The 56,094-nt window shown below is 70.3% G+C and carries 58 protein-coding genes, 2 pseudogenes and 1 riboswitch (2 of these 61 running past the window's edge); of the genes and pseudogenes, 43 read left to right on the forward strand and 17 right to left on the reverse strand.

Annotation, left to right across the window (positions count from 1 at the left end):
- From JFB92_RS06225 to JFB92_RS06245, 5 genes are all read left to right on the forward strand, one after another.
- A protein-coding gene (locus JFB92_RS06225; protein WP_199036000.1) for a carbohydrate ABC transporter permease crosses the window boundary here: on the forward strand, nt 1-127 show its final stretch. It extends 779 nt beyond the left edge of the window; the window shows 127 of its 906 coding nt (coding positions 780-906); the start codon falls outside the window, past its left edge; it ends in the stop codon at nt 125-127.
- An 81-nt stretch (nt 128-208) separates the two neighbouring features.
- A complete protein-coding gene (locus tag JFB92_RS06230; RefSeq protein ID WP_199036001.1) occupies nt 209-3,538 on the forward strand; it encodes a discoidin domain-containing protein in 3,330 nt (1,109 codons plus the stop codon).
- Between the two features lie 98 nt (nt 3,539-3,636).
- Entirely contained in the window at nt 3,637-4,899 is a 1,263-nt protein-coding gene (locus tag JFB92_RS06235) for a sensor histidine kinase (protein WP_199036003.1), read from the forward strand.
- On the forward strand, nt 4,884-5,537 hold the full coding sequence (locus tag JFB92_RS06240; RefSeq protein WP_199036005.1) for a response regulator transcription factor: 654 nt from the start codon (nt 4,884-4,886) through the stop codon (nt 5,535-5,537). Before JFB92_RS06235 ends, JFB92_RS06240 begins: the two co-directional genes overlap by 16 nt.
- A gap of 3 nt (nt 5,538-5,540) precedes the next feature.
- Nucleotides 5,541-6,332 (forward strand): DUF4097 family beta strand repeat-containing protein, encoded by a 792-nt coding sequence (locus tag JFB92_RS06245; protein WP_199036007.1) that lies wholly within the window; start codon nt 5,541-5,543, stop codon nt 6,330-6,332.
- Here the strand turns inward: JFB92_RS06245 and JFB92_RS06250 are convergent, their stop codons facing one another.
- Nucleotides 6,333-6,665, reverse strand: coding sequence for a TfoX/Sxy family protein (locus JFB92_RS06250; RefSeq protein WP_199036009.1), 333 nt, complete (start codon nt 6,663-6,665; stop codon nt 6,333-6,335).
- Between the two features lie 135 nt (nt 6,666-6,800).
- Here JFB92_RS06250 and JFB92_RS06255 point away from each other — a divergent pair, with 135 nt between their 5' ends.
- Nucleotides 6,801-7,364: a dihydrofolate reductase family protein gene (locus tag JFB92_RS06255; protein WP_199036011.1), complete on the forward strand. Its 564-nt coding sequence runs from the start codon at nt 6,801-6,803 to the stop codon at nt 7,362-7,364.
- Between the two features lie 35 nt (nt 7,365-7,399).
- Here JFB92_RS06255 and JFB92_RS06260 read toward each other — a convergent pair whose 3' ends face one another.
- Nucleotides 7,400-8,584, reverse strand: coding sequence for a homogentisate 1,2-dioxygenase (locus tag JFB92_RS06260; protein ID WP_199036013.1), 1,185 nt, complete (start codon nt 8,582-8,584; stop codon nt 7,400-7,402).
- Nucleotides 8,585-8,773: 189 nt separating this feature from the next.
- Between JFB92_RS06260 and JFB92_RS06265 the strand changes: the two genes are divergently transcribed.
- Nucleotides 8,774-9,568 (forward strand): hypothetical protein, encoded by a 795-nt coding sequence (locus JFB92_RS06265; RefSeq protein WP_199036015.1) that lies wholly within the window; start codon nt 8,774-8,776, stop codon nt 9,566-9,568.
- A 32-nt stretch (nt 9,569-9,600) separates the two neighbouring features.
- Entirely contained in the window at nt 9,601-10,800 is a 1,200-nt protein-coding gene (fahA, locus tag JFB92_RS06270) for a fumarylacetoacetase (RefSeq protein ID WP_199036185.1), read from the forward strand.
- On the opposite strand, the gene JFB92_RS06275 is transcribed toward fahA, so the two are convergent.
- Nucleotides 10,795-11,280, reverse strand: coding sequence for an Lrp/AsnC family transcriptional regulator (locus JFB92_RS06275; RefSeq protein ID WP_199036017.1), 486 nt, complete (start codon nt 11,278-11,280; stop codon nt 10,795-10,797). The two genes, fahA and JFB92_RS06275, sit on opposite strands and share 6 nt — an antisense overlap.
- 133 nt (nt 11,281-11,413) lie before the next feature.
- On the opposite strand from JFB92_RS06275, the gene hppD reads away from it, so the two are divergent.
- From hppD to hutH, 6 genes are read left to right on the forward strand one after another with little or no spacing between them, the layout of a single operon-like run.
- Nucleotides 11,414-12,607: a 4-hydroxyphenylpyruvate dioxygenase gene (hppD, locus tag JFB92_RS06280; RefSeq protein ID WP_199036018.1), complete on the forward strand. Its 1,194-nt coding sequence runs from the start codon at nt 11,414-11,416 to the stop codon at nt 12,605-12,607.
- 51 nt (nt 12,608-12,658) lie between these two features.
- The gene (gene hutU / locus JFB92_RS06285) at nt 12,659-14,296 is read left to right on the forward strand and encodes a urocanate hydratase (protein ID WP_233162470.1); all 1,638 of its coding nucleotides are present in this window, start codon (nt 12,659-12,661) and stop codon (nt 14,294-14,296) included.
- A complete protein-coding gene (locus JFB92_RS06290; RefSeq protein ID WP_199036022.1) occupies nt 14,293-15,516 on the forward strand; it encodes an allantoate amidohydrolase in 1,224 nt (407 codons plus the stop codon). Before hutU ends, JFB92_RS06290 begins: the two co-directional genes overlap by 4 nt.
- Nucleotides 15,513-16,811, forward strand: coding sequence for a formimidoylglutamate deiminase (locus JFB92_RS06295; protein WP_307789038.1), 1,299 nt, complete (start codon nt 15,513-15,515; stop codon nt 16,809-16,811). The genes JFB92_RS06290 and JFB92_RS06295 overlap by 4 nt, the downstream gene beginning before the upstream one ends.
- A complete protein-coding gene (hutI, locus tag JFB92_RS06300; RefSeq protein WP_199036024.1) occupies nt 16,808-17,965 on the forward strand; it encodes an imidazolonepropionase in 1,158 nt (385 codons plus the stop codon). The genes JFB92_RS06295 and hutI overlap by 4 nt, the downstream gene beginning before the upstream one ends.
- Nucleotides 17,962-19,500 carry a histidine ammonia-lyase gene (gene hutH, locus JFB92_RS06305; protein ID WP_199036026.1) on the forward strand — a complete coding sequence of 513 codons (1,539 nt, stop codon included), beginning with the start codon at nt 17,962-17,964 and terminating at the stop codon, nt 19,498-19,500. Before hutI ends, hutH begins: the two co-directional genes overlap by 4 nt.
- Nucleotides 19,501-19,544: 44 nt before the next feature.
- On the opposite strand, the gene JFB92_RS06310 is transcribed toward hutH, so the two are convergent.
- From JFB92_RS06310 to JFB92_RS06320, 3 genes are all read right to left on the reverse strand, one after another.
- Complete coding sequence (locus JFB92_RS06310) at nt 19,545-20,237, reverse strand: DUF4386 domain-containing protein (protein WP_199036033.1); 693 nt, start codon at nt 20,235-20,237, stop codon at nt 19,545-19,547.
- A 307-nt stretch (nt 20,238-20,544) separates the two neighbouring features.
- Nucleotides 20,545-21,387 carry an alpha/beta fold hydrolase gene (locus JFB92_RS06315; protein WP_199036035.1) on the reverse strand — a complete coding sequence of 281 codons (843 nt, stop codon included), beginning with the start codon at nt 21,385-21,387 and terminating at the stop codon, nt 20,545-20,547.
- A 110-nt stretch (nt 21,388-21,497) separates the two neighbouring features.
- Nucleotides 21,498-22,454: a helix-turn-helix transcriptional regulator gene (locus JFB92_RS06320; RefSeq protein WP_199036043.1), complete on the reverse strand. Its 957-nt coding sequence runs from the start codon at nt 22,452-22,454 to the stop codon at nt 21,498-21,500.
- A gap of 87 nt (nt 22,455-22,541) precedes the next feature.
- Here JFB92_RS06320 and JFB92_RS06325 point away from each other — a divergent pair, with 87 nt between their 5' ends.
- On the forward strand, nt 22,542-22,958 hold the full coding sequence (locus JFB92_RS06325; RefSeq protein WP_199036051.1) for a VOC family protein: 417 nt from the start codon (nt 22,542-22,544) through the stop codon (nt 22,956-22,958).
- A gap of 51 nt (nt 22,959-23,009) precedes the next feature.
- Here JFB92_RS06325 and JFB92_RS26875 read toward each other — a convergent pair.
- From JFB92_RS26875 to JFB92_RS06340, 3 genes and pseudogenes are all read right to left on the reverse strand, one after another.
- A pseudogene (locus JFB92_RS26875) lies at nt 23,010-23,372 on the reverse strand (type II toxin-antitoxin system VapC family toxin); the annotation flags it as partial.
- Nucleotides 23,369-23,701, reverse strand: coding sequence for a type II toxin-antitoxin system Phd/YefM family antitoxin (locus tag JFB92_RS06335; RefSeq protein WP_199036053.1), 333 nt, complete (start codon nt 23,699-23,701; stop codon nt 23,369-23,371). The gene JFB92_RS06335 and the pseudogene JFB92_RS26875, both read right to left, overlap by 4 nt.
- A 125-nt stretch (nt 23,702-23,826) precedes the next feature.
- Complete coding sequence (locus tag JFB92_RS06340; RefSeq protein ID WP_199036055.1) at nt 23,827-24,600, reverse strand: SDR family oxidoreductase; 774 nt, start codon at nt 24,598-24,600, stop codon at nt 23,827-23,829.
- A gap of 169 nt (nt 24,601-24,769) precedes the next feature.
- On the opposite strand from JFB92_RS06340, the gene JFB92_RS06345 reads away from it, so the two are divergent.
- Nucleotides 24,770-25,609, forward strand: coding sequence for a helix-turn-helix transcriptional regulator (locus tag JFB92_RS06345; RefSeq protein ID WP_199036057.1), 840 nt, complete (start codon nt 24,770-24,772; stop codon nt 25,607-25,609).
- Between the two features lie 28 nt (nt 25,610-25,637).
- Nucleotides 25,638-26,441 carry a CHAD domain-containing protein gene (locus JFB92_RS06350; protein ID WP_199036059.1) on the forward strand — a complete coding sequence of 268 codons (804 nt, stop codon included), beginning with the start codon at nt 25,638-25,640 and terminating at the stop codon, nt 26,439-26,441.
- 59 nt (nt 26,442-26,500) lie between these two features.
- Here the strand turns inward: JFB92_RS06350 and JFB92_RS06355 are convergent, their stop codons facing one another.
- The gene (locus JFB92_RS06355) at nt 26,501-27,187 is read right to left on the reverse strand and encodes an IclR family transcriptional regulator (RefSeq protein ID WP_372451584.1); all 687 of its coding nucleotides are present in this window, start codon (nt 27,185-27,187) and stop codon (nt 26,501-26,503) included.
- 67 nt (nt 27,188-27,254) lie between these two features.
- Between JFB92_RS06355 and leuC the strand changes: the two genes are divergently transcribed.
- The 3 genes from leuC (at nt 27,255) to JFB92_RS26055 (ending at nt 30,096) form a co-directional block, all read left to right on the forward strand.
- Nucleotides 27,255-28,682: a 3-isopropylmalate dehydratase large subunit gene (leuC, locus tag JFB92_RS06360; protein ID WP_199036063.1), complete on the forward strand. Its 1,428-nt coding sequence runs from the start codon at nt 27,255-27,257 to the stop codon at nt 28,680-28,682.
- Between the two features lie 14 nt (nt 28,683-28,696).
- The gene (leuD, locus tag JFB92_RS06365; RefSeq protein ID WP_199036065.1) at nt 28,697-29,290 is read left to right on the forward strand and encodes a 3-isopropylmalate dehydratase small subunit; all 594 of its coding nucleotides are present in this window, start codon (nt 28,697-28,699) and stop codon (nt 29,288-29,290) included.
- Nucleotides 29,291-29,529: 239 nt separating this feature from the next.
- Complete coding sequence (locus JFB92_RS26055) at nt 29,530-30,096, forward strand: HU family DNA-binding protein (RefSeq protein ID WP_199036067.1); 567 nt, start codon at nt 29,530-29,532, stop codon at nt 30,094-30,096.
- Between the two features lie 72 nt (nt 30,097-30,168).
- On the opposite strand, the gene JFB92_RS06375 is transcribed toward JFB92_RS26055, so the two are convergent.
- Genes JFB92_RS06375 through JFB92_RS06390 form a run of 4 tightly spaced genes read right to left on the reverse strand, consistent with a single transcriptional unit; the run spans nt 30,169 to nt 32,946 of the window.
- The gene (locus tag JFB92_RS06375; RefSeq protein ID WP_199036069.1) at nt 30,169-31,536 is read right to left on the reverse strand and encodes a D-arabinono-1,4-lactone oxidase; all 1,368 of its coding nucleotides are present in this window, start codon (nt 31,534-31,536) and stop codon (nt 30,169-30,171) included.
- A gap of 49 nt (nt 31,537-31,585) precedes the next feature.
- Nucleotides 31,586-32,476: an NUDIX domain-containing protein gene (locus JFB92_RS06380; protein ID WP_199036071.1), complete on the reverse strand. Its 891-nt coding sequence runs from the start codon at nt 32,474-32,476 to the stop codon at nt 31,586-31,588.
- Nucleotides 32,477-32,524: 48 nt separating this feature from the next.
- A complete protein-coding gene (locus JFB92_RS06385) occupies nt 32,525-32,722 on the reverse strand; it encodes a cold-shock protein (protein ID WP_199036080.1) in 198 nt (65 codons plus the stop codon).
- 8 nt (nt 32,723-32,730) lie between these two features.
- Nucleotides 32,731-32,946 (reverse strand): hypothetical protein, encoded by a 216-nt coding sequence (locus JFB92_RS06390; RefSeq protein ID WP_199036082.1) that lies wholly within the window; start codon nt 32,944-32,946, stop codon nt 32,731-32,733.
- Between the two features lie 280 nt (nt 32,947-33,226).
- Between JFB92_RS06390 and JFB92_RS06395 the strand changes: the two genes are divergently transcribed.
- From JFB92_RS06395 to JFB92_RS06455, 13 genes and pseudogenes are all read left to right on the forward strand, one after another.
- Nucleotides 33,227-33,997 carry a lysophospholipid acyltransferase family protein gene (locus tag JFB92_RS06395; protein ID WP_199036084.1) on the forward strand — a complete coding sequence of 257 codons (771 nt, stop codon included), beginning with the start codon at nt 33,227-33,229 and terminating at the stop codon, nt 33,995-33,997.
- Nucleotides 33,998-34,008: 11 nt separating this feature from the next.
- Nucleotides 34,009-35,013 (forward strand): NAD(P)H-dependent glycerol-3-phosphate dehydrogenase, encoded by a 1,005-nt coding sequence (locus JFB92_RS06400; RefSeq protein ID WP_199036086.1) that lies wholly within the window; start codon nt 34,009-34,011, stop codon nt 35,011-35,013.
- Entirely contained in the window at nt 35,010-36,059 is a 1,050-nt protein-coding gene (locus tag JFB92_RS06405; RefSeq protein WP_199036088.1) for a D-alanine--D-alanine ligase family protein, read from the forward strand. The genes JFB92_RS06400 and JFB92_RS06405 overlap by 4 nt, the downstream gene beginning before the upstream one ends.
- Before the next feature lie 162 nt (nt 36,060-36,221).
- A complete protein-coding gene (gene rpsD, locus JFB92_RS06410; RefSeq protein WP_233162472.1) occupies nt 36,222-36,827 on the forward strand; it encodes a 30S ribosomal protein S4 in 606 nt (201 codons plus the stop codon).
- Nucleotides 36,828-37,076: 249 nt separating this feature from the next.
- The gene (gene infA / locus JFB92_RS06415) at nt 37,077-37,298 is read left to right on the forward strand and encodes a translation initiation factor IF-1 (protein WP_026929479.1); all 222 of its coding nucleotides are present in this window, start codon (nt 37,077-37,079) and stop codon (nt 37,296-37,298) included.
- 25 nt (nt 37,299-37,323) lie between these two features.
- Nucleotides 37,324-37,440 carry a 50S ribosomal protein L36 gene (gene rpmJ / locus JFB92_RS06420; RefSeq protein WP_081687242.1) on the forward strand — a complete coding sequence of 39 codons (117 nt, stop codon included), beginning with the start codon at nt 37,324-37,326 and terminating at the stop codon, nt 37,438-37,440.
- A 165-nt stretch (nt 37,441-37,605) separates the two neighbouring features.
- Nucleotides 37,606-37,980 (forward strand): 30S ribosomal protein S13, encoded by a 375-nt coding sequence (rpsM, locus tag JFB92_RS06425; protein WP_199036103.1) that lies wholly within the window; start codon nt 37,606-37,608, stop codon nt 37,978-37,980.
- Nucleotides 37,981-37,991: 11 nt separating this feature from the next.
- A complete protein-coding gene (gene rpsK / locus JFB92_RS06430; protein WP_199036110.1) occupies nt 37,992-38,390 on the forward strand; it encodes a 30S ribosomal protein S11 in 399 nt (132 codons plus the stop codon).
- Between the two features lie 67 nt (nt 38,391-38,457).
- A complete protein-coding gene (locus tag JFB92_RS06435) occupies nt 38,458-39,504 on the forward strand; it encodes a DNA-directed RNA polymerase subunit alpha (RefSeq protein ID WP_199036112.1) in 1,047 nt (348 codons plus the stop codon).
- A 69-nt stretch (nt 39,505-39,573) separates the two neighbouring features.
- Nucleotides 39,574-39,921, forward strand: a pseudogene (rplQ, locus tag JFB92_RS06440) (50S ribosomal protein L17); the annotation flags it as partial.
- A gap of 72 nt (nt 39,922-39,993) precedes the next feature.
- Entirely contained in the window at nt 39,994-40,839 is an 846-nt protein-coding gene (gene truA / locus JFB92_RS06445) for a tRNA pseudouridine(38-40) synthase TruA (RefSeq protein ID WP_199036114.1), read from the forward strand.
- A 166-nt stretch (nt 40,840-41,005) separates the two neighbouring features.
- Nucleotides 41,006-42,412 (forward strand): hemolysin family protein, encoded by a 1,407-nt coding sequence (locus tag JFB92_RS06450; RefSeq protein ID WP_199036116.1) that lies wholly within the window; start codon nt 41,006-41,008, stop codon nt 42,410-42,412.
- Complete coding sequence (locus JFB92_RS06455) at nt 42,382-43,398, forward strand: hemolysin family protein (RefSeq protein WP_199036119.1); 1,017 nt, start codon at nt 42,382-42,384, stop codon at nt 43,396-43,398. Before JFB92_RS06450 ends, JFB92_RS06455 begins: the two co-directional genes overlap by 31 nt.
- A 38-nt stretch (nt 43,399-43,436) precedes the next feature.
- Here the strand turns inward: JFB92_RS06455 and JFB92_RS06460 are convergent, their stop codons facing one another.
- The 3 genes from JFB92_RS06460 to JFB92_RS06470 all read right to left on the reverse strand — a co-directional run bounded on the left by JFB92_RS06460 (nt 43,437) and on the right by JFB92_RS06470 (nt 46,623).
- Nucleotides 43,437-44,267: a TetR/AcrR family transcriptional regulator gene (locus JFB92_RS06460; RefSeq protein ID WP_199036120.1), complete on the reverse strand. Its 831-nt coding sequence runs from the start codon at nt 44,265-44,267 to the stop codon at nt 43,437-43,439.
- 164 nt (nt 44,268-44,431) lie between these two features.
- Entirely contained in the window at nt 44,432-45,451 is a 1,020-nt protein-coding gene (locus JFB92_RS06465) for a proprotein convertase P-domain-containing protein (protein ID WP_199036122.1), read from the reverse strand.
- A 203-nt stretch (nt 45,452-45,654) separates the two neighbouring features.
- On the reverse strand, nt 45,655-46,623 hold the full coding sequence (locus JFB92_RS06470; protein WP_199036124.1) for a hypothetical protein: 969 nt from the start codon (nt 46,621-46,623) through the stop codon (nt 45,655-45,657).
- A 90-nt stretch (nt 46,624-46,713) separates the two neighbouring features.
- Here JFB92_RS06470 and JFB92_RS06475 point away from each other — a divergent pair, with 90 nt between their 5' ends.
- The 10 genes from JFB92_RS06475 to JFB92_RS06520 form a co-directional block, all read left to right on the forward strand.
- On the forward strand, nt 46,714-47,328 hold the full coding sequence (locus JFB92_RS06475) for a class I SAM-dependent methyltransferase (RefSeq protein WP_199036126.1): 615 nt from the start codon (nt 46,714-46,716) through the stop codon (nt 47,326-47,328).
- Between the two features lie 82 nt (nt 47,329-47,410).
- Nucleotides 47,411-47,521: riboswitch (TPP riboswitch) on the forward strand.
- On the forward strand, nt 47,512-49,200 hold the full coding sequence (gene thiO / locus JFB92_RS06480; RefSeq protein ID WP_199036128.1) for a glycine oxidase ThiO: 1,689 nt from the start codon (nt 47,512-47,514) through the stop codon (nt 49,198-49,200). It overlaps the preceding riboswitch by 10 nt.
- Nucleotides 49,197-49,388 carry a sulfur carrier protein ThiS gene (gene thiS, locus JFB92_RS06485; protein WP_199036130.1) on the forward strand — a complete coding sequence of 64 codons (192 nt, stop codon included), beginning with the start codon at nt 49,197-49,199 and terminating at the stop codon, nt 49,386-49,388. Before thiO ends, thiS begins: the two co-directional genes overlap by 4 nt.
- Nucleotides 49,389-49,391: 3 nt before the next feature.
- The gene (locus tag JFB92_RS06490) at nt 49,392-50,207 is read left to right on the forward strand and encodes a thiazole synthase (RefSeq protein ID WP_199036132.1); all 816 of its coding nucleotides are present in this window, start codon (nt 49,392-49,394) and stop codon (nt 50,205-50,207) included.
- The gene (gene thiD / locus JFB92_RS06495) at nt 50,207-51,037 is read left to right on the forward strand and encodes a bifunctional hydroxymethylpyrimidine kinase/phosphomethylpyrimidine kinase (RefSeq protein ID WP_199036134.1); all 831 of its coding nucleotides are present in this window, start codon (nt 50,207-50,209) and stop codon (nt 51,035-51,037) included. Before JFB92_RS06490 ends, thiD begins: the two co-directional genes overlap by 1 nt.
- A 10-nt stretch (nt 51,038-51,047) precedes the next feature.
- Nucleotides 51,048-52,613, forward strand: coding sequence for a phosphomethylpyrimidine synthase ThiC (thiC, locus tag JFB92_RS06500; protein WP_199036136.1), 1,566 nt, complete (start codon nt 51,048-51,050; stop codon nt 52,611-52,613).
- 238 nt (nt 52,614-52,851) lie between these two features.
- Nucleotides 52,852-53,295 (forward strand): 50S ribosomal protein L13, encoded by a 444-nt coding sequence (gene rplM / locus JFB92_RS06505; protein ID WP_199036137.1) that lies wholly within the window; start codon nt 52,852-52,854, stop codon nt 53,293-53,295.
- Nucleotides 53,296-53,319: 24 nt separating this feature from the next.
- Complete coding sequence (gene rpsI, locus JFB92_RS25330) at nt 53,320-53,844, forward strand: 30S ribosomal protein S9 (RefSeq protein ID WP_199036188.1); 525 nt, start codon at nt 53,320-53,322, stop codon at nt 53,842-53,844.
- A 185-nt stretch (nt 53,845-54,029) separates the two neighbouring features.
- A complete protein-coding gene (gene glmM / locus JFB92_RS06515; RefSeq protein WP_199036139.1) occupies nt 54,030-55,397 on the forward strand; it encodes a phosphoglucosamine mutase in 1,368 nt (455 codons plus the stop codon).
- 115 nt (nt 55,398-55,512) lie between these two features.
- Nucleotides 55,513-56,094, forward strand: partial view of a LemA family protein gene (locus JFB92_RS06520; RefSeq protein ID WP_199036141.1) — the 5' portion only. The gene runs 267 nt beyond the window's last position; only the first 582 of its 849 coding nucleotides appear in the window; the start codon lies at nt 55,513-55,515; its stop codon lies off the right edge, out of view.

Raw genomic sequence — 56,094 nt, forward strand, 5'->3', positions numbered from 1 at the left:
CGACGTGTTCCTGGCCGCGCTGGCCATCTCGACCCTGATCCCCATCGCCCTGTTCCTCCTCTTCCAGCGCATGTTCCTCTCCGGCGCCGGACTCGGAGGCGCCATCAAAGGCTTAGGGGGTGGCTGATGGTCCCAGCCTCGCCCGGGACCATCAGCCACCCCCTGGCACCCCATTTCCCTCTCCGCCCGACAAGAAAGGACGACAAGGATGTCGAACCGCATCAGACGCGCGATCGTGTCCCTACTCGCGGTCGCGGTGACCGCGGCCGTCATGGCCGTCGCCCCCGCCGCGCCCGCGGCCGCCGAACGCGTCGACCTCGCCGCCGGCAAAACCATGTCCGCCAGCAGCCACACCCAGGGCTACGCCGCCGCGAACGCGAACGACGGCGACCGCTCCACCTACTGGGAGAGTGCCAATGACTCGTTCCCGCAGTGGCTCCAGGTCGACCTCGGCGCCGACGCGGAGGTCGACCAGGTCGTGATCGGACTGCCTTCCGACCCGGCCTGGGAGACCCGCGCCCAGACCATCGAGGTCCTCGGGTCCGGCGGCGGATCGTCGTTCCAGACGATCGCCGACCCCGCCGGGTACACCTTCGACCCCGCCACCGGCAACACCGTGACCATCAGCTTCGACGCCGTCTCGACCCGGCTGCTGCGCCTGGAGTTCACCGCGAACACCCGCTGGCCGGCCGGGCAGGTCTCCGAGATCGAGGTCTTCGGGCCCGGCGAGACCGACCCGTTCGGGACCGACCTGGCCGCCGGGAAACCCGCCGAAGCCTCCTCCCACGTCCACGAGTACGTGGCCGCCAACGTCACCGACGGCGACCTCACCAGCTACTGGGAGGGCGGTTCCGGGGCCTACCCGAGCACGCTCACCGTCGCCCTCGGCGCGAACGCCGAGATCGACGAAGTGGTCGTCAAGCTCAACCCGGACCCGGTCTGGAGCGCCCGGACGCAGACGTTCGAAGTGCTCGGCAGGGAACAGGGATCGGAGGACTTCGACACCCTCGCGGCCGAGGCCGACTACGGCTTCGACCCGGACACCGGCAACACCGTGGCCATCCCGGTCGAGGCGACCGTCGCCGACGTCCGGCTCGAGTTCACCGCCAACACCGGCGCGCCGAACGGGCAGGTCGCCGAGCTCCAAGTCCTCGGCGCCCCCGCCCCCAACCCCGACCTGACCGTCACCGACATGTCGTGGAGCCCGGCCTCCCCGGTCGAGACCGACGACCTCACCGTCCAGGCCACAGTGGAGAACATCGGTGAACTCCCCTCGGGAGCCACCACCGTCGACCTCTCCCTGAACGGCACCGTCGTCGCCGGCGTCCCCGTCTCCGGGCTCGAGGCCGGCGCCTCCGCGACCGTCTCGGCCGAGATCGGCCCGCGCGAGGCCGGCGACCACACGCTCGGCGCCGTGGTCGACCCGTCCGACGCGGTCTTCGAGAACGACGAGTCGAACAACGCCTACACCCACGCCGAAACCCTCGAGGTGGCCCCGGTCGACACCGCCGACCTGGTCTCCGCGGCCGTCGGCTGGAGCCCCGAGAACCCGTCGGCGGGCGACGAGGTCGCCTTCTCGGCGGCTATCCGCAACCAGGGCACCACGGCCTCCACCGGCGGCGAGCACGGCATCACCGCGACCGTGACCGACGACGGCACCGGCCAGACCGTGGCGACGCTGACCGGATCGCACACCGGCACCGTCGAACCGGGCCAGACGACCGACCCGGTCGACCTCGGCACCTGGACGGCCGCCGACGGCGGCTACACCGTGACCGTCGAGATCGAGGCCGACGACAACGAACTGCCGGTCAAGCGCGAGAACAACACCAGCACCCATTCGCTGTTCATCGGCCGCGGCGCGAACATGCCGTACACCATGAACGAGGCCGAGGACGCCGTGGTCGGCGGCGGCGCGCAGGTGGTCGGCCCCAACCGGACCATCGGCGACCTCGCCGGAGAGGCATCGGGACGGCAGGCCGCCGTCCTCGACGACACCGGCGAATACGTCGAGTTCACCTCCACGACCAGTACCAACACGCTGGTCACGCGGTTCTCCATCCCCGACTCGGCCGGAGGCGGCGGCATCGACGCCACCCTGAACCTCTACGTGGACGGCGAACTGCTCCAACCGATCGAGCTGACCTCGCGGTTCGCGTGGCTGTACGGCGTCGAGCACAACCCCGGCAACTCGCCGAGCGCCGGAGCCCCGCGGCACATCTACGACGAGGCGAACGTCCTGCTCGAGGACACCATCCCCGCCGGGAGCACGATCCGGCTCCAGAAGGACTCGGCCAACGCCGCCGAGTACTACGCGATCGACTTCATCAGCCTGGAGCAGGTCGCTCCCGAGGAGAACCCGGACCCGGACCGGTACATCGAACCCGACGGGTTCTCCCACCAGGACGTGCAGGACGCCCTCGACCAGTTCCGCATGGACGACTCGGGGGACCTGCTCGGCGTCTACCTGCCGCCGGGGGAGTACCAGACCGCCCAGAAGCTCCAGGTGTACGGCAAGCCGACCGAGCTGATCGGCGCCGGACCCTGGTACACCAGGTTCGTCGCCCCGCGGGACCAGCAGAACACCGACGTCGGCATCCGGGCCGACGCCACCGCGAACGGCTCGACGTTCTCCGGGTTCGCCTACTTCGGCAACTACACCTCCCGGATCGACGGGCCCGGCAAGATCTTCGACTGGCAGAACGTCTCCGACATGACCATCGACGACCTCTGGGTCGAGCACCAGGTCGTCATGTTCTGGGGCGCGCACGTCAGCGGCATCGAGATCACGAACTCGCGGACCCGCAACCTGTTCGCCGACGCGGTCAACATGACCAACGGCAGCACCGACAACCTCCTCAGCAACGTGGAGTCCCGCGCCTCCGGCGACGACAGCTTCGCGCTGTTCGCCGCCACCGACTCCGGCGGGGGAACCCAGTCCGGCAACGTGTACGAGAACCTGACCTCGATCCTGACCTGGAGGGCCGCCGGACTGGCCGTCTACGGCGGGACCGGCAACACGTTCCGGAACATCCACATCGCCGACACCCTGGTCTACTCGGGCATCACCATCAGCTCGCTGGACTTCGGCTACCCGATGGACGGCTTCGGATCCGATCCGAAGACGGTCTTCGAGAACATCTCGGTCGTGCGCGCCGGAGGCCACTTCTGGGGAGAGCAGACCTTCCCGGGGATCTGGATGTTCTCGGCCTCGGAGGAGTTCCAGGGCATCCGAGTGAACGACGTCGACATCGTCGACCCGACCTACTCGGGGATCATGTTCCAGACCAACTACAGCGGCGGCCAACCGGAGAACCCGGTCACCGACACGGTCCTCACCGACGTCACCATCACCGGGGCGCGGTTGAGCGGCGATGAGTTCGAGCACAAATCCGGCTTCGGCATCTGGGTCAACGAGATGCCCGAGGACGGCCAGGGCCCGGCGGTCGGCTCGGCGACCTTCCACGGGCTCGAGTTGAGCGGCAACCACCAGGACGTCAAGAACACCACTGACACCTTCGAGCTCGTCTTCGACTGACTCGACGGCCGCCCGACCCGGAGGTGGAGTTTTCTCCACCTCCGGGTCGGAGGACAGAGGCAATGCGCCGCGAGGGCAGCGCAAATAGGCTTTCAGGCATGGACACTGCAACCGACTCGGCCGCCCGACCGGGCCCCTGGCCGCTCATCGTGGTCGGAGCGCTGTGGTCCCGCCGGACCTGGAGGGAACTGACCCACCTGGTATCGGGCGCCGTCGTCGGAGTGACCGGCGGATCCGTCCTCCTGTTCCTGGTCGTCGCGACGATCCTGGGGGCTCCGACGGTCCTCGTCTCCCTCGTCACCGGAGCCCTCGCGCTCAGCCTGAGCGGCGCGCTCACCGCGCTCCAGCGGTCACGCCACCGGGCGTTCCTCGATCTGGACCTGCCCGCGGGCCGACCGTACGCCGCCTTCTCGATACGGCCCCGCGTCCTGCTGGAGCTGATCGGCACCGGAAAGAACTGGGCGCGCCTCGGCTACCACCTCATCAGCCTCTCCTGGGGACTCATGGCGGCGGCCATCGCGGTCGGGACATGGGCCTTCGCCGTGACGCTGACCTTGGTGCCGCTGTTCCTGGCGAACACCGAACTGGTCGTGAACCCGTTCGCGCTCAGCGCCTGGGGCGTGGCCCTCATGCTGTTCGCCCCGTGGACCACCAGGGGCCTGGCGGCACTGGACGCGCAGATGGCCAAGCAGATGCTCGGCGTGACCCGCAGCGAGGAACTCGAAATGCGGATCACCGACCTGGCCGCCAGCCGCGACTCCACGGTCGACGCGGCCGACGCCGAGCGCCGGCGCATCGAGCGCGACCTCCACGACGGCGCCCAGCAGCGCATCACCGCGCTCGCGGTCAACCTCGGCATCGCCCGCGCCACCCTCGCCGACCTGCCCGAACCGGGGGCGCGCGCCCTCGCCGATGCGCACGAGGAGGCCAAACAGGCCCTCAACGACCTGCGCGACCTGGTCCGCGGCCTGCACCCGGCGGTGCTGGAGGACCGCGGGCTCGACGCGGCGCTGTCGGCGGTCGCGGCCCGCTCCCCGGTCCCGGTCCGAGTCCGGGTCGACATGGACCGCCGCGTCGACCGCGACATCGAGGCCGTGGCCTACTTCCTGGTCTCCGAGGCGCTGACCAACGTGGCCCGGCACTCCGGAGCCGAGCACGCGAGCGTCGAGGTGGTCCTGCGCGACGGCGGCCTGCATCTGACCGTCACCGACGACGGCGCCGGCGGAGCCGACCCCGGGGCCGGCACGGGCCTGCGCGGCCTCGCCGACCGGGTGCGCTCGGTCGACGGGACCTTCAGACTCACCAGCCCGGCCGGCGGGCCGACCACCATTGAAGCGGAGCTGCCATGCGCGTCGTCATAGCCGAGGACTCGGTCCTGCTGCGGGAGGGCCTGGCCCGACTCATGGAGGTCGGCGGCATCGAGGTCGTCGACACCGTCGGCGACGCCGAGCAGCTGCTGCGCTCGGTTGAGCGCGACTGCCCCGACCTGGTGGTCGTCGACGTGCGGATGCCGCCCGACCACAGCGACGAGGGGCTGCGCGCCGCCCTCATGCTGCGCCGCACCCACCCGGACCTGGCGGTGCTGATGCTCTCCCAGTACGTCGAGGAGCGCTACGCGGTCGAGCTCCTCACCGGCCAGAACCGCGGGGTCGGCTACCTGCTCAAGGACCGCGTCGCCGACGTGGCCGAGTTCCTCGACGCACTCAGGCGGGTGGTCGACGGCGGCACCACGCTCGACCCGGAGGTCGTCGCCCAGCTGCTGGTCCGCCGCGACGGCAGCGAGATCGAGCGGCTGACGCCCCGCGAGCGGGAGGTCCTGTCGCTCATGGCCGAGGGCCACTCGAACGGCGGCATCGGCCAGGCCCTGTTCCTGAGCGACGGCGCGGTCAGCAAGCACATCCACAGCATCTTCACCAAGCTCGGGCTCCCCCCGAACGAGAGCCACAACCGCCGGGTCCTCGCGATCCTGAAGTACCTGCGCGAGAACGGAAAGGACTGACCGATGACGACCCTGCAGCAGGAGGCGCCGCCCGAGCGTCCCGACAGGACCGGCCGCAGAGCCTGGTGGATCGTCGGAGGCGCCCTGACCGCAGTGGTGATGCTGATATCGCTGATCACCGCCGGCGTGTGGACCTGGACCTCGGTCAGCCCGGTGTCGTCCGACTCGCACACCGAGGTCCACCCCGGACCCGTGTCGGGAGTGGACCTCGACGTTTCGAACGGACACGTGGACCTGACCGCCGCCGCCGGACCGGACCTGGAGGTCCGGCGCGACACCACATGGCAGGGCCCCGAACCGGGCATCGACGAGCAGCTGCGCCCCGACGGCACCTTCACCGCCCGCGCGATCTGCGGCGACAACCTCCCCTTCTGGATCAACACCGAGGAATGCGAAGTCGACTACTCGCTGGGCGTGCCCGCCGGAGCCGACGCGGTGGTGCGCACCACCTTGGCCGGAGTCGAGGCCGACGGCCTCGACGGCGAACTCGACTTGGACGTCTCTCATGGCCACGTGGAAGCCCGGAACCTCCGCGCGACCGCGACGTCGGTCCACGCCGGCCATGGCGACGTCGACCTGTCGTTCGACGAAGTGCGCGGCGACATCGACGTCACCGCGAACTTCGGCGACGTCACGATCCTGGTGCCCGACGACGGCACGACCTACGATGTGCGATCCGACTCCGACTTCGGCTCGGAGTTCATCGACATCGCCACCGACCCGGAAGCCGAGGCCGACTACATCATCACCGTGGACTACGACTTCGGTGGCCTCGAGGTCCGCTACACGACCTGATCACTTGGGGTCGAGCGACCGGGCGTAGGCCACGCCGCGGCCGACCCACGCGGCCAGCTCGGCCGGGTCCTCGCAGGCCGACTTCGGGACCTCGACCCAGCCGCGCATCACCCGGGTCCCCATGACCGCCTCGACCGCGCCAGGCTCGGCCAGCGCCGCCTCGTAACCGTCCCGGCCGACCCGGATCAGCAGGTCCCCGCCGCCGCCCATGGCCACGGCCATGTTCCCGTCCAGCATCCAGGCCAGGCCGCCGAACATCTTCTTCTCGTGCAGGCCCGACAGCCCGTAGACGACCTCGCGGACCCGATCGGCCATATCCTCGTCGTACGCCATGGCCCGATTGTTCCACCGGCCCCCGACAGCCGCCCCGGGAAGATCCCGAAGAAAAATCCCGGCCGCGTGTCGAAACCCGCCCGGCCCGATCGACCCAGGGGTGAATGATCGAAATCGAACGCTTAGGAGAGCACCATGCGCAAGCTGATCGTCACCGCCTTCGTCTCACTCGACGGCGTCATGGAGGCCCCCGGAGGCGAGTCCGGGTATCGCAACACCGGCTGGACCTTCAAGGACATCGAGTTCGACGAGGCCGCCTACGAGCTCAAGGGCCGCGAGCAGGAGGAGTCCGGCGCGTTCCTGATGGGACGCCGCTCCTACGAGGCGTTCGCGCCGGTCTGGCCGACCATGGAGGAGTTCGCCGGCTACAACGCCATGCCCCGCTACGTCGTCTCGACCACCCTCGAGCACGACGACGAGCGCTGGCCGGCCACCGTCCTGCGCTCGACCGACGACGTGGCCGCGCTCAAAGCGACCGACGGCGACCCGATCATCGTCCACGGCAGCGCCGAGCTCGGCTGGAGCCTGGCCGACGCCGGGCTGGTCGACCGCTACCACCTGCTGGTCTTCCCCAAACTCCTCGGCGCGGGCAAGCGGCTGTGGAGCCAGACCGACAAGGACGCCACCAACCTCAGGCTCGTCGAGAGCGAGTCCTACTCGAACGGCATCCAGAAGCAGGTCTTCGACGTCGTCAAGTGAGACCGGCCCGGGGCCCTGAGGCCCCGGGCTCCCGCTCACAGCTCCGGGTCGCGGTTCCAGGTCCAGGCGTAGTCGGTGTCCTCCACGTCCAGGGCCGACTCGCACAGCTCCAGGGGCCGGAACGTGTCGACCATGACCGCCAGCTCGTCGAAGTACTCCGCGCCGATCGAGCGCTCGGGCGCCCCCGGCTGCGGACCGTGCGTGAACCCGGAGGGGTGCAGCGAGATCGAACCCTGCTCGATGCCCGAGCCCTTGCGCGCCTCGTAGTTCCCGCCGCAGTAGAACATCACCTCGTCGGAGTCGACGTTGTGGTGGTTGTACGGCACCGGGATCGCGTCGGGGTGGTAGTCGACCTTCCGGGGCACGAAGTTGCAGATCACGAAGTTCGGGCCCTGGAACACCTGGTGGGCCGGCGGCGGCTGGTGGATGCGGCCGGTGATCGGCTCGAAGTCGTGGATCGAGAACACCCACGGGTACAGGCACCCGTCCCAGCCGACCACGTCGAACGGGTGGTGCGCGTACGTGAACTTCGTCCACACCGTCGCCGACCCGCGGCCGCGGTGCTGGACGTACACGTCGACGTCTTCGCCGTCGACCAGGAGCGGCTCGCCGGGCCCGCGCAGGTCGCGCTCGCAGTACGGGGCGTGCTCGAGGAACTGGCCCCGCACCGACAGGTAGCGCTTGGGCGGCGTGATGTGCCCGCCGGACTCGACCACGAGCGTCCGCAGGGGCGCCTCGCCGGTCGGTTCGATCCGGTAGATCGTGGACATCGGGACGATCAGGTAGTCGCCCTGTGAGACGTCGAGCGCCCCGAAGGAGGTCTCGACGTGCGCCGAGCCGTCCTCGACGTAGATGCACTCGTCGCCGATCGCGTTGCGGTACAGCGGCGAGGGCTTGGTGGCCACGGAGTAGGAGATGCGGCAGTCCGCGTTGGACAGCAGGTGGTCGCGGCCCAGGATCGCGTCCGAGGCGCCGTCGAGCTTGTGGGTGCGGAAGTGGCGGGGTTTGAGCGGGTGGTTCGGCACCGGCTGCGCCTTCTCGGGGCGGTGCTCGGTGCTGGAGTTGATCGCGGTGGGCCGGTACCGGTGGTACAGGAGCGAGGAGTCCGAGGAGAACCCCTCCTGGCCCATGAGCTCCTCGGAGTACAGGCTCCCGTCGGCCTGCCGGAACTGGGTGTGTCGCTTGTCGGGGATCTGCCCGACGGAACGGTAGAACGGCACGGCGACTCCTTCGTCGATGCTCTATGCCAAATGTACGGCTCGCCGGCCGCGCCGTGGGCGAGGTTCGCTCGCCTCCGGCGGTCGGCTATGCCCACAGACTAGCCTTCCCTGAGCCAATTTATGGCTTGCAAGCTGCGCCATGCCTGTACCGCATCGACATCTCTGCGTGAGCGCCGTAGGCTCTGGACCATGTCTGGAGCGATACCCGCGCTGCTGCGGGGCCTGGTCGACGACGCGGCGGTGTTCCCGCCCGGCAACGCCGCCCTCGATGACGCCGTCCCCGCCCACCGGGGCCACCGCGCCTCTTGGTACTCCGAGCTGGTCGGGCCGCTCCTGGTCCCGGCCACCCGCCTGCGCGACCTCGCCCCGGGCCGCGGCGAGCTGGAGATCGGCGTGGTCGTCGACTGCGAGCCCGAGTACGTGGCCGAAGCGGTCGCCGCGCTCGACGAGCGGGTCACGGTCGTCCAGTACGAGTCGCGCGCGGCCCTCCACCACCTGGCCGCGGCCGCGAAGGAGTGGGACGCGCCGGTGTACGCCGAGGTGCCGTTCGGGGAGGAGCCCCTGGACGCGCTGATCGGCACCGGCTTCATCCCGAAGTTCCGCACCGGCGGGCCCTCGGCCGAGTTCTTCCCGCCGCCCGAGGTGCTGGCCGCGGCCCTGGTCGGCTGCGCGCGGCGGTCCATGCGGTTCAAACTCACCGCCGGGCTCCACCGGGCCGTGCGCAACACCGACCCCGAGAGCGGTTTCGTCCACCACGGCTTCCTCAACGTGATGGCGGCCGCGGCCGAGGCGGCCGCCGATGCCGGGGTCGGGCGGGTCGCCGAGGTGCTGGCCTCGACCGACGCCGACGAACTGGTCGAGCGGGCCCGGTCCCTGATCGACCGCCCGCGTCCGCTGTGGACCGGCTACGGCTCGTGCTCGATCGCCGAGCCGCTGGAGGATCTGACCGAGTTGAACCTGCTGACCAGAGGAGGGAACCGTTGACCGCGCAAACTTACGGCTCCGCAGGCGTCGCCGTGACCTGGGTCGAGGGAGCCGAAGGGGGACCGTTCGGACCGCACCACCTGCCGTACGGGGTCTTCTCCACTCGGAAGGACCCGCAGCCGCGGGTCGGGGCGCGGATCGGCGACTACGTGCTGGACCTGCGCGGCCTGGCCTCCGGGCCGTTCTTCATGCCGTGGATCCGCCACGCATTCCACGCCCATGACCTGGGCGAGTTCATGGCCGCCGGCCCGCCCGCGTGGCGCACGGTCCGGCTCCAGCTGATCGAGATGCTGCTCGACGGCCGCTACGCCGCCCAGTACCGGCACCTGCTCGTCCCGCTGTCCGACGTGCGGCTCCACCTGCCGTTCCCGGTGGCCGACTACGTCGACTTCTACTCCTCGGAGCACCACGCGGCGAACCTGGGCCGGATGTTCCGGCCCGATTCGGAGCCGCTGCTGCCGAACTGGAAGCGCCTCCCGGTCGGCTACCACGGCCGCTCGGGCACGGTCGTCGCCTCCGGCACGGCCATCCGGCGCCCGGCCGGGCAGCGCAGGGCCGACGGCGGCATCGTGTTCGGGCCGAGCCGCCGCCTCGACATCGAGGCCGAGGTGGGCTTCGTCGTCGGCGTCGGCACCGAGTTGGGCGAGCCGGTCCGGACCGACGAGTTCGCCGACCGGGTCTTCGGGGTATTCCTGGTCAACGACTGGTCGGCCCGCGACATCCAGGCCTGGGAGTACCAGCCGCTGGGGCCGTTCCTCGGCAAGTCCTTCGCGACCTCGATCAGCCACTGGGTCACTCCCCTGGAGGCCCTGGCCTGGGCCAGGACCGAGGCCCCGGAGCAGGACCCGGCGCCGCTGGACTACCTCAAGGAGTCCGACCGGTTCGCCTACGACCTGACCCTGAGCGTCGCGCTCAACGGCGCCGAGGTCTCCCGGCCCACGTTCGCCGACATGTACTGGACCCCCGCGCAGCAGCTCGCGCACATGACCGCGAACGGCGCGAGCCTGCGCACCGGGGACCTGTTCGCCTCGGGGACCGTCTCGGGGCCCGAGCGCGGCACATGGGGGAGCCTCCAGGAGCTGACCTGGGCCGGCCGGGACCCGATCGGGCTGCCCGACGGCTCGGAGCGGACCTTCCTCGAGGACGGCGACACGGTCGCGATCAGCGCGACCGCGCCCGGCCCGGACGGCGCGGTCATCGGCCTCGGCGAGGTCGTCGGGACGGTCCTATAGGTTTCCGGCGGCCTCACTTACCAGCGGCAGCGTGCGGTGCTGGATCTGCTCGGCCAGCGCGATCACCGTCTCGGCCCGCAGCACCCCCTCGCTGGACAGCACCCGGTCGATGACCCCTTGCAGCTCGGCGTTCGTGCGCGCCACGATCCGGCACAGCAGGTCGCCGGTGCCGGTGACGGTGTGCGCCTCCAGCACCTCCGGGATCAGGGCCAGCCGCTTCGCGACCGCGTCGTGCCCGACCGCCTGGCGCAGTTCGAGGGTCACGAAGGCCATCACCGGGTAGCCGAGCGCGGCCGGGTCCACCTGCGGGCCGAAGCTCCGGACGACCCCGCGCGCGACCAGCTTGTCCAGCCGCGCCTGCACCGTCCCGCGCGCCACCCCCAGCCGCCGGGAGCATTCGAGCACCCCGATCCGCGGCTCGGCGTCCAGCAGCGCGATCAGCCGCGCATCGAGTTCATCGATCGAAGTTTCGTTGTTCATATTGCGCAGTCTAGTTCCCTTACGCCGGGGCGATCTGTGCAATATGCGCAGCCGTGATGCGGCGACTTGCCCAAAGCCCCGCCGTGCTCGATGATCGGCCTCACAGCTTTCCCATCGGCGCTAGGAGACGGTCATGGTCGACATCGCAGGCTCGGAACGGCACCAACCCTCCGCGGGCCCCACCGAGGAGGATCCGGGACTGGTCGGAGCCGTCGAACACGACATCCGCGAGGACGACTTCCCCATCAAGGGCTGGGACCACGTCAAGTTCTACGTCGGCAACGCCAAGCAGGCCGCCCACTACTACTCGACCGCGTTCGGCATGACCTGCTTCGCCTACCGCGGACCCGAGACCGGACACCGCGAGCACGCCGAGTACGCCCTCAAGTCCGGCGGCGTGACGTTCGTGCTGGCCGGGGGCATCACCTCCGATTCGGCCGCCACCGAGCACTACGCGCGCCACGGCGACGGTGTCATCGAGGTCGCCCTCGAAGTGCCCGATGTGGACGAGAACTACCGCTACGCCGTCAAGCAGGGCGCCATCGCCCTCGAACAGCCCCACGACGTGTCCGACGAGCACGGCACGGTCCGCGTCGCGGTCATCGGCACCTACGGCGAGACCCGCAATGTCCTGATCGACCGCTCCGGCTACACCGGTCCGTTCCTGCCCGGCTTCGTCGCGCGCGAACCGGTCGTGACCCCGCCGCCGAGGCGGTTCTTCCAGGCCATCGACCACGTGGTCGGCAACGTCGAGCTGGGCAGGATGCGCGAGTGGGTCTCCTACTACGAGCGCGTCATGGGCTTCACCAACATCGTCGAGTTCGTCGACGACGCCATCGCCACCGAGTACTCGGCCCTGATGAGCAAGGTCGTCGCCAACGGCACCCGCAAGGTCAAGTTCCCCATCAACGAGCCGGCCGAAGGCAAGAAGAAGTCCCAGATCGACGAGTACCTGGAGTTCTACGGCGGCGCCGGGGTCCAGCACATCGCCCTGGCCACCAACGACATCCTCGCCGCCGTCGACCAGATGCGCGAGCGCGGCGTGGAGTTCCTGGAGGCCCCCGACGCCTACTACGACGACCCGGAGCTGCGCGAGCGCATCGGGACCGTCCGCGTCCCGATCGAGGAGCTGAAGGCCCACCGCGTCCTGGTCGACCGCGACGAGGACGGGTACATGCTCCAGATCTTCACCAAACCGCAGCAGGACCGGCCCACAATGTTCTACGAGATCATCGAGCGCCACGGCTCGCTGAGTTTCGGCAAGGGCAACTTCAAGGCCCTGTTCGAGGCGCTCGAGAAGGAGCAGGAGAAGCGCGGCAACCTGTGACGACCTCATGCTGACGCATGCGGAAGCCTGAGAAGGGGTATGGAGAGAACCATGCACGCGCCACACGGAACCGACCTGCACTGCCGCAACTGGCAGGCCGAGGCGGCCTACCGGATGCTTCAGAACAACCTCGACCCCGCCGTCGCCGAACGCCCGGAGGACCTGGTCGTCTACGGCGGCACCGGCAAGGCCGCGCGCAGCCGCGACGACCTCAGGGCCATCCTGCGGACCCTGCTGACCCTGGAGGCCGACGAGACCCTGCTGGTCCAGTCCGGCCGCGCGGTCGGGGTCATGCGCACCCACGAATGGGCGCCGCGCGTGCTCATCGCCAACTCGAACCTGGTCGGCGACTGGGCCGACTGGCCCGAGTTCCGCAGGCTGGAGGCGCTGGGCCTGACCATGTACGGCCAGATGACGGCCGGCTCGTGGATCTACATCGGCACCCAGGGCATCCTCCAGGGCACCTACGAGACCTTCGCCGCCGTCGCCGCAAAGCGATTCGGAGGGACGCTCAAGGGGACGCTGACGCTCACGGCCGGATGCGGCGGCATGGGCGGGGCCCAGCCGCTGGCGGTGACCATGAACGAGGGCGTGTGCCTGATCGTCGACGTCGACCCCGCGCACCTCCGGCGGCGGGTCGACCAGCGCTACCTCGACGTGGTCGCCGCCGACCTCGACGACGCGATCGCGCGGGCCGAGGCCGCCAAGGCCGCCGGCGAGGCCGCGTCGATCGGCCTGGTCGGCAACGCCGCCACCGTCCTGCCGGCGATCCTGGCGCGCGGGGTCGAGGTCGACATCGTCACCGACCAGACCTCGGCGCACGACCCGCTCTCCTACGTCCCCGAAGGCGTCGACCACCGCGAGGCGGCCGAGCTCGCCCGCCGCGACCCGGAGGGCTTCACCGAGCGCGCCCGCGCCTCGATGGCGAACCACGTGGAGGCGATGGTCGGCTTCCTCGACGGCGGCGCCGAGGTCTTCGACTACGGCAACTCCATCCGCGGCGAGGCCCTCGAAGGCGGATACAAGCGCGCCTTCGCCTTCCCCGGATTCGTCCCGGCCTACATCCGGCCCCTGTTCTGCGAGGGCAAGGGGCCCTTCAGGTGGGCCGCGCTCTCGGGCGACCCGGCCGACATCGCCGTCACCGACGCCGCGATCCTCGACCTCTTCCCCGAGAACCGGACCCTGGCCCGGTGGATCGAGCTCGCCCGCGAGCGCGTGGCCTTCCAGGGCCTGCCGGCCCGCATCTGCTGGCTCGGCCACGGCGAGCGGGACCGGGCCGGGACCAGGTTCAACGAGCTGGTCGCCGACGGCACCATCAAGGCCCCCATCGCGATCGGCCGCGACCACCTGGACTGCGGCTCGGTCGCCAGCCCGTACCGCGAGACCGAGGCCATGAAGGACGGCTCCGACGCCATCGCCGACTGGCCGCTGCTCAACGCCTTGGTCAACACCGCCTCGGGTGCCAGTTGGGTCAGCATCCACCACGGCGGCGGGGTCGGCATGGGACGATCCATCCACGCCGGACAGGTCACCGTCGCCGACGGCACCGGCCTGGCGGGCGAGAAGATCCGGCGGGTGCTGTCCAACGACCCGGCGACCGGCGTCATCCGCCACGTCGACGCCGGATACGACGAGGCCCGCGCGGTCGCCGAGACGCACGGCATCCGGATACCGACCGAAGAGGAATGAGAGGCAGCGTGGAGGAGGACGAGTTCAGGCGGCTGTGGGACGAACTGATCCCCATCGGCCGAGCCGAGAGCGGCGGCTACGAGCGCTACTCGTGGACCGGGGCCGAACTGGCCTGCCGGGAGTGGTTCCGCGAGCAGGCCGACCGGCGCGGGCTCAAGGTCACCGAGGACGGCAACGGCAACCTCGCCGCCTGGTGGGCCGCGCCGCAGGCCGTCGACCACGTGCTGACCGGCAGCCACTTCGACTCGGTGCCGGGCGGCGGCGCCTTCGACGGCCCCCTGGGCATCGCCTCGGCCTTCCTCGCGGTCGACCTGCTGCGCCGCGACGGCTACGAACCGCGGAACCGGAGCATCGGGATCGCCGCGTTCGTCGAGGAGGAGGGCGCCCGCTTCGGCGTGCCCTGCCTCGGCACCCGCCTGGCGACCGGCGCGCTCGACCCCGACGCCGCCCGGGCCCTGACCGACCGCGACGGGACCACGCTCGCCGCGGCCATGACCGAGGCCGGAGCCGACCCCGCCGCGCTCGGCCCAGACCGGACCCTCCAAGACCTCGCCTGCTTCGTCGAGCTCCACATCGAACAGGGTCGCGCCCTCGACGACCAGGACGCCCCGGTCGGGGTCGCCACCGGCATCTGGCCGCACGGCCGGTGGCGCATGCGCTTCAGCGGCGCGGGCGACCACGCCGGGACCACCCTCCTGGCCGACCGCCGCGACCCCATGCTGACCTTCGCGTTCGCGGTCCTGGCCGCCCGCAAGGAGGCCCGCCTGGCCGGAGCCCACGCCACCGTCGGCCGGGTCGAGGTCCACCCGGGCGCCACCAACGCCGTCCCCGACAGCGTCGACGCCTGGCTCGACGTCCGAGCCGCCGACGAGGCCACCGTCAACCTCGTCCTCGAAGGCGTCGAATCGAAGGTGCGCGAACGCGCCGGACGCGACGGCACCGGCTTCGAGATCGCGGTCGAGTCCTTCAGCGGCGCGGTCGAATTCGACCCTGACTTGCGCGAACGCCTCCGCGACGTCCTCGGCGGCGTACCGGCGATCCCCACCGCCGCCGGGCACGACGCCGGAATCATCAACGGCCACGCCCGGCACGGCACCGCGATGCTGTTCGTGCGCAACCCCACTGGCGTCTCCCACGCCCCCCGCGAGCACGCCTCCGACGCCGACTGCGTCGCCGGGGTCACCGCCCTCGCGGCCGTGCTGAAGGAACTGACGTCGTGAGGTACTGGGCCGAGGCGGCCTGGCTCGACCAGGGGCCGGTCGAGGCGGTCGCCATCGACGTCGAGGCCGGCCGGATCAGCGCCGTCGAGGTCGGCGCCGCCCGAGGCGACGCCGAGATCCTGCGCGGCCTGGTCCTGCCCGGCCTGGCCAACGTCCACTCCCACGCCTTCCACCGGGCCCTGCGCGGCCGCACCCACGGCGAGAGAGGCGGCACCTTCTGGACCTGGCGTGAAGGCATGTACGGCCTGGCCGAAAGGCTCGAGCCCGACTCCTACCACCGCCTGGCCCGCGCGGTCTTCGCCGAAATGGCCCTGGCCGGGATCACCAGCGTGGGGGAGTTCCACTACCTCCACCACGGCCCCGACGGGCGGCCCTACGACGACCCCAACGCCATGGGCCACGCCCTGATCCGGGCCGCCGCCGAAGCCGGCGTCCGCATCACCCTCCTCGACACCCTCTACCTGACCGGCGGCTTCGACAAGCCGCTGACCGGCCCGCAACTGCGCTTCGGCGACGGCGGCTTCGAGTCCTGGCTGTACCGCGTCGACAAGCTCGCCCGGACCGACCACGCCCTCATCGGCACCGCCGTTCACTCGGTGCGGGCCGTGCCCGAACCGGCCATCGCAGCCCTGGCCTGCTCGACCGAGGGCCGCCCGGTGCACGTCCACCTCTCCGAGCAGCGAGCCGAGAACGAGGACTGCCGCGCCGAACACGGATGCAGCCCCACCGAACTGCTCGAACGCTGCGGGCTGCTCGGACCCGACCTGACCGCCGTCCACGCGACCCACCTGGCCGGCAACGACATTGCCCTGCTCGTCCGCTCCGGCACCCGCGTGTGCCTGTGCCCGACCACCGAACGCGACCTGGCCGACGGCCTCGGGCCGGCGCACGCCCTGGCCGGGTTCGGGGTGCCGCTGGCGCTCGGCACCGACGCCCACGCCCTGATCGACATGTTCGAGGAGGCCCGCGCGGTCGAGATGCACGAGCGTCTGGTCAGCGAGAAGCGCGGACGGTTCACCGCCGCGCAGCTGCTGCGGGCCGCGACCCGCCACGAGAGCCTCGGCTGGCCCGACGCCGGGCGCATCGCCGTCGGCCGCCGCGCCGACCTGGTCGCCGTCGCGCTCGACACCCCGCGCACGGCCGGGATCGAACCGGACGGGATCGTCTACGCGGCCAGCGCGGCCGACGTCACCGACGTCGTCGCCGACGGCCGCAGGATCGTGGAGGACGGGCGCCACACCGCCGTCGACGCGGCCGCCGAACTGGCGGCCGCGATCGAGGAGGTGTGGGCATGAGCCTGCTCATCGACCGCATAGGCGAGCTGTTCACCGCCTCCGAGACCCACGGCATCCTCACCGACGCCGCCGTCCTCATCGTGGACGACGTTATCCAATGGGTCGGTCCGCGAACCGCCGCGCCCACCGCCGACGAGCGCCTCGACGTCGGCGGCCGCGCCGTCGTCCCCGGCTTCGTCGACAGCCACTCCCACATCGTCTTCGCCGGAGACCGCAGCGCCGAGTTCGCCGCCCGCATGAGCGGCGAGCCCTACACCGGCGGCGGCATCCGCACCACCGTCGCCGCCACCCGAGAGGCGACCTTCGAGCAGCTCCAGTTCTCGGCGGCGCTGCATGCCGGGGAGATGGTCCGCCAAGGCACCACGACCGTGGAGATCAAGTCCGGCTACGGGCTGTCGGTCGCCGACGAGGCCCGAATGCTCCGCGTGGCCGGGCAGCTTACGGCCGAGACCACCTTCCTCGGCGCCCACTTCGTCCCCGCCGGAGCCGACCCCGACGAGTACACCGCGCTCGTCTGCGGGGAGATGCTCGAGGCGTGCGCGCCGCTCGCGAAGTGGATCGACGTGTTCTGCGAACGCGGCGCCTTCGACGGCGACCAGGCCCGCGCGGTGCTGACGGCCGGAGCCGAGGCCGGCCTCGGACTCCGGGTCCACGCCAACCAGCTCACCCAGGGCCCCGGCGTGCGGCTCGCGGTCGAGCTCGGCGCGGCCTCGGCCGACCACTGCACCCACCTGAGCGAGGCCGACATCGAGGCCCTCGCCGGAGGGGACACCGTCGCGACCCTCCTGCCGGGCGCCGAATTCTCCACCCGCTCGCCCTACCCGGACGCGCGCCGCCTCATCGACGCGGGCGCGACCGTCGCGCTCGCCACCGACTGCAACCCCGGCTCGTCCTACACCAGCTCCATGCCCTTCTGCGTCGCGCTGGCCGTGCGCGAGATGGGCATGACCCCCGCCGAGGCCGTCACCGCAGCCACCGCCGGGGGAGCGGCGGCGCTGCGCCGGACCGACATCGGCCGGATCGAGGCCGGAACGCGCGCCGACCTGGTCGTCCTGGAAGCGCCCACCCACGTCCACCTGGCCTACCGGCCGGGAACGCCCCTCGTGCACACCGTCCTACGAGGCGGCGGGACCGTAGATCGGAAGCGGCAATGAGCACCGTCCACATCAAGGAGACCGGCGTGAACGCCGCCGACGTCGTCGCCGTCGCCAGGGACCGGGCCGAGGTCGTCGTCGGCGACGACGCGATCGAGGCGATGCGCGTCAGCCGCGCGATCGTCGACGGCATCGACCGCGACGGCAGGCCGGTCTACGGCGTCTCGACCGGTTTCGGGGCCCTGGCCGGCACCTTCATCGAACCGGAGCGCCGCGCCGAACTCCAGCACGCCCTGATCCGGTCCCACGCCGCCGGAGTGGGCGACCCGATGCCCGCCGAAGTGGTGCGGGCGATGATGCTGCTGCGGCTCCGCTCCCTGGCCATGGGCCGATCGGGTGTCCGCCCCGAGGTCGCGAACGCTATAGCGGACCTGCTCAACGCCGGGATCACGCCGTGGGTGCCGCGGCACGGCTCGCTCGGCGCTTCGGGGGACCTGGCGCCGTTGGCGCACTGCGCGATGGTGCTGCTGGGCGAGGGCTGGGTGACGACCGAGAACGGCGAGCGCGCCGACGCCCGGCCGATCCTCGAGGCCGCCGGGATCGAGCCGATCGAGCTGTCCTCGAAGGAGGGCCTGGCGCTGATCAACGGCACCGACGGGATGCTGGGCATGCTGATCCTGGCCGTGGCCGACGCGAAGCACCTGCTCACCATGGCCGATGTGACCGCCGCGCTCACGATCGAGGCGATGCTCGGCTCGGACCGGCCCTTCCAGGCCGAACTCCACGAGATCCGCCCGCACCCGGGCCAGAGTGCGAGCGCGGCGAACATCCACAGGCTGCTGCAGGACTCCGAGATCATGGACTCCCACCGCGACGACATGCTCCACGCCGTCCAGGACGCCTACTCGATGCGCTGCGCGCCGCAGGTGGCCGGGGCGGCCAGGGACGTGCTGGCCCACGCCGAGCAGGTGGCCGAACGCGAATTGCGATCCGTGGTCGACAACCCCGTGGTCCTGCCGGACGGCAGGGTCGAATCAACGGGGAACTTCCACGGAGCCCCACTGGCCTACGCGGCGGACTTCCTGGCGATAGCTGCCGCCGACGCCGGATCGATCTCAGAAAGAAGAGTGGACCGACTGCTCGACGTCACCCGCTCCAGGGGCCTGCCCGCGTTTCTCAGCCCCGACCCGGGCGTGAACTCCGGCCTGATGATCGCCCAGTACACGGCCGCCGGAATCGTGGAGGACAACCGCCGTCTGGCGGTCCCGGCCTCGGTCGGCTCGGTCCCCACCTCCGGCATGCAGGAGGACCACGTCTCGATGGGCTGGTCGGCCGGGATCAAGCTCCGCGAAGTCCTCGACAACCTGGGAAGCCTCCTGTCGATCGAACTTCTGGCGGCGGTCCAGGGCCTCCAACTGCGCCAACCGCTCATCCCGTCCCCGGCAGCGAGAGCGGCCGTGGCGGCGGTCGAACCCATAGCGGGCAAACCGGGCCCGGACCACTTCGTGGCCCCGGTCCTCGAACGGATCAAGCCCCTGATCACCGGTCCGACCCTGAAATCCGACGTCGAGGCCGCCGTCGGCGGCCTGCGGTGACCCGATCCCCGGCCGGCGGCGTCGGCCGGGGACCCGAGTCGGGGTTACGCGGTGACGGGCGTGTTCTCGAGGGCCTTGCGGCGCACGCCCACGATCAAGAGGTAGCCGATGGTCCAGAACTCCCCGACGGTAGGCACCATCGCCAGTCCCAGCGGGAGTCCTTCGGGCATGTCGGGCCACAGGTAGGTGAGGAAGGCGACGGCGATGTAGACGATCCCGCCGACCACGAGCAGGTGACCGAGGGGCCGCGGCAGGTAGCCCGAGCGCACCGCCAGTCGGCCCATGGGGATGAGCCAGAGCCCGAAGAACAGCTGGCCGATGCCCCACGCGGCCTCGTTCAATTCGAACATGAGCTGGACCGTGGCGGCGTCGTCGCCGCCGACGCCGCCCCCGGCCACTTCGAGGGCGGTCGCGGTGAACGCCGCGCCGGTGAGGATCGCGACGGCGTTCATGAGGCCGAACGTGGCCAGCGAGCCGGCGGCGAAGGAGTTCACGCCCCGGAAGAGGCGGAAGAACCAGAGCGCGACGAGCACCTGGGTGACCACGACGGCCATCTCCCCGGTGAGCGCCAGTCGGGCGAGGGTCTCGTGTTCGAGGAGGTTCGCGAAGGTCGCCTCGGCGTCGCCTTCGGCGTACAGCGAGCTGCGCGCGACCATGAAGCCGAGAATCCCCGACAGGCCGAGTCCGAGGTAGAGCGCACCGGTGACTCTGGCGGTGCGGACGAGTTCGTTGTTCATTGAGGGTCTCCCGAAAGGGTCGTGGAGGAAGGGGCACCCGGGCCGACGACGGAGTCGGCGGATTTCCGCTGCGCCCGGTGATGTCAAAGGTTCTTGACATTGGCAAATGTATAGCAGGGTTGACACGATGTCAAGAAATCTATACATTAATGCTGTGCGCTGGGGCACTCGGGACTCTCGGTGATGCGGCTGACCAGCGGGGCTCACGAGGAGCCCGGGCTGCGTCAGATCGGCCTGGTGCGGCGCGGCCGCGGGCGATGAGCGGTCCGGTCGCCGCCGCGATCCGAACCGGATCGGGCCGCCGAGCTCAAGCGGATTCGGAGGCCTCGACGAATTCGCGGACGGCCTCGGTGAGCGCCTCCGGCTGATCGAGGGGGATCAGGGTGCCGCAGTCGTCGATCTCGACCAGGCGGGCGCCGGGGATGAGTTCGGCCAGTCGGCGGCCGTGGGCCGGGGGCATGAGCCGGTCCTGCCTGCCCCACACCACCAGCGCCCGGCCGGGGTACTCGGTCAGTTTCGCGGCGGCCTCGAGCATGTCGTCTTCGCGGGCGGACCGCAGGTACTTCGCGATGTCGGCCCGCACTCGCCTGTCGCCGCGCAAGGGCGCCAGCCATTCGTCGGTCAACTCGTGGGGCACGGTCTTGTTCGTCATGACCGCGAAGCCTGAGCCGGGGATCCGGCGCAGCGGCCGCGGGGACAGGGCGAGGGCCAGCGCCAGCATGCCGCCGGGGATCTTCGCGGCCCTGACCAGGGTCCTGCCGGGGGATCCGGGCGGGTAGTTCTCGAAGGCCTCGCATCCGGCTATGACCATGCGGCCGACTCGCTCGGGTCGGATCGCCGCGAGCTGCTGGAGCCTCCCGGCGTCGTTCTCGACGAACACGGTGTCCGGGCCGAGTTCGAGCGCGTCGGCCAGTTCCCCGATTAGCAGGGCGGCCGACCGCGGGCCGAAGTCGGCCTCGCGGCGCAGCGGGAGCCGGTGGGCACCGAAGGGGAGTGTCGGCGCCACGACCCGGTGGTCGGCGGCGAGGTCGTCCGCGACGTGCCGCCAGACGCTGTTCGACTGGAGCAGGCCGTGGATCAGCAGGATCACCGGACCTGAGCCGCGATCGTCGTACTCGACCGGGCCCAGAGAAAGTTCGACAGTGGCCACTCCACGCTCCCGGATTCGCTACAGCTGTTCGGAATTCCTCTCGCCTCAACTCTAATGGGGATGCCGCAACATGGCGGACCGGCGACCGGGGCCCGCAGGCCCGACGCGATTCACTGCGGGCCAGCCGCGGCGGCGAAGCGGGCCGCCAGTTCTCGGAGGCGGTCCTTCAGCTCGAGCGGGCTCTCGACGGTGAACGGAAGATCAAGCCGGGCCGTGAAGAGCGCGAGGTCGTGCAGCGAGTCGCTGCCGGTCTCCCACATGCAGCGCTCCTCGTCGATCGGCCGCAGCATGCCGCTCTCGGGCGGTAGCCTCCCTGCGGCCTCGGCCGCTGAAGCCGCCAAGATGATTCGGGCCTGGTACCGCCAGGCCCTGGATCCGACGCCGCGCCGCACATGGGTGGCGGCCTCTTCCGGTGGTTCTCTCGGTTCGAACCTGGGCCCGTTCGGGACGCGGGGCCGGATGCGGTCGGCGCGGAAGGTCCGCCAGTCCCGCCGGTCCGCGTCCCATGCGAGGAGGTACCAGCGCCTCCCGGTGTAGACGAGCCGGTGCGGTTCGGCCCGTCGCCGGGAGGGTTCGCCGTCGAGGCCGACGTAGTCGAAGCGGAGCTGCTCGCGGCGGCGAGTGGCGTCGGCGATCGCCGTGAGCGTCGCCGCCGATACGGTCGGACCGCCGCCCGCCGCGGACACGGTCGCCTCGCGGAGCATGTCCACTCGCTGCCGCAGCCTCGCCGGCATGGTCTGCTCGAGCTTCGCCAGCGCCCGCAGCGAGGTCTCCTCGATGCCTTCGACCGAACCGGAGGCGGCGGCCGTGAGACCGACCGCGACCGCGACGACCTCTTCGTCGTCGAGCAGGAGCGGAGGCATCTCACTGCCGGCCTCCAGCCGGTACCCGCCCGCGCGGCCCGGAACCGAGCGCACGCGGTAGCCGAGTCGGCGGAGCCGATCGATGTCATTGCGGACGGTCCTGGGAGTCACGCCGAGTCGCTCGGCCAGCGCGGCGCCGCCCCAATCGCGCCCGGCCTGGAGCAGCGAGAGCAGATCCAGCAGGCGCATCGAAGTCTCCAACATTTCCGAATTCTCGCACGATACGAGGAACGAAATGTTCCGCATAGGCCTATACCTTGGGCGCATCGATCAACGATCAAGGAGCAGACCATGAAGACCGCACTGCGAGGCGTCGCCACCGTCAACTACTTCGCCGAGGATCTGGAGGCCGCCAAGGCCTGGTACACCGAACTGCTCGGCATCGAGCCGTACTTCGAGGTGCCGGGCGGGTACATCGAATTCCGGATAGGGGACTACCAGCAGGAACTGGGGATCATCCAAGGCTCGTACGCCAAGCACGACCTCGCCGCCGGGCCGGCCGGAGCGATGCTCCTGTGGCACGTCGACGACCTCGACGCCACGATCGAGCGCCTGCTGTCCATGGGCGCGGAGGAATACGAGCCTCGCATCGAGCGCGGCGAAGGCTTCACGACCGCCTCGGTGGTCGACCCGTTCGGCAACATCATGGGCGTCATGTACAACCAGCACTACCTGGATACTCTCGGAGGCGTACCGGGCGCCGAATAATTCGGCGCCGGGGCTCTCCACCGGCAGGCCCTGGGCTGTGGCGATAGCCGCAAGCCGCTTGTCATAGGTGACGAATGCGTTGAGAGAATCCCGTATCCGCAGGGCGGCGGCAACGTGGATCGCGTCGAGCGACCGGAGCGCCGTCGCGCGGTTGAGGTGCCCGGCTTCATCACAGAGATCCGGAGCCAGCCGGATGTGTGCTGTGTGTCTGATCCAGACCTCGGCATGTCGCAAGGTGTCTTCACCGACGCCGAAAGCGTGGAGCGCACGCCGCAACTCGGTGCGGGTCAAGTCGGAGGTTATCTGCTTGCTGTCGCGGTTGGTGTTGAGCCATTTGTCGAACGCATCGGAGTGGGCTTCGTCCAGGAACAGCTTCGCTGCCGCACTCGTATCGACGTAGTTCCAGAGGATCACCTGTCGCCCTCGGCTTCCCGGAGCTCGATGACGGTGTCGGTCAGCGATCCCTCGGCGGAGCTCCTGGTAGCCGGAGCGAACCTCTCGAGGACCTCGCCGTTGGTGTAAGCCTCGGTCAGCGCACGAGGATCGAGGATCCCCGCGGCTATGGCCGCGTTGATCTGCTCTTCTGCCGGGTCAGGGGGAAGAATCCGGGCGATCGTCCTGCCGTGCTTGGTGATGTAGATCTGCCCCTCGGCCACCGCACGATCCAGCACGTCCCTCGTGTGTCGCTGAAGCTCGCGAATCGTCACGTGGTCGGTGTTCGCCGAGGCCTGATCGCTGTCCATGAGATCCATACTATGGGTGTGTCAGTCATCGCGCCAGAAAAACCGGCGGCGCGCCGAGGTTGACTGTCGCGTGCCCGACAATCGGCCGCGGGGCCCGTCCGGGGCCCCGCGGCCGAGCTACGGCATCAGACCTGGGCGGTCGGCATGATGGTGTACTCGGGGATGTTGACCCTGGCCGGCTGGGCGGCCAGGAAGGCGACCACCTCGGCCACATCGGCCGACGACAGCGTCTCGTAGGCGGCGATCTGGTCCTCGATCCACTGGGACGCGCCCGGGTCGGTCACGTGGTCTTTCAGTTCGGTCCGGACGATCCCCGGCTCGACCGCCGAGACGCGCACGCCCTGCGGGCCCAGCTCCGAGCGGAGGTTGCGCGTCGCATGGGTCACGTACGCCTTGGTGCCGCAGTAGACCGCGAAGTTCGGGAACACGCCCTTGGCCGCGACCGACGAGACGTTGACCAGGTCGGCCACGCCCCGCTCGGCAGCCGAGGCGACCAGCTGCGGCGTGAACGCGCCGATCGCGCTCATCAGTCCGGTGATGTTCAGGTCGATCTGGCGCTGCCACTGGTCGGTGCGGCGCTCGGTCACCGGTGCCGGGAGCATCACTCCGGCGTTGTTGAACAGCAGGTCGGCGCCTCCCAGCTCGGCCGCCACCCGGTCGGCGGCGGCCCCGACCGCCGCGTTGTCGGTGACGTCGGCGGCGATCGCCAGCGCGGTCCCGCCGTCCTTTTCGATGCGCTCGACCAGCGCGTCGAGCCGTTCGGCGCGGCGGGCTACCAGCGCGACCCTCGCGCCTCGCGCGGCCAGCAGCTCGGCGGTGGCCTCGCCGATCCCCGACGAGGCGCCGGTCACGACGGCCACGCGGCCTTCCAAGGGCGCGTTCGAGTTCGAAGTAGACATGGATATTCCTCTCGGGAACGTGATTCCGGTTGCGGCGCTTCAGCGCCTGGAATCGAGTAGAGCACCGCGGAAGGGGTGGATCCGTCGCTAATTCGGCCCTGCCCTTCATGGGACCGCCAGGGCCACCCAAGACTCGCCGATCCCGGTCCGGCTCGGTCACAATCGAAGGATGGACCGAGGCTCCGAACTCTCCGACTTCTTGCGCGCCTGCCGCGCCCGCCTCACCCCGGACAGGGCCGGGATCGCCGATTCCGGCCGCATCCGCCGCGTCCCGGGCCTGCGCCGCGACGAGGTCGCGCACCTGGCGAACGTCAGCGTCGACTACTACACGCGGCTGGAGCAGGGACGGGCCGCCAATCCGTCCCCGGAGGTCATCGCCGCCCTGGCGGACGCGCTCCAGCTCGACGGCTCCGAGCGCGCCCACCTGAGCGACCTGTGCGGCCCGAGCCGGCGCGCCTCCGGGACCGCCCAACGGGTCCGGCCCGGCCTGCTGCTGACGCTCCGGAGCCTGGAGGACGTGCCCGCCTTCATCCTCGGCCGGCGAACCGACGTACTGGCCACCAACCGCCTGGCCCGCGAGATCATCGCCGACTTCGACTCCATGCCCGCCGTCGAGCGCAACATGGCCCGGTACACGCTGCTCGACCCCCGGGCGCGCGAACGCCTCGTCGACTGGGATCAGGCCGCGGCCGACACGGTCGCGGTGCTGCGCTTCGACGCCGGGCGGCACCCCGGCGACCGCCGCCTGGCCGACCTGATCGGCGAGATGACCGTCAGGTGCCCGGAGTTCACCGGCTGGTGGAACGACCACCGCGTCCTGCGCCGCACCCACGGCATCAAGCGGTACCGGCACCCGGTCGTCGGCGACCTCGAGTTCTCCTACGAGTCCTTCGAGCCCCCCGGCGACCCCGACCAGTGCCTGTGCGTCTACAACGTCGAACCCGGATCCCCGAGCGCCGAGGCGTTGGGCCTGCTCGCGAGCTGGACCGCCGAGCGACAATTGGACTGACACCAGCCGTCCGACGAGGGGGCCGACCATGATCGACCCGGTGAGCGCCGGAGCCGGCGTACACCCCTATATGGTCCGCCAGGCCGATGCGCTGCGGCGGTACCGCGGGCCCGCGCTCCGCGCCGAGGAGGACGCGGTCCACCGGATGCGGGTGGCGACCCGGCGACTGCGGTCGCTGCTGTCGACCTTCGGACCCCTCTACGCCGACACCCCGCTCTCCCGCAAGCGCCTGCGCTGGCTCACCGCCGAACTCGGCGAGGTCAGGGACCTGGAGGTGCTGCGGATGCGCTTCGCGGCCGAACTCGGCCGGGACCGCCCGGACTGGTTCGGGGCGCTCGAGTCGGCCGAGCGGGGCGCCTACCGGAGCCTGGCGCGGTCCTTCGGGCGGCCGCGGTTCGCCCGCCTCATGGCCGAGGCCGACGCGATGGCCGCGGAGCCGCGCTTCTCGCTCGAGGCCGTCGAACCGGCCGCCGAGGTCCTCGGCCCGGTCTTGGCGAGCGCCGAGTCCGACCTCGAAGCCTCCTTCGGCGCCATCGCATCGGCCCGCGACCCCGACGCGGCCCGGCACCGGGCCCGCAAGACCGCCAAGCGCGTCCGCTACACCGCCGAGGCCGCCGCCCCCGCGCTCGGAGACCGCGCCGAGGCGCTCGCCGCGGAGGCCAAGCGGCTCCAGACCCTGTCCGGCCGCTGCCAGGACGGGGTCGTGGCCGTCGCCTACCTGGAGGCGCACACCGACCCCGGTGAGGAGCACCGCGAGCGGGTCCTGGTCGAGGAGCGCCGCCGACGGCAGCGGGATCTCGCCGCCCTCGAAGCGGCGCGCGCCGCGCGCTGACCCCGCCGGTACGGCGAAGGCCCCGCGGCGGACGCCGCGGGGCCTTCGAGCCGGTTCGACTAGAGCCCGGAGAGCTTCTGGCCGGCGCGGATCACGGCCATGCCGAGCCGGTCGCCCGGCCGCCGTCCGAGGCGTTCGAGCGGTCCGGAGACCGAGATGGCAGCCACGACGCGGCCGGTCTTGTCGCGCACGGGGGCCGAGACCGAGACGACACCGGCCTCGCGCTCGGCCACCGATTGGGCGAATCCGCGGCGGCGCACCTCGGCGAGGGTCTTGGAGGAGAAGCGGCACTTGGGCAGCAGCGGCAGGATGCCCTCGGGCGGTTCCCAGGCCAGGAGCACCTGGGCGCCCGATCCGGCCGTCATCGGCAGGACGGCCCCGACCGGCACGGTGTCGCGCAGGCCGGAGGCGCGCTCGGCGGCCGAGACGCAGATGCGCTCGTCGGCGCGGCGCCGGTAGAGCTGCGTGGACTCCCCGGTCTGGTCCCGCAGCAGGTTGAGCACCGGTTCGGCGGCGCTGAGCAGGACGTCGGCGGTGGATCCGGCCAGCTCGCCGAGCTTGGGGCCGGGCCTCCAGCGCCCCTCGTGGTCGCGCTGGAGCATCTCATGGGCTTCGAGGGCTTGGGCGAGGCGGTGGGCGGTCGCGCGGGGCAGACCGGTCTCGTGCACGAGCTCAGCCAGGCTGGCGCCGTTGGTGCACGCAGTGAGGATGAGCACCGCCTTGTCGAGGACGCCCACTCCGCTGATAGTATTCGTTCTCACGAGCTGAACATTACCTCCCAATATACGAGAAGTCCAACGACTGGGATTGAAGATGTCACGTACACCACAAACGGCAGAGGGGACGCGGCCGCGCACGCTGGCCGAGAAGGTATGGGACGACCACGTCGTCCGCACCGGCGGCGACCAGCCCGACCTTCTCTACATCGACCTGCATCTGCTGCACGAGGTCACCAGCCCGCAGGCGTTCGACGGCCTCCGCCAGGCCGGCCGCAAGGTCCGACGCACCGATCTGACCATCGCGACCGAGGACCACAACACCCCCACCGACAACCTGTTCACCATCGCCGACCCGACCAGCCGCAAGCAGATCGAGACCCTGCGCGCGAACTGCGAAGAATTCGGGGTGCGCATCCACTCCCTCGGCGACGCCGAGCAGGGCGTCGTCCACGTCGTGGGACCGCAGCTGGGACTGACCCAGCCGGGCATGACCGTCGTCTGCGGCGACTCGCACACCTCCACCCACGGCGCCTTCGGCTCCATCGCCTTCGGCATCGGCACCAGCGAGGTCGAGCACGTCCTGGCCACCCAGACGCTCCCGCAGGCCAAGCCCAAGACCATGGCCGTCACCGTCAACGGCTCCCTGCCCGAGGGCGTCTCGGCCAAGGACCTGATCCTCAAGATCATCTCCATCACCGGCACCGGCGGCGGCAAGGGCCACATCGTCGAATACCGGGGCCAGGCCATCGAAGAGCTCTCCATGGAGGGCCGCATGACCGTGTGCAACATGTCGATCGAATGGGGCGCCAAGGCCGGCATGATCGCCCCCGACGAGAAGACCTTCGCCTACGTCCAGGGCCGCCCCCACGCCCCCCAGGGCGAGGACTGGGACGCCGCGGTCGAGTACTGGAAGGGCCTGGGCACCGACGCCGGAGCCGAGTTCGACCGCGAGATCGTCATCGACGCCGCCGAACTCAGCCCCTTCGTCACCTGGGGCACCAACCCCGGCCAGGGCGTCGAGCTGTCCGGCGCGGTCCCCGACCCGGTCTCCCTCGACGACCCGGCCGAGCGCTCGGCGGCCGAGAACGCCCTGAAGTACATGGGCCTGGAGGCCGGAACCCCGATGCGCCAGGTCGACGTCGACGTCGTCTTCCTCGGCTCCTGCACCAACGGCCGCATCGAGGACCTGCGCACCGCCGCCGAGGTCATCAAGGGCCGCAAAGTCGCCGACGGCGTCGACATGATGGTCGTCCCCGGCTCGGCCCGGGTCCGCGAGCAGGCGATCCAAGAGGGCCTCGACCAGGTCTTCATCGAGGCCGGCGCCGACTGGCGCTTCGCGGGCTGCTCGATGTGCCTGGGCATGAACCCCGACCAGCTCACCCCCGGCCAGCGCGCCGCCTCGACCTCGAACCGCAACTTCGAGGGCCGCCAGGGCAAGGGCGGGCGCACCCACCTGGTGAGCCCGGCCGTCGCCGCCGCAACCGCCGTCGCCGGACACCTGGCCGGCCCGGCCGACCTGTGAGAGAGGACAGCGTGATGGAGAAGATCACGACGCACACCGGCACCGCGCTCCCGATGCGGCGCTCCAACGTCGACACCGACCAGATCATCCCGGCCGTCTACCTCAAACGGGTCACCAAGACCGGCTTCGAGGACGCCCTGTTCGCCGAGTGGCGCGACGACCCGAAGTTCGTGCTGAACCAGGACGACTTCCGGCAGGCCACGGTCCTGATCGCCGGAACCGAGTTCGGCACCGGCTCCTCGCGCGAGCACGCGGTCTGGGCGCTCAAGGACTACGGTTTCAAGGCCGTCATCGCCCCCCGGTACGGTGACATCTTCCGCGGCAACTCCCTCAAGAACGGTCTGTTGACTGTGGAACTGCCGACCGAGGCGGTCGAGTGGCTGTGGGGGGCCGTCGAGGCCGACCCGACCCTGGAAATCACCGTCGACCTGGTCGAACGCGAGGTCCGGGCACAGGGCCGCACCTGGGAATTCGAGTTCGACGACTTCGCCCGCTGGCGCCTGATGGAGGGCCTCGACGACGTGTCGCTGACCCTCCGCGACGAGGACCGGATCGCGGCCTTCGAGTCGGACCGGGACGCTTGGCGGCCTAGGACTCTCCCGGTGTAGAGCGCGACACGCCGGACAATCGAATTCGACACGCCTGGAGCCGGTGGCCGAGCCGCCGGCTCCAGGCGTGTTTCCGCCCGTCCCAACGGGGTTGTGAGCGTCGATTTCGGGCGTCCAAATAAAAAAGCCCTGCGACACAAGGGTTTTTTCCTCGAAACAGTTGCGTTGGCTTTGGAAACGTCATAACGTGCGCTTAACGGCTGGTATAGCTAGACAACCTTATCGGGAGGGAAGGACTCGTGAACAAGGCAGAGTTCGTCGATCGGATAGCCGCTCGCACTGGAGACCGCGCCGCTGCGAAGGAAGTCGTGGACGTCGCGATCGACGAGATACAGCGCGCGGTGGTGAAAGGGGAGAAGGTCTCCTTCGCCGGATTCGGTGTCTTCGAGAAGCGTCAGAGGGCCGCGCGCATGGCGCGCAACCCGCGCACTGGAGAGGCCGTCCGCGTCAAGAAGACCGTTATCCCGGCCTTCCGGCCCGGTACAGGCTTCAAAGAACTGGTCACCGGAAAGCGGAAGATGCCGAGGCTTTCGACCGCGAAGAAGAGTGCCGCCAAGAAAACGGCGGCGAAGAAGAGCACCACCAAGAAGAGCACGGCGAAGAAGACCACCAGGGCCGCCTCGACGCGCAGCCGCTCGGTCGCCACCGCGCCCGCCAAGCGCGGCACGGCAAAGAAGGCCACGCGCAAGGCGGCCGCGAAGAAGACCACGGCGCGCAAGTCGACGGCGGCGAAGAAGAGCACCGCCAAGAAGAGCACGGCGAAGAAGGCACCGGCGCGCAAGGCGTCCAAGCGCGCGCGCCGCTGAAAAGAGCCCGGCCGGGATACCAGGCCGGGCCCAAGCGGATGGATTTTGCACTCGCACGGGAACAGAGGGCATTCAGGAGCCACCTGAATGCCCTCGACTTTGTCCGCCGAGTGCGTCCTTGTCCGGATGAGCGGACACAAACGGTAAGCGGGCGCTCCCGCCCAGCAGTGCCGAGCAGAACTCGTTCCCGAACTTCTCTTCTGGATCGAACCGCTTCCGCAGTTTTTCGAACTCACCCATTCGGGGGTATTGCGAACGCACTTCGGTAATGGGAATCGTGAACAATTTCCCCCAATGCGGCCGCGCGTCGAACGAATCGAGCGCTTCCTCCACAACTCCCATCGCGGGCGCAACCGTTTCATAATCGCGCACCCACGTGAAGTGGAAGGCCACCGTCTCCCTCCCGTAAGCCGGGCTCAGCCACAGATCGTCGGCGGCCATCGTCCGCACCTCGCAGATCTGGACCGCCGAACCGAGCGCGTCCGAGACCTCCCGCATCGCCCGCAGCGCATCAGGCGCCTGCGAGCGGTCGACCAGGTACTCCGACTGGAGCTCCTCGCCCACGCTCGGGGTGAACTCGAACTTGAAGTGCGGCAGCCGCTCGTGCCAGGGACCGGTCCGGCCCTGCTGCACCGTGCATGCGCTCGGGTCCACCCCCGGGATCGGATGCCGCGGACCGGAGGCCAGCGGCGCCCCCAACCGCTCGGTGGGCGGGAACGGCTGCGTCTGCTCGTCCACGCGCTGCTTGGCCCAGAACTGGAACCGCGGCCGCGGCCCCCACGGCGTGAACAGGCTGGTGCTGTAGGCCGAGGCGGTCAGCTCGTCGAGGCCGTCCACGGCCCGGTCGAAGTCCATGTCGTCGTAGACGTACTGGCGCATCTCGAAACTCGGCAGCAGATCCAGCGTCACCGCCGCGACCGGCCCCAGCGCGCCCAGGTGCACCACCGAGCCCGGGAAGTCCTCGTCGCCGCGCCGCACCGTCCTGATCCGCCCGTCGGGGTCGATGAACTCCAGCGCCGCCACGGCCGTGGCGAGGTTCCCGTTCCGGTCGCCCGAACCGTGCGTGCCGGTCGCGATCGAACCGGCCACCGAGATGTGCGGCAGCGAAGCCAGGTTGTGCAGCGCGAACCCGGCCTCGGCCACGGCGCCGCTGAGCACGGCGTAGGTGATCCAGCCGGCCGCCCGCACCTTGCCCGCCTCGGCGTCGATCTCGACGAACGGTTCGATGTCGGCCAGCGACATCATGACCGACCCCGAGTCGGCGATCGTGTTGAACGAGTGGCCCGAGCCCAGCACGCGGACGCGCTCGGCGGAGGCCACGGCCTCCTGGGCCGCCTCCAGGGTCGCGGGGCGTTCGAACCGGTCGGGAGTGAACACGACGTTCCCGGCCCAGTTGGTCAGGGCCCGGCCGTTCAACGGCGTGGGTGCGCTCGGCGGCACGGCTACCTCCTAATTTGCGGTTTGCAGCAAATACGGTAGCGCGAGGGCCTTAGAGCCTCTCCAGCCCGATCAGGCGCTGCCCGGCAAATGAGAGCACCCAGCCCTCGCCGGCGCGCGTGGACACGTCGGCGGCGGCCAGTTCGTCCTCGTCCGCCAGGATCGCCACGGTGTCGCTGATCACGGCCGCGTCGGCGCACACGATCGCGCAGCCGCCGGCCGCGGCCAGCTCCCGCAGCCGGGAGCTCGACCGCTCCGGGTTGCGCCCGTGGGCCTCGGCGTCGAAGACCGAGTCGCCGTTCATCGGGCACCGCACGGCCCCCGCGACCGGTTCGACGGTCTGCACACTGGCCCTGCCGGTGGCGCTCAGCGCCCGCTCGGGCTGGTACAGGGCCGCCAGGCCGGCCAGCCGCACCGCCTGGTCGCGGCCGCGTTCGCTCAGGGGCCGGGCCACTTCGGGCCCGTCGAAGCCGGCGTCGACCTCGGCCGGGGCCACCAGCAGGATCGTGGAGGTGACGGCCGGCAGGGCCGAGAAGGCTCCCAGTGCCTGCTGGTCGCGGGGTCGGTCCAGGAAGTCGCGGGCCTCGTCCAGGGGGATCCAGCGCATCTCGCCGATCTCGTCGTCGGCGGTGAAGGCGGCCTCGGGCTTCTCGGTCCGCATCGACCAGAAGTCGACGGTCTTGTGCACGTCGCCGGCGGGATTGGGCAGCACGTAGGAGGCCCGGCACAGCCACATCTGGGGGATGACCGGCACCCCGGTCTCCTCCTCGACCTCGCGGCACGCCGCGGTCAGCGGGTGCTCGCCGCCGTCGAGCTTGCCCTTGGGCAGCGACCAGTTCCCGACCTTGGGCCGCCAGACGGCGGCCACCTCGACGATCCCGCCTTCAACTGTGCGCCACAGCACGCCGCCGGCCGCGGCCACCCGCCTCCGTGTCCCGCTCACGACTCATACGGTACTTGGGCGTGACCAAAGAAGTGAACCCCAACACCCTCAGGGGGTGATGGTGGGGATGCGGACGCGAACCACGCGGCCGTCCTCGGCGGTGTCGAGTTGGACGCGCTGGCCGGGGCGCAGGAAGCGGAGTCCGGAGGCGCCGAAGGCCGCCGCGTCGAACGGGACGCGGCGGCCGGTGTCCAGGACGACCTCTCCCGAGGTGTCCTCGTTGAAGCTTTTGACGGTGCCCTGCAAGAGGGTTCTTACTTCCTGAGCTGGCGGCGATCGGAGCCGCTGATGGCGTTCTTGGCCTTCCAGCCCAGGAAGACCAGCCCGCCGACGACGCCGACGACCAGGGCGATCTTGATCAGCGCCCCGATGCCGGCGAAGATCCAGCCGATGACGGTGGCCGCCAGCCAGACCGCGACGATCGCGCCGCCGAACAGGGCCGCGAGCCATCCGAAGAGACGCCAGTTCATGTTCACTCACTCCGAGTCGAGTCGATAGTTGGGTGCCGTCAAGTCGACGGGGTAGATGTCATTATGACTCTATGATGACATCATAGCTTGGCGGGCGCAAGCCGTCGGTACCCTCAGCTACCGGATTCGTTCCGTCGCGTACCTGGCGGTTCACGCCTCGTATCGGCCGGATCGAGGCGAGGGATGTTTCACCCACAGCCGCGTTCCCGTCTCCCGTCCCCCACGGGACGGGCTATAGAGTGCTCTCCACAGAACCATCCCACACAGAAGGAGCAACCGGGTGACCGAGGAGACGGTCGGCGCCAAGTACGCCTTCCGCCGAGCGGGAGGCGACCGGCTCGGCTGGGTCCACATCCCCGGCGGCGTCTTCAAGGGCGGCATGGCGCTGCTGACCAAGCGCGACTGGCGGGGGATGGAGCACATCCCGCTCACCGGCCCGGTCATCTTCGTCTGGAACCACTACTCCGACATCGACCCGCTCCCGGTCTGCCACTTCGTCTACAACTCCGGGCGCCACCCCAGGTTCCTGCTCAAGAACACCCTCGTCGAGATCCCCGTCCTCGGACCGATCCTCAAGGCCACCGGCCAGATCCCGGTCTACCGCGGCCGCCGCGACGCCGGAGACTCCCTGCGGGAGGCCGTCAAGGTCCTCCAGAACGGCGGCTCGGTCCTCATCGCCCCCGAAGGCAGCGTCACCAAGGAACCCGACCGCTGGCCCATGCGAGGCAAGACCGGCGTCGCGCGACTGGCCATGGAGACCGGCGCCCCCGTGGTCCCGATCGTCCAGTGGGGCGCCCTGGCCATCCACGACCGCCACCGCAGCCCCAAGCTCAAACTCGGCAGGCGCAAACCGGTCACCGTCAAGGCCCTCCCGCCGATCGACCTGTCGCGGTGGAAGGACACCGAGATCGACCGCGAGAGCCTCACCGCCGTGACCGACCACATCATGGACACCCTGCGCCTCGGCGTCGCCGAGCTCCGCGGCCAGACCCCTCCGCCCCTGTTCGACCTCCGCAAGAGCCGAAGCGAAGAAAGCGAGTCGAACGAGTGAGAGCAGCCGTGATGGGAGCCGGATCTTGGGGGACCGTGTTCGCCAAGATCCTCGCCGACGCCGGCACCGACGTCACGCTCTGGGCCAGGCGGGAGGCGGTCGCCGCGGCGGTCAACGAGCACCACCGAAACCCCGACTACTTCCCCGACGTCGAACTGCCCGAACGCGTCGCCGCCACCGGCGACCCCGCCGCAGCCCTGCGCGGCGCGGAAATCGTCGTCCTGTCGATCCCCAGCCAGACCCTGCGCGACAACCTCGCCGCCTGGTCCGATCTCATCGGACCCGACACCACCCTGGTCAGCCTCATGAAGGGCATCGAACTGGGCACCACCGCCCGCATGACCGAGGTCGTCGCCGAGGTCACCGGCGCCGACCCGAAGCGGATCGCCGTCGTCACCGGCCCGAACCTCGCCCGCGAGATCGCCGAGCAGCAGCCGACCGCCTCGGTCGTGGCCTGCTCCGACCATGAGCGCGCCGTCGCGATCCAGCGCGCGGTCACCACCGGCTACTTCCGGCCCTACACCAACACCGACGTCATCGGCTGCGAGCTCGGCGGCGCGGTCAAGAACGTCATCGCCCTCGCCTACGGCATGGCCGCGGGCATGGGCTTGGGCGACAACACCCGGGCCACCATCATCACCCGCGGACTGGCCGAGACCACCCGCCTGGGCATCCGGCTCGGCGCCGACCCGGGCACCTTCGCCGGCCTCGCCGGCCTCGGCGACCTGGTCGCCACCTGCTCCTCGCCGCTGTCCCGCAACCACACCTTCGGCGAGCAGCTCGGGCTCGGCGCCACCTTGGAAGAGGCCGAGCGCGTCACCAAGCAGACCGCCGAAGGGGTCAAGAGCTGCCGCTCGATCACCGACCTCGCCCGCAAGGTGGGAGTCGAGATGCCCATCTGCGAGGCGGTCGTGCGGGTCTGCCACGAAGGACTCGACCCCCGGGCAGCGGTGGCCATGCTCATGGGCCGCGAGACGAAACCCGAAACCGACACTCTGAGGTCCGATCAACCATGACTAAGCCAACCGTCGCCGTCTTCTTCGGCGGACGCAGCGTCGAACAGCCCGTCTCGTGCGCCTCGGCCTCCGGCGTTGCCGACGCGCTCCGCGAACGCGGCTTCGAGGTCACCTCCATCGGCATCACCCGCGAGGGCGACTGGGTCGAGCTGCCGGCCGGGACGAGCTTCGCCCTCGAGTCCGGCTCGTCGCTGCCCGAGGTAACCGCCGAGGCCGGGAAGGCCGTCGCGGTCGACCTCGGCCCCGGCTCGACCCCGGTCGCCGAGGTCGCCTTCCCGGTCCTGCACGGGCCCTACGGCGAGGACGGCACCATCCAGGGCCTGTTCGAGATGGCCGGCCTGCCCTACGTCGGTTCGGGCGTCCTGTCCAGCTCGCTGTGCATGGACAAGGAGTTCAGCAAGCGGCTGCTGGCCGCCGAGGGCGTCGCACAGGGTGACTTCGCGGTGCTCAAGGCCGGCGAGGAGCTCGACGCCGAGGCCGTGGTCGAGCGGCTCGGCCTGCCGGTGTTCGTCAAGCCCGCCCGCGCCGGCTCCAGCCTCGGCATCAGCCGCGCCAAGTCCGCCTCGGACCTGGCCGAGGCCGTGGCCAAGGCCCGCGAGGTCGACGACAAGGTCGTGTTCGAGGCCGGTTTCGTCAACGTCCGCGAGATCGAGATGGGCGTGGTCGAGACCCTCGACGGCGACCTGGAGGTCACCTACCCGCTCGAGGTGCTCGCCCGCGGCGAGGACGGCTGGTTCGACTTCGACGCGAAGTACCTGGACAACCCCGAGCCGTTCGACCTGAGGCCCGACTTCCCCGAGGGCGTGACCGAGCGCGCCCAGGACCTGGCCCGGAAGGTCTTCCGGCTGCTGGACTGCCGCGACCTGGCCCGCGTCGACTGCTTCCTGGCCGAGGACGGCACCGTCTACCTCAACGAGGTCAACACCATGCCGGGCATGACCCCGATGAGCGGCGTGCCGCAGGCCTTCGCCGCGGCCGGGCTCTCGTACGGGGAGCTGGTGGAGCGCCTCGTCACTCTCGCCGCGGCCCGAGCTGGGCGCTCCTGACCGCGGCGCGTACCCTGGCAGAGTTGACGTGCTCTGCACGAGCGCGTCGACCAGCCGTATACCCGTGTGCGCGCCTCGATGCGCGCTACACTCCCGCGTCTCCGCCGGTCGGAGGCGACCTGTGCCTCGTGTGAGGCAACACATGAATTCACTGGAGAGAAATTGCAAGCCAAGGCGAAAGTCAAGCTTTCCCGATCCCTCGGCGTCGCGCTGACGCCGAAGGCCGCCAAGTACATGGAGCGCCGTCCCTACCCTCCGGGGCAGCACGGCCGCGGCCGCAAGAAGGAATCGGACTACAAAAACCAGCTCGTCGAGAAGCAGCGGCTGCGCGCGCAGTACAACATCAGCGAGCGTCAGCTGCGCAACGTCTACGCCGAGGCCGTGCGCAAGCCCGGCAAGACCGGTGAGGTCCTGGTCGGCCTGCTCGAGTCGCGCCTCGACGCGTTCGTGCTGCGGGCCGGATTCGCGCGCACGGTCTACCAGGCACGCCAGTTCGTCAACCACGGGCACTTCACCGTCAACGGCCGCAAGGTCGACATCCCGTCGTACCGGCTCAAGCCCGGCGACTTCGTGCAGGTGAAGAAGAAGTCGCGCTCGATGGACCCGTTCAAGCTGGCCGCCGCCGGCGCCTGGGCTTCCGAGCAGACCCCGGCCTACGTCGAGGCGCACCTGGAGGGCTTGATCGCCCGCTTCCTGAGCGTGCCCGAGCGCAAGGCCGTCCCGGTCATCTGCGACGAGCAGCTCGTGGTCGAGTACTACTCCAAGTGATCGAGTGACGCGTCCGAGTGCCGCCCGTCACGGGCAGGTCCCCTGGTGGGCGGCTTCGGGACGCGAGTAGACTCCATCAGTGGTGCAGACCCTGCCCGGGTTCCCACGCGCTCCGGTGAGCCCGGCGCGGCTGAACATATAGGGCTGCATTCTCTCGCCCGCCCGCCTCGCGGGCTGGCAGTGCCAGTTGCCTCGCACCCGACCCGGGTGCGGGGTGTTCGGATCCGAGTTGTCACGGTAGCGGAGGACATGCCGAAAAAAGACGGTGCCATCGAGATTGAAGGCAAGGTTGTCGAGTCCCTCCCGAACGCCATGTTCAGGGTGGAACTCACCAACGGCCACAAAGTACTCGCACACATCAGCGGCAAAATGCGCCAGAACTACATCCGCATCCTCCCCGAGGACCGGGTAGTCGTGGAGCTCTCGCCGTATGACCTGTCACGCGGTCGGATCGTCTACCGCTATCGCTGACCTGACCTACAGCTAAGCAGGACTCGTGAAAGTCAAACCGAGCGTCAAGAAGATCTGCAAGAACTGCCGTGTGATCCGCCGGCACGGACGAGTGATGGTCATCTGCTCGTCCGACCCGCGTCACAAGCAGCGTCAGGGCTAGATCTCAACGCATCATGGAAGGCCCCGACAGGGGCAACCACTGCCAGTGGCGGCCGACGCCACAACCCCCGGCTCGGAGGCCGGGGCCCGCACTGCGGGTTCGCCAACGCGGACCGCTGCGGGGCGGCAGCGGTCAGACCTCCGACAACGCTAGGAGAACGCCTAGATGGCACGCCTGGTCGGAGTGGATCTCCCGCGCGACAAGCGCCTGGAGATCGCGCTCACCTACATCTACGGTGTCGGCCGTACGCGGTCGCTCGAGACGATCGCCGCGACCGGCCTGGACCGGAACAAGCGCGTCAAGGACCTCACCGACGAAGAGATGGTGCAGCTCCGCGACCACATCGAGGAGCACTACCAGGTCGAAGGCGACCTGCGCCGCGAGGTGCAGGCCGACATCCGCCGCAAGATCGAGATCGGTTGCTACCAGGGCCTGCGTCACCGCTTCGGCCTCCCGGTCCACGGTCAGCGGACCAAGACCAACGCCCGCACCCGCAAAGGCCCGAAGAAGACCGTCGCGGGCAAGAAGAAGGCACGTTAGGAGCGCAACTGATGCCACCGAAGACTCGCGGCGGGTCCAAAACCTCGCGCGCCAAGAAGAAGAACGTGCCCCACGGGCACGCCCACATCAAGAGCACCTTCAACAACACCATCGTGTCGATCACCGACCCGACCGGTGCGGTCGTCTCCTGGTCCTCCTCGGGCCAGGTCGGCTTCAAGGGCTCTCGCAAGTCGACCCCGTACGCCGCGCAGATGGCCGCCGAGGCCGCCGCGCGCCGTGCCATGGACAACGGCATGCGCAAGGTCGACGTCTACGTCAAGGGTCCCGGCTCCGGCCGCGAGACCGCGATCCGCTCGCTCCAGGCCGTCGGCCTCGAGGTCGGATCGATCAACGACGTGACGCCGCAGCCCCACAACGGCTGCCGTCCGCCCAAGCGCCGCCGCGTCTAGGGATCGAAATACTCCAAGTGTCAGCGGCGTCATATAGCGGGCGCCCCGAACCGAAGGAATCACCGAAGTGCTTATCACTCAGCGGCCATCGCTCACCGAGTCGCAGATCAGCCCGACCCGCTCGAAGTTCACCATCGAACCGCTCGAGCCCGGGTTCGGCTACACGCTCGGCAACTCGCTGCGCCGGACCCTGCTGTCGTCCATCCCGGGCGCGGCGGTCACCTCGATCAAGATCGACGGCGTGCTGCACGAGTTCTCCACCATCCCCGGCGTGAAGGAAGACGTCGTGGAGCTGGTGCTGAACGTCAAGCAGATCTGCGTCTCCTCGGAGAACGACGAGCCGGCCACCATGTACCTGCGCAAGGAAGGCCCCGGCGAAGTCCTCGCCGGAGACATCCAGCCGCCCGCCGGCGTGCAGGTCCACAACCCCGAGCTCAAGCTGGCGACCCTCAACTCGAAGGGCCGCCTGGACATGGAGTTCGTGGTCGAGCGCGGGCGAGGCTACGTGTCGGCCCCGCAGAACAAGGCCGACACGAACGAGATCGGCCGCATCCCGGTCGACTCGATCTACTCGCCGGTGCTCAAGGTCGCCTACTCGGTCGACGCCACGCGCGTCGAGCAGCGCACCGACTTCGACAAGCTGACCGTCGACGTCGAGACCAAGGCCTCGACCTCGCCGCGGACGGCGCTGGCCTCGGCCGGCTCGACCCTGGTCGAGCTGTTCGGGCTCTACCGCGAGCTCGACACCGAGGCCGAGGGCATCGACGTCGGGCCCAGCCCGGCCGACCAGCAGCTGGCGGCCGACCTGGCGCTGCCGATCGAGGACCTCGACATGACCGTCCGGTCCTACAACTGCCTCAAGCGCGAGGGCGTCAACTCCGTCGGTGAGCTGATCCAGCGCACCGAGGCCGACCTGCTCGACATCCGCAACTTCGGGCAGAAGTCGATCGACGAGGTCAAGATGAAGCTGGCCGGCATGGGCCTGAGCCTGAAGGACTCGCCGGGCACCTTCGACCCGTCCGAGGCCGCCGCGGCCTACGGAGGCAGCGAGGCCCCCGAGGGCGACGAGTACGAAGACGACGGTGAGGAACTCCGCGAGACCGAGCAGCTCTAGCGCTGCCCGAAACAGTGGCGGTCGGTTCCGTGAAACGGCCGGCCGCGCCAAACCCAGAGGAGCAAGACGATGCCCAAACCTTCCAAGGGCCCGCGCCTGGGCGGATCCCCGGCACACGAGAAGCTGATGCTCTCGGGCCTGGCGGCCCAGCTGTTCGAGCACGGCAGCATCACCACGACGCTGACCAAGGCCCGCCGGCTGCGTCCTTACGCCGAGCGCCTGATCACGTACGGCAAGAAGGGCAGCCTGCACCACCGCCGCCTGGCGCTGGCCAAGCTGCGCAACAAGGACGCCACCCACGACCTGTTCGAGCAGGTCGCGCCGCGGTTCGCCGAGCGCGAGGGCGGCTACACCCGGATCATCAAGGCCGGGAACCGCAAGGGCGACAACGCGCCGATGGCGATCATCGAGCTGGTCGACTAGCGACGTGCGAGAACCGCGCGCGAGGGCCCTGCCCCGCGCGCGGTTCTCCGTTTCCGGAGGATTTCTGTGGACAGGACCAGGCTGCGGCTCGGGGTCGCCTACGACGGCGCCGACTTCTCCGGGTGGGCGCTGCAACCGGGGCGGCGCACCGTCGCCGCCGAGGTGATCCGTGGACTGGAGATCCTCTTCGGCGCTGTCGAGGACTTCACCGTCGCCGGGCGCACCGACGCCGGTGTGCACGCCACCGGGCAGGTCGTCCACGTCGACGTGCCGACCGCCAAATGGGAGGAACTGGCCGAGCGGCTGCTGTGGCGGCTGCGCGGCATCCTTCCCCCCGACGTGCGGATAACGTCGTCCGAGGCGGTCGATCCGGCGTTCAACGCCCGCTTCGCCGCCCGGTGGCGCCGCTACACCTACCGGGTGGCCGACGCGACCTGGGGCGTCAACCCGCTGCGCCGCCGCGACACCCTCGCCTGGTCGCGGCCGCTCGACCTCGACCGCATGCACGCCGCCTGCCAGTCGCTGCTGGGCGAACACGACTTCGCCGGCCTGTGCAAGCACCGCGAGGGCGCGACCACCATCCGCGAGCTGCTCCAGTACGACTGGGCCCGCGACGGCGACGGCACGGCGGTGGCCACCGTCCGCGCCGACGCGTTCTGCCACTCCATGGTTCGCAGCCTGGTCGGGGCCGCCCTCGCCGTCGGCGACGGCCGCCGCGACGAGGACTGGCTCGCCTCCCTGCTCGACCTCGGCGAACGAGCGAACGACGTCCACGTCGTCGGCCCCGAGGGCCTGACCCTGGTCGAGGTCGACTACGCCGACGACCCGGCCGCCTGGAGGGCCCGCAGCGACACCACCCGCCGCGTCAGGACGCTCGGAACCGAACCGCCTGGGAGCGATGGAGGGCACTGAACCGCGGCCTCGGCGCCCGTTCCCGCTCTAGGGGTGTCCGGTGGTCCCGGGCGAGGCTGTATCCGGCCCGTTCGGGACCACCGGACACCCCCTAGTATCTTCTCGGTATGGACGATGACCGTCACAGATCCGAGCCGCTGTCGCATTCGACCGAGGTGACGCACCGGTGACAGCGGCCTGGATTCTTCTGGCGCTGACCGTCGTACTCATCGCGTTCAATGCCCTCTTCGTCGCCGCCGAGTTCGCACTCGTCACCGTCGACCGCCCCGCCATCGTCCGCTCCGCCGAGTCCGGCGACCGGCGCGCCCGCTCGGTCAGCCGGGCCCTGAGCAGCCTCTCCACCCAGCTGTCCGGCGCCCAACTGGGCATCACCATCACCAGCCTGATCGTGGGCTTCATCGCCGAACCGTCGATCGCGACTCTCCTGTCGGCGCCGTTGAGCGCGACCGGACTGCCCGAGGGCACGAGCCTGGGCGTCGCCTTCGGTGCGGCGTTCGTGATCGCCACCGTCTCCCAGATGGTCTTTGGCGAACTCATCCCCAAGAACTGGGCCATCAGCGAACCGCTGCGGATCTCCCGCGCCGTGGCCGGACCGCAGCGGCTCTTCACCGCCGCCGGCAAGCCCCTGATCTGGGTGCTCAACGGCGCCTCGAACGCCATGGTGCGCGCGCTCGGCGTCGAACCGCGCGAGGAGCTGGCCACCGCCCGCACCGCCCAAGAGCTCGGCGCGATGGCGACCCGCTCGGCCGATCAAGGGCTGCTCGACCGCGGCACCGCCAACCGGCTCGCCCAGGCCGCCGACTTCGACCTGCTCACCGCCGCCGACGTGATGACCCCCAGACCGCGAGTGCGGTTCGTCGACGCCGACGCCACCGCCGCCGAGATCCTCGACCTGGTCTCGGCCACCGGATACGCCCGCTTCCCGGTCGAAGGCGAATCGGTCGACGACATCATCGGGGCCGTCCACTTCAAGTCGGCCCTGGCCGTCCCGGCCGAACGCCGCCACACGGTGACCGCCGCGGCCCTCAAGCGGCCGATCGCGGCCGTCCCCGGAACCATGCACCTCGACGACGTCCTGGCGCCGCTGCGCGAAGAACTCCAGTTGGCCGTCGTCGTCGACGAGTACGGCGGCACCGACGGCATCGTCACGCTCGAAGACCTGGTCGAGGAGGTGCTGGGGGAGATCGACGACGAGCAGGACCGGCCCGCCGGCCGGCCCCGGCGCCTGCCTGACGGGGCCTGGAGCCTCCCCGGCCTGATGCGGCCCGACGAGGTGGGCGACGCCACCGGCGTCGAACTGCCCGAACCGGAGGACACCGACACCATCGGCGGGCTCGTCACCGAGACCCTCGGACGCTTCCCCCGCAACGGCGACGCGATCGACCTCGACGGATTCGACCGGAGCCTGCTCGACGAGGACGGGCTGCCCACCCCGGTCCGATGCCGCCTCGAAGTCACCGCCGTCGACGGCCGCCGAGTCGCCCGAATCCGCCTGACCGCCTCGGCCCCCGAGCCGCCCGAGAACGAAGGGGGCGACCGGTTATGGACCTCACCGGCATCCTCATCGGCCTGATCCTGCTGGCCGGCAACGCCTTCTTCGTCGGCGCCGAGTTCGCCCTGATCGCGGCCCGGCGCACCCAGATCGAACCGCGCGCCGCCGCCGGCGGCAAAGCGGCCCGCCTGACCCTGCGCGCCCTGGAACGCGTCTCGCTGATGATGGCCGGGGCGCAACTGGGCATCACCATGTGCTCCCTGGGCCTGGGCGCGGTCGCCGAACCGGCCGTCGCCCACGCGATCGAGGGACCGCTGGACTCGATGGGCGTACCGCACGCGATGGTGCACCCCATCGCCCTGGTCATCGCGCTGACGATCGTCCTGTCCTTCCACATGACGGTGGGGGAGATGGTCCCCAAGAACATCGCGATCGCCGCCCCCGAACGGGCCGCGCTCATCCTGGGCCCGCCGCTGTACGTCATCGTCACCGTCTTCAAGCCGCTGCTGGTCGTCATCAACTGGATCGCCAACGCGGTGCTGCGGCTGCTGAAGGTCACCCCGCAGGACGAGGTGGCCTCGGCCTTCACCGCCGACCAGGTCGCCGGGTACATCGCCGAGTCCAAGCGGGAGGGCCTGCTCGACGACGAGGCCCACACCCTGCTGACCGGCGCGCTCTCCATCGGCGACGAGACGGTCGAGTCGATCACGGTCCCCATGGACGACCTGGTCACCGCCGCCGACACCAGCACCGTCGGCGACCTGCGGGAGCGCTGCGTGGAGACCGGCTACTCCCGCTTCCCGATCACCGGCCGGACCGGGGAAGAGATCGGCTACGTCCACATCAAGGACCTCCTCGACTACGACTACGACCAGCCGCTCCCGGCCGAGGCCGTCCGGCCCCTGGTCCGCCTCGCCGCCGACACGCCGCTGGACCGGGCGCTGTCGGCCATGCAGAGCGAGGTCACCCACGTCGCGCTCGCCGTCGACGACCAGGGCCGCGCGGTCGGCGCGGTCATGCTCGGGGACCTGGTCTCCCGGCTGGTCGGCGAAAGGATCGTCCTCTGAACCGGCGGTGACGCCCGGAGCGATCCCGGGACGGTGACTCAGTCGCCCCGGGCGATGCGTTCGAGCGCGTCACGGGCCTCCGCGACGCGCTTCTCGTTCCAGACGACGTCCGGATCGGGTTCGAGGAAGGTCCATTCGATGGCGCCGAGCGCCAGCGCCGACGGGCTCCACTCGGCCGACGCCACCGCGCCGAACGGCCTGCCCTCGATCCGCTCCGATGACAGGCCCGGAATGGTCGGCTCCATCAGCAGCATGCCGCGGAGCGCGGCGTTCAGCAGGGTCGCGAGCGTTTCGAATCCAGCGCCGACTTCGGGCCGGATCCGGTAGCCGAGCAGGCGGGCGAACTGCCGGTGGGCGTCGGCTATGCGGGTGACGAATCCGTGCTCGGCCGCGGTGAGCGCCTCGCGCACGTCGTCCCGCAGCGGCCCGTCCTCTAGGCTCAGGAAGGTCGCGTGCAGCGCGAGGTAGGAGCGCCAGGCGGTGGAGTGGCGGACGGTCTCGAAATCGCGGTTGGCGCGGACGACCTCGCTCAGGAGGCGGTGGCGGCCCTCGGGGGTGGCCAGGAGATAGAGCCGCGCGGAGACGGCCTCGGCCACCTCCCGCACCGAGGTCTCGGATCCGAACTCCGCCGGGACGGCGCCCTTGGACAGTTCGCGCAGCAGGTCGGAGAAGAACAGGTCCTTGTAGGGCCAGCGGCGGTAGACGGCGCTGCGGGCGACCCCGGCGCGGCGGATGACGTCCTCGAAGCTCAGGTGCTCCAGACTCACCGTCAGGCCGGTCTCGCCGACCATGTCGACGGCGGCGGTCAGCATCCGCTCCTCGGTCTCCTTGTCGGTCAGGCGGGTCCTGCGGCGAGTGGGTCCGGTCACGGCGGCCTCCGATTCTATTGAGACATGATATCCCAAGTTTGGTATCCTAAACTCAGCGTTGGGCTGAAGCGAGGCTACCAGCGCAGACACCCGACTAGGAAAACCGCCTTGAACACCACCGCACCCAGAAACACCGGGCGATTCGCCCGGCCCCGGCTTGCGCCTCACAGCTCTATGGACCAGCCCTCAAGGGCGCCGGTGGAGCCGCCCCAATAGGTGTCGGTCACCTCGAGCGTCCAAGTGCCCGAAGCGGACTCGTTCGAGAGGTCCAGCGAGTAGGAGCGCGTGCCGAACTCGCCCGAACCCGAGCCCGACGACTGGACGGTGTAGACCGTCCCGTCCGGCGCCACCAGGTCGGCCTCGATGTCGCCGGAGTACGGGTGCGAGATCTCGACCGTGACCGTGCTCGAAGACGAGGCCGCGCCGTCGCAGTCGACGGTCACGGGGGCCTCGATGGTCGTGCCCTCGGTGATGGTGGCCGGGCCGTCGAAGGCGCCGGCGCACTCGCCGCCGCCACCGCTGGTGCCGCAGTAGGTGCTCATGTGCGACTGGAGCGCGCTGTGCTCGGCCGAGTCGACGGCCAGGTCGTACAAGTACTTGACGTGGATCCACGCCTTGACGTAGTCGCAGCGGACCGAGGTGTTCGACGGCATCCACTCGGCCGGGTCGAAGGAGCTCTTCGAGCTGTTCGACGACCTGGAGGCGATCCACAGCTGCGGGGAGTCGACGTCGTTGGCGAAGGCCTCGCGCTGCGAGGTGCTCCAGGCCCACGCGCCCGAGCCCCACGCCTCGTGCAGGGGCACGACGTGGTCGATCGTGGCGTTGGAGACGTCGCTGGTCCAGGTGTTGTCGTAGTCGGACTGCCAGGAGCCGGAGTCGGGCTGGCAGTCCGAGCCGGTCTCGACATTGCTGCCGTCGCGGCCGAGGACGTACTGGCGGGCGGTGCAGCCGCCGCCGACGCTCGACCAGTGGGGGAACAGGTCGCGGTCGTAGGAGCCGTTGTTCGACTCCGGAGTGACGGTCAGAGTGTTCAATTCGGACTGTGCTGTTGAGGCGGACGGGATGCCCGGGGGCCGTACGGCCTCGGCCGGGCCGGAACCGAGTACGACTGCGGCGGCAACGGTGAGCGCCGTGGCGGCCAGTACCGCCGCCGCGCGCCGTGCGTGGCGCGAGAGGGTGTGCATGTTGTGCTCCTGCCGGATCGGGGGGATCACTGGTGGACGGCGTTGTGGCAGAGCGAAGGGCAGAGGGTCGCCCATCGACTCCCCTCGATAGAAACATGGGATGATAGGTCAACGCAATACGCGGAAGCGAATGTTAACGGCAAGGCCATATGTTCCTCACGAAGTATCCGCGGTGCGGACATTCCGCGGCCGGTCCCCGCCGGTCACTCCACGTCGCGGCGCGGCCGGAGCTGGTCCACCAGCCAGACGTCGACCAGGTCGTTCACCACCGTCAGCACCGGGTCGTCCGCCTCGGTGAGGTCCTCGCCGTCGGTGCGGCCGATGACGACGTACAGTAGGTAGTGGCCGTAGGCGATGTAACCGAGCATGGTCTTGGCCCGGCCCAACTCGGAGGCGTCACCGCCGGTGCGCAGCACCGCGAAGTTGCCCCCGGACTCGACGGCCTCGCGCAGCTCCTCGGCCTCGGCGGCGTCGGCCAGGTTGACCACGCCCGCCGTGGCGGCGAACTCGCCGCCGGAGTCGACCATCGTCGCGCGCACGACCTGGGTGCAGCCCGAATCGGCCAGCAGGTCGGCCAGGTCCTCGAGCCCGGCCTCGGAGCAGTCGGCGAGCTCCTCGGTCTCGAGGACCTCGTAGGACCCGTCGGCCCCGGCCGGAGTGAACGTGGTCGAGCCGAACAGCTCGGCGACCGACAGCGGCTCGGAGTCGGTCTCGCGGCTCTCGATCGGGTCGACCACCTCGGGCGCCTCGTCGGCCTCGGAGTCGGCGTCCTCGGACGGCTCGGAGTCGTCGGAGCCGGGCTGCGCGGTCGGATTCTCCTCGCCCTCGTTGAGCACGATGTAGGCCCCTGCGGTGCAGGCGGCCACGACGGCCAGACCGCTGACCACGGACAGGGCGATCAGCCACCAGCGCTTGCGGCTGCGGGCGCGCTGGGCGGCGCGGCGGAGGGGGCGGGAGGCGTGGATGCGCTCCAGGTGCGCCTCCATCTCCTCCTCGGGGGAGCGAAACGACTCCGCTGAGGGCATCGGCGTCTGCTCGGGAGTGAACCGGACCGTCGGCGCGGTCGGGCCATCGCGATCGGCGCTCTCGGGCCGGTCGGCATACTCGTCGGTGTGGTCGAAGCGTCCCTGCGATCCCTGCGGGACTCCGAAGGGGGACGGGCGGTGTGCCATAGATCGCATCCTATCCACGACAGTGCCCCGAGTCGTCGAACCTTCCCCCTGGAGGGGGAGCGGCAGGTCCCCGCGGGTGACAATGGGGGCATGTCAGAAGGCCAGGCCGAGCGTCCAGAGCACTATTTCAGCGAAGAGCCCGCAGTCGACGAACGCGAGCGCGTGATCGAGTTCGAGCTCGACGGGGAGCGGTACGAGCTGACCGCCTCGACGGGCGTCTTCTCGGGGACGCGCCTGGACCCGGGGACGAGCGTCCTGCTGCACAAGGTGATCCCGCCCGAGGAGGCGGGCGTCTTCCTGGATCTGGGCTGCGGCTACGGCCCGATCAGCGCGGTGCTGGCCCGACGCGGGGACGCCGAGGTGTGGGCCGTCGACGTCAATCGGCGCGCGCTGGACCTGACCCGCCGGAACACCGAGAAGTCCCCCGGGAGTGTGCGGGTCTCGACCCCCGACGAGGTCCCTGGGGAGGTCGAGTTCGACGAGATCTGGTCCAACCCGCCGATCAAGGTGGGCAAGACCGCGCTCCACGAGATGCTGCTGGCCTGGCTGCCGCGCCTCAAACCCGGCGGCCTCGCCTGGCTGGTCGTCTCCAAGCACCTCGGCGCGGACTCGCTCGCGCGCTGGCTGACCGAGAACGGCTGGTCCGTCGACAAGCACGCCAGCGCCAAGGGCTACCGGGTCCTGAAGGTCGAACGCCGAGCCTGAACCGGGCGGAACGGCCGGTGTCCACTTCTTGGCACGAGCCTTGTCATCGCCGCGCGTGATGACGTACGGTGTTGACCGTAAGCGAACCACCCACGGGAGCCCGATGCATCGGGCTGAGAGGGGACTCGGTAGTCCCGACCGTCGAACCTGATCCAGGTCATGCTGGCGCAGGGAGAAGGAGATATGAACGCTACCCGTCTACCGCGGCTCCACGTCATCACCGACACCCGCCCCGGGGCCTCCCCGATCCCCGTCGCGGCCGCCGCGCTCCAAGCCGGCGCCCGCCTCGTCCAGGTCCGCCCCGAAGACCACTTCCACGACCGGGCCGCCTTCGACCTCGCCGCCGCGATCGCCGAGCTCTGCGATGAGCAGGGCGCGCTGTGCCTGGTCAACGACCGCGTCCACATAGCTCAGGCCGTGGGCGCCGACGGCGTCCACCTCGGCGACGACGACCTCCCCGTCGACGTCGCCCGCCGCATCCTCCCGGCCGCCTCCATCGTCGGCGGCACCTGCCGCGAACCCGAGGCCGCCCGCGCCGCGCGCCGCGCCGGCGCCACCTACCTCGGCGTCGGACCCGTCTACCGGACCGGCACCAAGACCGGCCTCCCCGACGCGATCGGCCTGGACGGACTCGCCGCCGTCTGCGAAGCGGTCGACCTCCCGGTCATCGCCATCGGCGGCATCACCGCCGAACGCGCCCGGGCCTGCCGGGACGCCGGGGCCCACGGCGTCGCCGTCGTCGGCGCGATCGCCGACGCCGACGACCCCAAGCGGGCCACCGCCGAACTGCTCGAGGCCGTAGGGGTCTTAGCCATGCGAATCGCCGTCGTCGGCGCCGGGTCCATCGGCCTCGCCATCGCCTGGCGGGCCGCCCGGCAGGGTGCCGACACCACCGTCTACGACCCCGATCCCGGATCGGGCGCCTCGCGCGTCGCCGCCGGCATGATCGCCGCGGTCACCGAAGCCCAGTTCGGCGAGGGGGCGATGCTCCCGTTCATGGCCGAATCGGCCGACGCCTGGCCGCGTTTCGCCGCCGAACTCGAAGCCGCCTCCGGCACCGCGGTCGGCTACCGCGACGTGCCGACCGTCATGGTCGGGATCGAGGACGCCGACCGCGCGGAAATCGACCGGCAGCAGGATATCTATCGATCGACCGATAGAAACCTTGAGACTCTTACCGGGCGCGCCTCCCGAAAGTCCGAGCCCCTGCTCAGCCACCGCGCGCGGGGCGGCGTGCTGGTCCCCGGAGACCACGCGGTGGACCCGCGCGCCGTCCACCGGGCCCTATTGGAGGCCGCCGAGCAAGCCGGTGCCCGGATCCGGGCCGAGCGGATCGAGGACCCGGCCGACCTCGAGGCCGATCAAGTCGTCATCGCCGCCGGATGCGGATCGGCCCGCTTCGGGCTGCCGATCCGCCCCGTCCGAGGAGTGGTGCTGCGCCTGCGGGCCCCGGCGGCGCAGCCGCTGCCGCGCACCACGGTCCGCGCCTATGTCCAGGGCCATCCGGTCTACATCGTCGCCCGCGAATCGCGTGAGGTCCTCATCGGCGCCACCAGCGACGAGCGGGGTTTCGATCGATCGACAGGAACTGCCGGAGCGGTCCACGACCTGCTCCGTCGGGCCATCGCCGTGGTGCCCGAAGTGGCCGAGTACCACCTCGAGGAGGTCACCGTCGGCTTCCGTCCCACCGCCCCCGACAACCTGCCGCTGCTGGGCCGCCTCGACGAGTGCACCATCGCCGCCACCGGCCACTACCGGCACGGCATCGCACTCCTCCCCGGCACCGCCGACCGCATAGCGGATCTCGCGCTCGGCGTGGACGACGCCATCCCCAAGGCATTCGATCCCCTGCGATTCAAGGAGGGCTCGTGAAGATCGAACTCAACGGCACCGCGCGCGAAGACATCGCCACCGTCGCCGAAGCCGTCGCGGCCGTCAGCGAGGCCCGCCGTGGCCTCGCGGTCGCCGTCAACGGCGACGTCGTGCCCCGCTCCGAATGGGACCGTCCGCTCGACGAAGGCGATAGCGTCGAGATCCTCACCGCCACACAGGGAGGCTGAACCATGGACAAGCCCACACACGTCGCCCCGCCCGCTCCCCGAACCGGAACGGATTCCGAACTCAAGATCGCCGACAGGACCTTCGACTCCCGGCTGGTGCTCGGCACCGGCGGCGCGGCGAACCTCGCCCAGCTCGCCGACGCCATCACCGCCTCGGGCACCGAACTGGTCACCGTGGCCCTCCGCCGCGTCGACCCCCACGCGGGAGGGTCCATCGTGGACGTCATCGAGCGCTGCGGCGTCGACGTCCTGCCGAACACGGCCGGCTGCTTCACCGCCGAGCAGGCCGTCCGCACCGCCCGCCTCGCCCGGGAGGCCTTCGAGACCGACTGGATCAAACTCGAGGTGATCGGTGACGAGGACTCGCTCCTGCCCGACCCGGTCGAACTGCTCGACGCCGCCGAGACCCTGGTGGCCGACGGCTTCACCGTCCTGCCCTACACCAACGACGACCCGATCCTGGCCACCCGCCTCGAAGAGGCCGGCTGCGCGGCCGTCATGCCACTGGCCGCGCCCATCGGCACCGGCCTGGGAATCCGAAACCCGCACAACCTCGCCCTCATCTGCGAAAAAATCAAGGTGCCGGTCATCTGCGACGCCGGAATCGGCACCGCCTCCGACGCCGCCCAGGCCATGGAACTCGGCTGCGCGGCGGTCCTGCTGGCCACCGCCGTCACCCGCGCCGCCGATCCGGCCCTCATGGCCACGGCCATGCGCGACGCGGTGAACGCGGGACGGGCCGCGCGCCTCGCCGGGCGCATCCCGAAACGCCACCTCGCGCAGGCCTCGACGAGTTTCGAAGGGATGGCGAACCTCTGATGCGACCGCCCGTAGCGCTCACCATCGCCGGATCCGACTCCGGCGGCTGCGCCGGAATCCAGGCGGACCTGCGGACATTCGCCGCGCACCGCGTCCACGGCACCAGCGTCATCACCGCGCTGACCGCCCAGAACACCCTCGGCGTCGCCGCCGCCGAACCCGCCGGCCTCGACATGCTCGAGGCGCAGCTCGAATCGGTCCTGTCCGACTTCGACGTAGCCGCCGTCAAGACCGGCATGCTCGCCGATCTGCACACGCTCGTGGTCGTCGGCGGCGCCGCCCGCGCCGGACGCCTCCCCAACCTCGTGATCGACCCGGTCCTGGTCACCACCACCGGAGACAGCCTCTTCACCGGCGACCCGGGCGCCTACCTCGACGCCTTCGGCGACGCGCCCGCGCTCCTGACCCCCAACATCCCCGAGGCCGAGGTGCTGACCGGCGGCCGCATCGGCGACCTCGACGGCATGAGGGAGGCCGCCCGCTCCCTGGCGTCCATCGGCCCCTGCCCCGTGCTCGTCACCGGCGGCCACCTCGACGGCGACACCGCCGTCGACGTCCTCTACGACGGCAGCGACTTCACCGAGTACGAGGCCCCGCGCGTCGACACCAACAACACCCACGGCACCGGCTGCACGTTCTCGGCCGCGATCGCCGCGGGCCTCGCCCGCGGCGTCGGCCTGCTCGACGCCATCGGGGAGGCCAAGGAATACCTGACCGGCGCGCTGGCCGCCTCGGCGGACTGGCGACTCGGCAAGGGACCCGGACCGGCGGACCACCTCTGGTGGCTCGACCGCAAGGACCGCCGCGAACGGTCCACCATCACCGAATAAGGAGCGCAGCATGGCGAAAACCGCAAGGAAGAAGGTCTACGTGGACGGCCCCCGGCCGGACGTCCGCGTGCCGTTCACCGAGGTCGAGCTCGACGGCGGCGAAGAGCCGGTGCGGCTCTACGACACCTCCGGCCCCGGATCCGACCCCGAGCGGGGCCTGCCGCCGCTGCGCGGGGCCTGGATCGAGGAGCGCCGCGGGGACGGCAAGGGCAACACCCAGCTCCACTACGCCCGGCAGGGGACCGTCACCCCGGAGATGGAGTTCGTGGCCGTCCGCGAGGGCCTGGAGCCCGAGTTCGTGCGCGACGAGGTCGCCGCGGGTCGCGCCATCATCCCGGCCAACGTCAACCACCCCGAGACCGAGCCGATGATCATCGGCAGGAACTTCCTCACCAAGATCAACGCCAACATCGGCACCTCGGCGGTCTCGGACTCGATCGCCGCCGAGGTCGAGAAGCTCACCTGGGCCACCAAGTGGGGCGCCGACACGGTGATGGACCTCTCGACCGGCAAGCACATCCACGAGACCCGCGAGCACATCGTCCGCAACTCGGCGGTCCCGATCGGGACCGTGCCGCTCTACCAGGCCCTGGAGAAGGTCGACGGCGACCCGGCCAAGCTGAACTGGGAGGTCTACCGCGAGACCATCCTCGAGCAGGCCGAGCAGGGCGTGGACTACATGACCGTGCACGCGGGGGTCCTGCTGCGGTACGTCCCGCTCGCGGCCGACCGGGTCACCGGCATCGTCTCGCGCGGCGGTTCGATCATGGCCGCCTGGTGCCTGGCCCACCACGAGGAGAGCTTCCTCTACACCCACTTCAGGGAGCTGTGCGAGATCTTCGCCGAGTACGACATCTCCTTCTCCCTCGGTGACGGGCTGCGGCCCGGCTCGATCGCCGACGCCAACGACGAGGCCCAGTTCGCAGAGCTGCGCACCCTCGGCGAGCTGACGAAGATCGCCTGGGAGTACGACGTGCAGGTCATGGTCGAGGGCCCCGGCCACGTGCCGATGCACAAGATCAAGGAGAACGTCGACCTCCAGCAGGAGATCTGCGGCGAGGCCCCGTTCTACACGCTCGGGCCGCTGACGACCGACGTCGCCCCCGCCTACGACCACATCACCTCGGCGATCGGGGCGGCCATGATCGGCTGGTTCGGCACCGCGATGCTGTGCTACGTCACTCCCAAGGAGCACCTCGGCCTCCCCAACCGCGACGACGTCAAGGAGGGCGTGATCGCCTACAAGATCGCCGCCCACGCCGCCGACCTCGCCAAGGGGCACCCCGCCGCGCAGGCCTGGGACGACGCCCTGTCCAAGGCCCGGTTCGAGTTCCGCTGGGAGGACCAGTTCAACCTCTCGCTCGACCCCGACCGGGCCCGCGAGTACCACGACGAGACCCTCCCGGCCGAACCGGCCAAGACTGCGCACTTCTGCTCCATGTGCGGCCCGAAGTTCTGCTCGATGAAGATCAGCCAAGAGCTCAAGGACTACGCCCAGCAGGGTATGCGGGAGAAGAGCGAGGAGTTCGCCGAGACCGGCGGCAAGGTCTACCTGCCGGTCGTCGAGGCGAACTAGCTGTATCCGAGGTCACGGCGGCCGCCTTCGGAGCCGCCGCCGTGACCACGTAAACTATGTAGCTGTTGTTCGAGTGCCGTCTTCACGAGGCGCTGTCCAACGAATCCCGCCGACCGGCGGCCGTGCGGCCACCGAGCGATTCACGGTCGGCAGCCGCCGCCGCGAGCGGGATTCAGGCGGTCCCGCGCTTTTCTCCGCGGGGTTCGTTCCACACCGACAACGAAAGCTAGGTAAACCTGTGCGCACGTACAGCCCGAAGCCGGACGACATCGACCGGCAGTGGCTCGTGATCGACGCGTCCGACGTGGTGTTGGGTCGGCTCGCGACACACGCAGCCCAACTGCTCAGGGGCAAGCACAAGCCCTCGTTCGCTCCGAACGCCGACACCGGCGACTACGTCATCGTCGTCAACGCCGAGAAGGTCGTCCTGACCCGGAACAAGGCGCAGACCAAGAAGGCCTACCGCCACTCCGGCTACCCGGGCGGCCTCAAGGAGAAGTCCTACGCGGACCTGCTCGAGAAGGCCCCCCACAAGGTCGTCGAGAAGGCCATCCGAGGCATGCTGCCGAAGACCAAGCTCGGCCGAGCCCAGATCAAGAAGCTGAAGGTGTACCCCGGCCCCGGCCACCCGCACGCCGCCCAGCAGCCGCAGCCCTACGAGATCAAGAAGGTCGCGCAGTAGGCGCGGGCGGAAGGAGATTAGACAATCGTGAGCGAAGAGACCCAGGTCCCCGAGACCACCGAGGCACCGGTCACCGAGGCACCGATCGCCGAGGTTCCGGTCGAGGTCCCGGCCGACGTGGCCGCGGCCCCGTCCGTGCCCAGCATCCCGTCGGTTCCGGCCGACCGCCCCATCCAGACCGTGGGCCGCCGCAAGCGCGCCATCGCCCGCGTGCGCCTGGTCCCGGGCACCGGCCGCTACCTCATCAACGGCAAGACCCTCGAGGATTACTTCCCGAGCAAGGTCCACCAGCAGACGGTGGCCGAGCCGTTCGTGACCGTCGAGGCCGGCGACAACTTCGACGTCCTGGTCAACATCAAGGGCGGCGGCGCCACCGGCCAGGCCGGCGCGCTGCGCCTGGGCATCGCCCGGGCCCTGATCGAGATCGACCCGAACATGCGCCCGGCGCTCAAGTCCGCCGGCTTCCTCACTCGCGACGCCCGCGAGAAGGAGAGCAAGAAGTACGGTCTCAAGAAGGCCCGCAAGGCGCCGCAGTACTCCAAGCGCTAGCACTGGTTCCCCCGGCAGGGGGAACGCGCTAGTCTGCACTTTTGACGGGGCTGCCGAGGAGGACATCCTCGGCGGCCCCGATTCTCATCTCGCCACTGGGCCAATTTATGGCTCGCAAGCATCGCCAAGAGGGCCAATTCACGGCTCGCAAGCATCGCCAAGACCGCAAAATTGGGGTAACCACCGTGTCACGACTGTTCGGCACCGACGGAGTCCGGGGACGGGCCAACGACGACCTCACCCCGGAGCTGGCGCTCCGGCTCAACATCGCGGCCGCCGGCGTCCTCGGCGCCGGCAAGCTGGGCAGATCGACCGCTCGCGAGCTCGCCGAGAGGAGCAGACCGGTCGCCGTCATCGGCCGCGACCCCCGCGCCTCGGGCGAGATGCTCATGGCCGCCTCCGCCGCCGGACTCGCCGCCGCCGGAGTCGAGGTCGTCGACCTCGGCGTCCTGCCCACGCCTGCGGTCGCGCACCTGACGGCCGTCACCGGCGCCGACTTCGGCGTCATGATCTCGGCCTCGCACAACCCCATGCCCGACAACGGCATCAAATTCTTCGCCGCCGGCGGCCGCAAGCTCCCCGACGACGTCGAGGACGCCATCGAGGCCGCCCTCGACGCCCCGGCCCCGCTGCCGCAGGGCAAGGGCGTCGGCCGCATCACCACCTCGGAGAACCCGGTCGAGACCTATATCGAGCACCTGGTGGCGGCCGCCCCCCACCGGCTCGACGGTATCAAGGTCGTCGTCGACCCCGCCAACGGCGCCGCCAGCCTGGCCGCCCCCGAGGCCCTGCGCCGCGCCGGCGCCGAAGTGATCGCCGTCAACGACGCCCCCGACGGCCTCAACATCAACGAGAACTGCGGTTCCACCCACCTCGAGGGCCTCCGGGCCGCCGTGGTCGAGCACGGCGCCGACGCCGGGATCGCCCTCGACGGCGACGCCGACCGGTGCCTGGCCGTCGACGCGGCCGGCCGGGTGGTCGACGGCGACGCGATCATGGCGATCCTGGCCCTGGCCCTGCGCGAGTCCGGGCGGCTGCGCGGAGACACCCTCGTGACCACCGTCATGAGCAACCTCGGCCTGCACCAGGCCATGGACGCGGCCGGCATCGAACTCCAGACCACCAAGGTCGGCGACCGCTACGTGCTTGAACGCCTCACCGAGGGCGGATTCTCCCTCGGCGGCGAGCAGTCCGGGCACATCATCATGTCCGACCACGCCACCACCGGGGACGGCTCCCTGACCGCGGTCATGCTGCTGGCCCGCATGGCCGCCTCCGGCAGGAGCCTCGCCGAACTGGCCGAGGTGTTCACCGCAGCTCCGCAGGTCCTGATCAACGTCAGCGTGACCGACAAGAAGGTCATCGAGACCGAGTCGGTGCGCACCGCCGTCGTCGAATGGCAGCGCAAACTCGGCGCCGACGGCCGCGTCCTGCTGCGCCCCTCCGGCACCGAACCGCTGGTCAGAGTCATGGTCGAAGCCTCGGAGGAGCCGGTCGCCCGGTCCGTGGCCGCCGAGCTGGCCGCCGTCGTCGAGAACGCGTTCGTCGCCTGACCGGCCCCCTCGGCGAGGCTCCGCGAGCCGGGGCCCGGCACCGCCCGGACCCCGGTCGCCGGTCACCGCCGCTGGTGCCGATGCATTAGGCTCACGTCCCATGACTCCCGTAATCGTGACCCTCGTAGTTCTGCTGCTGGTCGGTCTCATCCTGATGGTCTGGATGCTGAGCGGACGCAACAAGCTGGTGCGCCTGCGCAACATCACCCAGGAGTCGTGGGCGCAGATCGACGTCGAGCTGCAGCGCCGCTACGACCTGCTCGACAACCTCATGTACGTCGTGCAGCAGGCCGCCGGTTCCGAGAACGCCACCCTCCAGCAGGTGGCCGCGGCCCGCACCAACGCCATGCACGCCCGGCAGGACCCGAACGTCGGACACGGACAGCAGGGACAGGCCGAGGGCCAGCTCTCCGGGGCGATCCGGGGCGTCATCCACATGCAGGAGCAGTACCCGACCCTGAAGACCAACCAGAACTTCCTCCAGCTCCAGGCCGAGATCGTCGAGACCGAGAACCGCATCGCCGCTCCGCGGCGGTTCTACAACGCCAACGTGCGTGAGTACAACACCGCGCTTCAGGTCTTCCCGACCAGCATCTCGGCCAAGTCCGGCGGGTTCCAGCCCGAGGAGTACTTCGAGCTGGACACCCCCGAGGCCCGCACCGCGCCGAAGCTGCGCGACATGGGCCAGCAGCAGGGC

Source organism: Glycomyces salinus (assembly GCF_016428645.1).
Classification (GTDB): Bacteria; Actinomycetota; Actinomycetes; order Mycobacteriales; family Micromonosporaceae; genus Glycomyces; species Glycomyces salinus.

Excerpts from the sequence above, each read along its gene's own strand:
- JFB92_RS06310 (WP_199036033.1), bottom strand. The coding sequence starts at position 20,237 with ATGAACAACGAACTCGTCCGCACCGCCAGAGTCACCGGTGCGCTCTAC.
- JFB92_RS06325 (WP_199036051.1), top strand. The coding sequence starts at position 22,542 with ATGAAGACCGCACTGCGAGGCGTCGCCACCGTCAACTACTTCGCCGAG.
- JFB92_RS06275 (WP_199036017.1), bottom strand. The coding sequence starts at position 11,280 with ATGAACAACGAAACTTCGATCGATGAACTCGATGCGCGGCTGATCGCG.
- rpsK (WP_199036110.1), top strand. The coding sequence starts at position 37,992 with ATGCCACCGAAGACTCGCGGCGGGTCCAAAACCTCGCGCGCCAAGAAG.
- leuC (WP_199036063.1), top strand. The coding sequence starts at position 27,255 with ATGTCACGTACACCACAAACGGCAGAGGGGACGCGGCCGCGCACGCTG.
- JFB92_RS06350 (WP_199036059.1), top strand. The coding sequence starts at position 25,638 with ATGATCGACCCGGTGAGCGCCGGAGCCGGCGTACACCCCTATATGGTC.
- JFB92_RS06290 (WP_199036022.1), top strand. The coding sequence starts at position 14,293 with ATGAGAGGCAGCGTGGAGGAGGACGAGTTCAGGCGGCTGTGGGACGAA.
- JFB92_RS06405 (WP_199036088.1), top strand. The coding sequence starts at position 35,010 with ATGACTAAGCCAACCGTCGCCGTCTTCTTCGGCGGACGCAGCGTCGAA.
- hutH (WP_199036026.1), top strand. The coding sequence starts at position 17,962 with ATGAGCACCGTCCACATCAAGGAGACCGGCGTGAACGCCGCCGACGTC.
- JFB92_RS06470 (WP_199036124.1), bottom strand. The coding sequence starts at position 46,623 with ATGGCACACCGCCCGTCCCCCTTCGGAGTCCCGCAGGGATCGCAGGGA.
- JFB92_RS06255 (WP_199036011.1), top strand. The coding sequence starts at position 6,801 with ATGCGCAAGCTGATCGTCACCGCCTTCGTCTCACTCGACGGCGTCATG.
- thiO (WP_199036128.1), top strand. The coding sequence starts at position 47,512 with ATGAACGCTACCCGTCTACCGCGGCTCCACGTCATCACCGACACCCGC.
- JFB92_RS06250 (WP_199036009.1), bottom strand. The coding sequence starts at position 6,665 with ATGGCGTACGACGAGGATATGGCCGATCGGGTCCGCGAGGTCGTCTAC.
- JFB92_RS06400 (WP_199036086.1), top strand. The coding sequence starts at position 34,009 with ATGGGAGCCGGATCTTGGGGGACCGTGTTCGCCAAGATCCTCGCCGAC.
- hutU (WP_233162470.1), top strand. The coding sequence starts at position 12,659 with ATGCACGCGCCACACGGAACCGACCTGCACTGCCGCAACTGGCAGGCC.
- JFB92_RS06455 (WP_199036119.1), top strand. The coding sequence starts at position 42,382 with ATGGACCTCACCGGCATCCTCATCGGCCTGATCCTGCTGGCCGGCAAC.
- rpsM (WP_199036103.1), top strand. The coding sequence starts at position 37,606 with ATGGCACGCCTGGTCGGAGTGGATCTCCCGCGCGACAAGCGCCTGGAG.
- thiD (WP_199036134.1), top strand. The coding sequence starts at position 50,207 with ATGCGACCGCCCGTAGCGCTCACCATCGCCGGATCCGACTCCGGCGGC.
- JFB92_RS06245 (WP_199036007.1), top strand. The coding sequence starts at position 5,541 with ATGACGACCCTGCAGCAGGAGGCGCCGCCCGAGCGTCCCGACAGGACC.
- JFB92_RS06320 (WP_199036043.1), bottom strand. The coding sequence starts at position 22,454 with ATGTTGGAGACTTCGATGCGCCTGCTGGATCTGCTCTCGCTGCTCCAG.
- JFB92_RS06230 (WP_199036001.1), top strand. The coding sequence starts at position 209 with ATGTCGAACCGCATCAGACGCGCGATCGTGTCCCTACTCGCGGTCGCG.
- hutI (WP_199036024.1), top strand. The coding sequence starts at position 16,808 with ATGAGCCTGCTCATCGACCGCATAGGCGAGCTGTTCACCGCCTCCGAG.
- JFB92_RS06340 (WP_199036055.1), bottom strand. The coding sequence starts at position 24,600 with ATGTCTACTTCGAACTCGAACGCGCCCTTGGAAGGCCGCGTGGCCGTC.
- JFB92_RS06265 (WP_199036015.1), top strand. The coding sequence starts at position 8,774 with ATGTCTGGAGCGATACCCGCGCTGCTGCGGGGCCTGGTCGACGACGCG.
- JFB92_RS06465 (WP_199036122.1), bottom strand. The coding sequence starts at position 45,451 with ATGCACACCCTCTCGCGCCACGCACGGCGCGCGGCGGCGGTACTGGCC.
- JFB92_RS06475 (WP_199036126.1), top strand. The coding sequence starts at position 46,714 with ATGTCAGAAGGCCAGGCCGAGCGTCCAGAGCACTATTTCAGCGAAGAG.
- JFB92_RS06335 (WP_199036053.1), bottom strand. The coding sequence starts at position 23,701 with ATGGACAGCGATCAGGCCTCGGCGAACACCGACCACGTGACGATTCGC.
- hppD (WP_199036018.1), top strand. The coding sequence starts at position 11,414 with ATGGTCGACATCGCAGGCTCGGAACGGCACCAACCCTCCGCGGGCCCC.
- JFB92_RS06490 (WP_199036132.1), top strand. The coding sequence starts at position 49,392 with ATGGACAAGCCCACACACGTCGCCCCGCCCGCTCCCCGAACCGGAACG.
- JFB92_RS06235 (WP_199036003.1), top strand. The coding sequence starts at position 3,637 with ATGGACACTGCAACCGACTCGGCCGCCCGACCGGGCCCCTGGCCGCTC.
- JFB92_RS06240 (WP_199036005.1), top strand. The coding sequence starts at position 4,884 with ATGCGCGTCGTCATAGCCGAGGACTCGGTCCTGCTGCGGGAGGGCCTG.
- JFB92_RS06390 (WP_199036082.1), bottom strand. The coding sequence starts at position 32,946 with ATGAACTGGCGTCTCTTCGGATGGCTCGCGGCCCTGTTCGGCGGCGCG.
- thiC (WP_199036136.1), top strand. The coding sequence starts at position 51,048 with ATGGCGAAAACCGCAAGGAAGAAGGTCTACGTGGACGGCCCCCGGCCG.
- leuD (WP_199036065.1), top strand. The coding sequence starts at position 28,697 with ATGGAGAAGATCACGACGCACACCGGCACCGCGCTCCCGATGCGGCGC.
- JFB92_RS06345 (WP_199036057.1), top strand. The coding sequence starts at position 24,770 with ATGGACCGAGGCTCCGAACTCTCCGACTTCTTGCGCGCCTGCCGCGCC.
- infA (WP_026929479.1), top strand. The coding sequence starts at position 37,077 with ATGCCGAAAAAAGACGGTGCCATCGAGATTGAAGGCAAGGTTGTCGAG.